The 57,671-nt window shown below is 71.3% G+C and carries 46 protein-coding genes and 1 pseudogene (2 of these 47 only partly in view); 20 read left to right on the top strand and 27 right to left on the bottom strand.

The features are described 5' to 3' along the window. Positions 1–780, top strand: the 3' portion of a protein-coding gene (locus QT196_RS31100) for an ABC transporter permease (RefSeq protein WP_168482005.1). It extends 129 nt beyond the left edge of the window; the window shows 780 of its 909 coding nt (coding positions 130–909); its start codon lies beyond the left edge, outside the window; the stop codon is at positions 778–780. Between the two features lie 2 nt (positions 781–782). Continuing rightward, positions 783–1,553 (top strand): sirohydrochlorin chelatase, encoded by a 771-nt coding sequence (locus QT196_RS31095; RefSeq protein WP_168482003.1) that lies wholly within the window; start codon positions 783–785, stop codon positions 1,551–1,553. Positions 1,554–1,575: 22 nt separating this feature from the next. Here QT196_RS31095 and QT196_RS31090 read toward each other — a convergent pair whose 3' ends face one another. After that, entirely contained in the window at positions 1,576–3,237 is a 1,662-nt protein-coding gene (locus tag QT196_RS31090; RefSeq protein WP_168482001.1) for a glycoside hydrolase family 13 protein, read from the bottom strand. 123 nt (positions 3,238–3,360) lie between these two features. After that, positions 3,361–3,639 (bottom strand): hypothetical protein, encoded by a 279-nt coding sequence (locus QT196_RS31085; protein WP_290356121.1) that lies wholly within the window; start codon positions 3,637–3,639, stop codon positions 3,361–3,363. On the opposite strand from QT196_RS31085, the gene QT196_RS31080 reads away from it, so the two are divergent. The 3 genes from QT196_RS31080 (at position 3,638) to QT196_RS31070 (ending at position 6,587) form a co-directional block, all read left to right on the top strand. Continuing rightward, positions 3,638–4,237: a substrate-binding domain-containing protein gene (locus QT196_RS31080; protein ID WP_290356120.1), complete on the top strand. Its 600-nt coding sequence runs from the start codon at positions 3,638–3,640 to the stop codon at positions 4,235–4,237. The two genes, QT196_RS31085 and QT196_RS31080, sit on opposite strands and share 2 nt — an antisense overlap. Before the next feature lie 106 nt (positions 4,238–4,343). Next, positions 4,344–5,591, top strand: a complete 1,248-nt coding sequence (locus QT196_RS31075; protein ID WP_266731792.1) for a DegT/DnrJ/EryC1/StrS family aminotransferase — start codon at positions 4,344–4,346, stop codon at positions 5,589–5,591. A 159-nt stretch (positions 5,592–5,750) separates the two neighbouring features. Further along, entirely contained in the window at positions 5,751–6,587 is an 837-nt protein-coding gene (locus QT196_RS31070) for an alpha/beta fold hydrolase (RefSeq protein ID WP_290356119.1), read from the top strand. A gap of 53 nt (positions 6,588–6,640) precedes the next feature. Here QT196_RS31070 and QT196_RS31065 read toward each other — a convergent pair whose 3' ends face one another. Further along, on the bottom strand, positions 6,641–7,513 hold the full coding sequence (locus tag QT196_RS31065; RefSeq protein ID WP_290356118.1) for a dienelactone hydrolase family protein: 873 nt from the start codon (positions 7,511–7,513) through the stop codon (positions 6,641–6,643). 339 nt (positions 7,514–7,852) lie between these two features. Here QT196_RS31065 and QT196_RS31060 point away from each other — a divergent pair, with 339 nt between their 5' ends. From QT196_RS31060 to QT196_RS31040, 5 genes are all read left to right on the top strand, one after another. Further along, entirely contained in the window at positions 7,853–9,079 is a 1,227-nt protein-coding gene (locus QT196_RS31060; protein ID WP_168481989.1) for a cytochrome P450, read from the top strand. A 97-nt stretch (positions 9,080–9,176) separates the two neighbouring features. After that, positions 9,177–9,923: a MerR family transcriptional regulator gene (locus QT196_RS31055; RefSeq protein WP_168481987.1), complete on the top strand. Its 747-nt coding sequence runs from the start codon at positions 9,177–9,179 to the stop codon at positions 9,921–9,923. Positions 9,924–10,159: 236 nt separating this feature from the next. After that, entirely contained in the window at positions 10,160–11,653 is a 1,494-nt protein-coding gene (locus QT196_RS31050) for a zinc ribbon domain-containing protein (RefSeq protein WP_248001382.1), read from the top strand. Between the two features lie 27 nt (positions 11,654–11,680). Next, on the top strand, positions 11,681–12,052 hold the full coding sequence (locus QT196_RS31045) for a hypothetical protein (protein ID WP_168481985.1): 372 nt from the start codon (positions 11,681–11,683) through the stop codon (positions 12,050–12,052). A gap of 57 nt (positions 12,053–12,109) precedes the next feature. Further along, positions 12,110–12,811, top strand: coding sequence for a zinc ribbon domain-containing protein (locus tag QT196_RS31040; RefSeq protein WP_266731781.1), 702 nt, complete (start codon positions 12,110–12,112; stop codon positions 12,809–12,811). 121 nt (positions 12,812–12,932) lie between these two features. Here QT196_RS31040 and QT196_RS31035 read toward each other — a convergent pair whose 3' ends face one another. Further along, positions 12,933–13,733, bottom strand: coding sequence for an inositol monophosphatase family protein (locus QT196_RS31035; protein ID WP_168481980.1), 801 nt, complete (start codon positions 13,731–13,733; stop codon positions 12,933–12,935). 50 nt (positions 13,734–13,783) lie between these two features. Beyond that, entirely contained in the window at positions 13,784–14,092 is a 309-nt protein-coding gene (locus QT196_RS31030) for a hypothetical protein (RefSeq protein WP_266733052.1), read from the bottom strand. A 317-nt stretch (positions 14,093–14,409) separates the two neighbouring features. Between QT196_RS31030 and dnaE the strand changes: the two genes are divergently transcribed. From dnaE to QT196_RS31015, 3 genes are all read left to right on the top strand, one after another. Beyond that, positions 14,410–18,006, top strand: a complete 3,597-nt coding sequence (gene dnaE, locus QT196_RS31025; protein WP_290356117.1) for a DNA polymerase III subunit alpha — start codon at positions 14,410–14,412, stop codon at positions 18,004–18,006. 70 nt (positions 18,007–18,076) lie between these two features. After that, complete coding sequence (locus QT196_RS31020) at positions 18,077–18,580, top strand: hypothetical protein (protein ID WP_248001381.1); 504 nt, start codon at positions 18,077–18,079, stop codon at positions 18,578–18,580. A 50-nt stretch (positions 18,581–18,630) separates the two neighbouring features. Continuing rightward, entirely contained in the window at positions 18,631–19,065 is a 435-nt protein-coding gene (locus QT196_RS31015; RefSeq protein WP_290356116.1) for a DUF6196 family protein, read from the top strand. Between the two features lie 79 nt (positions 19,066–19,144). Here QT196_RS31015 and QT196_RS31010 read toward each other — a convergent pair whose 3' ends face one another. The 4 genes and pseudogenes from QT196_RS31010 to QT196_RS30995 form a co-directional block, all read right to left on the bottom strand. Further along, positions 19,145–21,766 carry an ABC transporter permease gene (locus tag QT196_RS31010; RefSeq protein WP_290356115.1) on the bottom strand — a complete coding sequence of 874 codons (2,622 nt, stop codon included), beginning with the start codon at positions 21,764–21,766 and terminating at the stop codon, positions 19,145–19,147. Between the two features lie 66 nt (positions 21,767–21,832). Beyond that, positions 21,833–22,612: pseudogene (locus QT196_RS31005) on the bottom strand (ABC transporter ATP-binding protein). A gap of 216 nt (positions 22,613–22,828) precedes the next feature. After that, positions 22,829–23,515, bottom strand: coding sequence for a response regulator transcription factor (locus QT196_RS31000; protein WP_266731774.1), 687 nt, complete (start codon positions 23,513–23,515; stop codon positions 22,829–22,831). Next, positions 23,508–24,251 (bottom strand): hypothetical protein, encoded by a 744-nt coding sequence (locus tag QT196_RS30995; RefSeq protein ID WP_266731772.1) that lies wholly within the window; start codon positions 24,249–24,251, stop codon positions 23,508–23,510. Before QT196_RS30995 ends, QT196_RS31000 begins: the two co-directional genes overlap by 8 nt. 234 nt (positions 24,252–24,485) lie before the next feature. Here QT196_RS30995 and QT196_RS30990 point away from each other — a divergent pair, with 234 nt between their 5' ends. Then, a complete protein-coding gene (locus tag QT196_RS30990) occupies positions 24,486–26,984 on the top strand; it encodes a SpoIIE family protein phosphatase (RefSeq protein WP_248001380.1) in 2,499 nt (832 codons plus the stop codon). A gap of 9 nt (positions 26,985–26,993) precedes the next feature. Here the strand turns inward: QT196_RS30990 and QT196_RS30985 are convergent, their stop codons facing one another. Next, entirely contained in the window at positions 26,994–27,896 is a 903-nt protein-coding gene (locus tag QT196_RS30985; protein ID WP_266731768.1) for a serine hydrolase, read from the bottom strand. Next, a complete protein-coding gene (locus tag QT196_RS30980; protein WP_290356114.1) occupies positions 27,893–28,831 on the bottom strand; it encodes a LysR family transcriptional regulator in 939 nt (312 codons plus the stop codon). Before QT196_RS30980 ends, QT196_RS30985 begins: the two co-directional genes overlap by 4 nt. Before the next feature lie 165 nt (positions 28,832–28,996). On the opposite strand from QT196_RS30980, the gene bla reads away from it, so the two are divergent. Beyond that, positions 28,997–29,914, top strand: a complete 918-nt coding sequence (bla, locus tag QT196_RS30975; protein ID WP_290356113.1) for a class A beta-lactamase — start codon at positions 28,997–28,999, stop codon at positions 29,912–29,914. Between the two features lie 206 nt (positions 29,915–30,120). Here the strand turns inward: bla and QT196_RS30970 are convergent, their stop codons facing one another. Continuing rightward, complete coding sequence (locus QT196_RS30970; protein WP_168481964.1) at positions 30,121–30,714, bottom strand: DinB family protein; 594 nt, start codon at positions 30,712–30,714, stop codon at positions 30,121–30,123. Between the two features lie 94 nt (positions 30,715–30,808). Further along, on the bottom strand, positions 30,809–31,774 hold the full coding sequence (locus QT196_RS30965; RefSeq protein WP_356948488.1) for a trypsin-like serine protease: 966 nt from the start codon (positions 31,772–31,774) through the stop codon (positions 30,809–30,811). 310 nt (positions 31,775–32,084) lie between these two features. Between QT196_RS30965 and QT196_RS30960 the strand changes: the two genes are divergently transcribed. Beyond that, complete coding sequence (locus QT196_RS30960) at positions 32,085–32,672, top strand: GNAT family N-acetyltransferase (protein WP_168484091.1); 588 nt, start codon at positions 32,085–32,087, stop codon at positions 32,670–32,672. Here the strand turns inward: QT196_RS30960 and QT196_RS30955 are convergent. The 8 genes from QT196_RS30955 to QT196_RS30920 all read right to left on the bottom strand — a co-directional run bounded on the left by QT196_RS30955 (position 32,648) and on the right by QT196_RS30920 (position 42,003). Next, the gene (locus QT196_RS30955; RefSeq protein WP_266731763.1) at positions 32,648–32,950 is read right to left on the bottom strand and encodes a hypothetical protein; all 303 of its coding nucleotides are present in this window, start codon (positions 32,948–32,950) and stop codon (positions 32,648–32,650) included. The genes QT196_RS30960 and QT196_RS30955 overlap by 25 nt on opposite strands. A gap of 156 nt (positions 32,951–33,106) precedes the next feature. After that, entirely contained in the window at positions 33,107–34,201 is a 1,095-nt protein-coding gene (locus tag QT196_RS30950; protein ID WP_168481963.1) for a glycosyltransferase, read from the bottom strand. A 382-nt stretch (positions 34,202–34,583) separates the two neighbouring features. Then, positions 34,584–36,200, bottom strand: coding sequence for an MFS transporter (locus QT196_RS30945; RefSeq protein WP_290356112.1), 1,617 nt, complete (start codon positions 36,198–36,200; stop codon positions 34,584–34,586). Next, positions 36,197–36,784, bottom strand: coding sequence for a TetR/AcrR family transcriptional regulator (locus QT196_RS30940; RefSeq protein WP_266731757.1), 588 nt, complete (start codon positions 36,782–36,784; stop codon positions 36,197–36,199). The genes QT196_RS30945 and QT196_RS30940 overlap by 4 nt, the downstream gene beginning before the upstream one ends. A gap of 300 nt (positions 36,785–37,084) precedes the next feature. Continuing rightward, complete coding sequence (locus QT196_RS30935) at positions 37,085–38,290, bottom strand: S8 family peptidase (RefSeq protein WP_168481956.1); 1,206 nt, start codon at positions 38,288–38,290, stop codon at positions 37,085–37,087. 520 nt (positions 38,291–38,810) lie between these two features. Further along, positions 38,811–40,130: a sugar ABC transporter substrate-binding protein gene (locus QT196_RS30930; protein ID WP_290356111.1), complete on the bottom strand. Its 1,320-nt coding sequence runs from the start codon at positions 40,128–40,130 to the stop codon at positions 38,811–38,813. Then, a complete protein-coding gene (locus tag QT196_RS30925; protein WP_290356753.1) occupies positions 40,130–40,900 on the bottom strand; it encodes a carbohydrate ABC transporter permease in 771 nt (256 codons plus the stop codon). The genes QT196_RS30930 and QT196_RS30925 overlap by 1 nt, the downstream gene beginning before the upstream one ends. A 155-nt stretch (positions 40,901–41,055) precedes the next feature. After that, entirely contained in the window at positions 41,056–42,003 is a 948-nt protein-coding gene (locus tag QT196_RS30920) for a sugar ABC transporter permease (RefSeq protein ID WP_168481953.1), read from the bottom strand. Positions 42,004–42,251: 248 nt separating this feature from the next. Between QT196_RS30920 and QT196_RS30915 the strand changes: the two genes are divergently transcribed. Further along, positions 42,252–43,142, top strand: a complete 891-nt coding sequence (locus QT196_RS30915; protein ID WP_290356110.1) for an aminoglycoside phosphotransferase family protein — start codon at positions 42,252–42,254, stop codon at positions 43,140–43,142. 51 nt (positions 43,143–43,193) lie between these two features. Here QT196_RS30915 and QT196_RS30910 read toward each other — a convergent pair whose 3' ends face one another. Then, positions 43,194–43,913, bottom strand: coding sequence for an exonuclease domain-containing protein (locus QT196_RS30910; protein ID WP_168481947.1), 720 nt, complete (start codon positions 43,911–43,913; stop codon positions 43,194–43,196). 404 nt (positions 43,914–44,317) lie between these two features. Here QT196_RS30910 and QT196_RS30905 point away from each other — a divergent pair, with 404 nt between their 5' ends. Next, positions 44,318–45,121 (top strand): SDR family NAD(P)-dependent oxidoreductase, encoded by an 804-nt coding sequence (locus tag QT196_RS30905; RefSeq protein ID WP_168481944.1) that lies wholly within the window; start codon positions 44,318–44,320, stop codon positions 45,119–45,121. Positions 45,122–45,242: 121 nt separating this feature from the next. Here QT196_RS30905 and QT196_RS30900 read toward each other — a convergent pair whose 3' ends face one another. From QT196_RS30900 to QT196_RS30885, 4 genes are all read right to left on the bottom strand, one after another. Beyond that, positions 45,243–48,560 carry a BTAD domain-containing putative transcriptional regulator gene (locus QT196_RS30900; RefSeq protein WP_290356109.1) on the bottom strand — a complete coding sequence of 1,106 codons (3,318 nt, stop codon included), beginning with the start codon at positions 48,558–48,560 and terminating at the stop codon, positions 45,243–45,245. Positions 48,561–48,658: 98 nt separating this feature from the next. Then, positions 48,659–49,909, bottom strand: coding sequence for an SAV2148 family HEPN domain-containing protein (locus QT196_RS30895; protein ID WP_063770835.1), 1,251 nt, complete (start codon positions 49,907–49,909; stop codon positions 48,659–48,661). Positions 49,910–50,009: 100 nt separating this feature from the next. After that, positions 50,010–51,269, bottom strand: a complete 1,260-nt coding sequence (locus QT196_RS30890; RefSeq protein WP_290356751.1) for a copper amine oxidase — start codon at positions 51,267–51,269, stop codon at positions 50,010–50,012. Between the two features lie 108 nt (positions 51,270–51,377). Further along, positions 51,378–52,184: a Tat pathway signal sequence domain protein gene (locus QT196_RS30885; RefSeq protein WP_168481937.1), complete on the bottom strand. Its 807-nt coding sequence runs from the start codon at positions 52,182–52,184 to the stop codon at positions 51,378–51,380. A gap of 255 nt (positions 52,185–52,439) precedes the next feature. Between QT196_RS30885 and glgX the strand changes: the two genes are divergently transcribed. Further along, positions 52,440–54,647: a glycogen debranching protein GlgX gene (gene glgX, locus QT196_RS30880; protein ID WP_290356108.1), complete on the top strand. Its 2,208-nt coding sequence runs from the start codon at positions 52,440–52,442 to the stop codon at positions 54,645–54,647. Here glgX and QT196_RS30875 read toward each other — a convergent pair. Beyond that, positions 54,607–55,377, bottom strand: a complete 771-nt coding sequence (locus tag QT196_RS30875) for a hypothetical protein (RefSeq protein WP_290356107.1) — start codon at positions 55,375–55,377, stop codon at positions 54,607–54,609. The genes glgX and QT196_RS30875 overlap by 41 nt on opposite strands. Before the next feature lie 151 nt (positions 55,378–55,528). On the opposite strand from QT196_RS30875, the gene treY reads away from it, so the two are divergent. Continuing rightward, positions 55,529–57,671: the 5' portion of a malto-oligosyltrehalose synthase gene (gene treY, locus QT196_RS30870; RefSeq protein ID WP_266731740.1), read on the top strand. It continues 317 nt past the right edge of the window; 2,143 of the gene's 2,460 nt are visible here — the first part of the coding sequence; its start codon is at positions 55,529–55,531; its stop codon lies off the right edge, out of view.

Raw genomic sequence — 57,671 nt, 5'->3', positions numbered from 1 at the left:
ACCGCCGCCTCGAAGGCGTTCCCCCCGCTGGTCGCCATCGCGATCGTGCTCGCCCTGTGGCAGCTCGCGTACCACTTCGCGCTCAAGCCGCACTACCTGCTGCCGAGCCCCGTCGAGGTCGGCCGCTCGCTCCAGCAGAAGTGGCTGGAGGGCACGCTGCTGAGCTTCGTGTGGACCAGCGTCTCCCGCGGCGCCCTCGGCTTTCTGGCCTCCGTGGTCCTCGGCACGGCGCTCGGGCTGATCGTCGCCCAGGTCAAGGCCGTCCGGGCCGCGATCGGGCCGATCCTGAGCGGGCTCCAGTCGCTGCCCTCGGTCGCCTGGGTCCCGGCCGCGATCATCTGGTTCGGGCTGAGCGACGCCACGATCTACACGGTGGTGCTGCTCGGCGCGGTCCCGTCCATCGCCAACGGGCTGGTGGCGGGCGTCGACCAGATCTCCCCGCTCTACCTGCGGGCGGGCCGCACCATCGGCGCCACCGGCCTCGCCGGGGTCCGGCATGTGCTGCTGCCGGCCGCGCTGCCCGGCTACATCGCCGGGCTCAAGCAGGGCTGGGCGTTCTCCTGGCGTTCCCTGATGGCCGCCGAGCTGATCGTGAACGCGCCCGATCTGGGCACCGGTCTGGGCCAGCTGCTGGAGCAGGGCCGGGAGCTCCAGGACATGTCCTGGGTGCTGTCCGCGATCCTGCTCATCCTCATCGTCGGTATCGGCATCGAGCTGCTGATCTTCGCCCCCGTCGAACGCCGGGTGCTGCGCAGCCGCGGCCTCCTGGTGAAGAGCTGACCATGGATACCCGCCCCACTCTCCTCGTCATCGCCCACGGCAGCCGCGACCCGCGGCACGCGGCGACCGTCTCCGCGCTCTGTGCGCGGGTCCGGGCGCTGCGGCCGGGGCTGCGCGTCGAGGTCGGCTATCTCGACTTCAACGCCCCCCGGGTGCCAAGGGTGCTGGAGCGCCTGTCGGCCGAGGGGGTCAGGGACGTGGTGGCGCTGCCGCTCCTGCTGACCCGGGCCTTTCACGCCAAGTCCGATATCCCGGCGGTACTGCGGGAGGCGGCCGTGCGGCTGCCGCTGCTGACCATCCGTCAGGCCGAGGTACTGGGCCCGTCGTCCCTGCTGACCGCCGCGCTGGAGCGCCGGCTGGCGGAGGCCGGGCTGCGGCCCGGTGACCGCCGCTCGACCGGGGTCGTGCTGGCCTCGGCGGGCTCTTCCGACCCGGAGGCGGGCGCAGTGCTCGCTGAAATCGCGCGGGAGTGGTGGCACACCGCTGGCTGGTGTGCCGTGCGACCTGCGTTCGCCTCCGCATCTCTGCCCCGCACCGCGGACGCCGTGCGGGCGCTGCGGGCCGAGGGTGTCCGGCGGGTGGCCGTGGCGCCGTACGTCATCGCGCCCGGATTCCTCCCGGACCGGATCGCGGCCGGTGCCCGCGAGGCCCGCGCCGATCTCCTCGCCCCCGTCCTCGGCCCGGCGCCCGAACTGGCCCGGCTGCTGGTGCGGCGCTACGACGGCGCGGTCCTGGCGCACGCCCGCGGGGACCTGACGGCGCTGAGCGCCTGACAGGCCCCCGGGGCGCGGCGGTTCAGCGTGTGGTGCGCAGCCAGACCGTGGTCCACGGCGGCAGCCGGTCACCGGTGACCGGCGCGGAACTCAGCAGCAGCTCACCGGCCGGCAGCGGCCGGGGCTCGTCCGACAGGTTGGCCACACACTCCCAGCCGCCCGAGCGGCGGAAGTGCAGGGTGCCCGGGTCCGTCGTCCCGTCGGCCCATTCCAGCGCCTCGTCGCCCACCAGCCGGCGGCGGGTGGCCAGCGCCGTGCGGTAGAGCTCCAGGGGTGCGGACGCCACCCCGTCCTGTGCCTCGACGGACAGCGCGCCCCAGCCCTGGGGCTGCGGCAGCCAGGAGCCGCCGCTGCCGAATCCGTACGAGCTGCCCTCGCGCCGCCACGGCAGCGGCACCCGGCAGCCGTCCCGCCCCTTCAGCGCACCGCCGCTCCGGGTCCACACCGGGTCCTGGAGGCTGTCGCGGGAGAGCTCGGCGACTTCGGGCAGGCCCAGTTCCTCGCCCTGGTAGACGTACGCCGAGCCGGGCAGTGCCAGCATCAGCAGGGTCGCGGCCAGCGCCCGGCGCAGGCCGAACTCCCGGTCCAGGACGGGCTCCTGGCCGTCGGAGAGCAGCCAGGCCTCCTCGTCGCGGTCGTCCGGGAGGCCGTAGCGGGAGGCGTGCCGGATCACATCGTGGTTGGAGAGCACCCAGGTCGCGGTGGCCCCGGCCGCCCGCGCGTCGGCGAGCGCGGTGTCGATGGAGGCGCGCAGCTCCGGCGCGTCCAGCGAGGCACGGAGGAAGTCGAAGTTGAAGGCCTGGCCGAGCTCCTGCGGGGTGGCGTAGGCGGTGCGGCGGGAGTTGCGCACCCAGGCCTCGGCGACGGCGATCCGGGGCGGGTCGTACTCGTTGAAGACCTTGCGCCAGTCCCGGAAGATGTCGTGCACCTCGTCCCGGTCCCAGAAGGGGTGGCTGCCATCCTCGGGCAGATCCTCCGGCCGGTAGTCGCCGATCGTGCCGATGTCGCGGAGCGGCGCGGCCAGATCCTTCGCCAGGCCGTGGGCCACATCGACCCGGAAGCCGTCGACCCCGCGGTCGGACCAGAAGCGCAGGGTCTGCCGGAAGTCCGCGCGGACCTCGGGGTTGTCCCAGTTGAAGTCGGGCTGCTCGGGGGCGAAGAGGTGCAGGTACCACCAGCCGTCCGGCAGCCGGGTCCAGGCGGGGCCGCCGAAGCAGGAGATCCAGTCGGTGGGCGGCAGTTCACCGTGCCCGCCCTTGCCCTCGCGGAAGACATAGCGCTCGCGCGCGGCGGATCCGGGCTCGGCGCGCAGCGCCTCCTGGAACCACCGGTGCTGGTGGGAGGAGTGGTTGGGCACGATGTCCACCATCACCTTGAGGCCCAGGCGGTGTGCCTCGGCCACCATGGCGTCGAAGTCGTCGAGGGTGCCCAGCCGCGGGTCGACATCGCGGTAGTCGGCGACGTCATAGCCGCCGTCGGCCAGCTCCGAGGGGTAGAAGGGGCTCAGCCAGACGGCGTCCACGCCCAGGCCGGCGAGGTGGGCCAGCCGGGAGGTGATGCCGGGGAGGTCACCGATGCCGTCGCCGTCGGAGTCGGCGAAGCTGCGCGGGTACACCTGGTAGACGACGGCCTGCCGCCACCAGTCGGTGGTGTCGCGGGCGGAGTCGAGGTGCTGAGAGGTCACGTGGAGGCCTTTCCGGGCGGTAGCGGACGCATGGGGGCACCTCCCAGCGGTAGCTGGGGGAGCGTACGGCGCTGCGCGGCGCCGGGTCGGGTGCGGCGGGGGCGGCCCGCGCGGGGGCCGGGGTCATCCCTTCACCGCCCCTGAGGTCATGCCCGAGACGATCGAGCGGCGGAAGATCATGACCAGGACGCCGATCGGGACGGTGGCCGCCACGGCCCCCGCGAACAGCGTCCCGTAGGGGACCGTGTACTGGCTGGTGAACAGGGCGATGCCGACCGGAACGGTGCGGTGGCCGTCCTCGCTGTTGAAGGTCAGCGCCAGCAGGAACTCCGCCCAGGTCGCGGTGAAGGTGAAGATGCCCGCGGTGAACAGCCCCGGCCCCCGCCTGGACGGCCTGGGCATGCCGCTCGTCTTCGTCAGCCAGCACGCCGAGGGGCGCCCCAGTGTCTATGTGGACGATGCGGACGCCGCACTGCGCGGCACCCGCCATCTGATCAACCTCGGGCACCGCCGGATCGCCTTCCTCCAGACGTCCGACGAGACCGGCTTCGCCTGGAGCAGCAAGAACCGGCTCGCCGGGCATCTGCGGGCCCTCGCCGACGCGGGCCTGGAGCGGGACGACGCGCTCATCATGAGCGTGCCGGGCTGGAAGGGCAGCGGGATGGGCGCGGCGGTGGGGCGGCTGCTGAGCCTCCAGGACCCGCCGACCGCGCTGTTCGCCGAGACCGACGATTTCGCGTTCCGGCTGCTGGCGGCGCTGCGGGAGGCCAACGTCCCGGTCCCCGGGCGGGTTTCGGTCATGGGGTTCGACGACCATGTCATGGCCGGGGTCCTGGGCCTGACGACGCTGGCCCAGCCCGCCGCCGAGATCGGGCGCACCGCCGTTCATCTGGCCCGGTCGGTGATCGAGGACGCCGACGGCGCGCACCGGCGTCATATCGTGCTGCCCACCGAACTCGTCCCGCGCGGCAGCACGGCGCCGCCGCCCACGGGAAGCTGACCTAACTGACCTTGCTGACCGCCGCTGACTCTTCACCGGCGTCCGCCCCTCGACTGTCATAGGACTGCACCTCTTCGGTGCACCACAGACCATCCGGGGGGAACCGATGCTGGACAAGAGTTACCTCGTGCCCTGGGGGAAGCGGGGCAGCCTGTCGACCGACACCGAGGCCGCCGCACTGGCCGAGCTGGTCCACGAGAGCACACCGTTACCGGCCGATGTCCGGCGTGAACGGTTCGAGCGCTCCTTCGCCGCCTCGGTCGGCAGCCGGCACACGATCTCGGTGAACAGCGGTGCGGTCGCCCTCCAGATGGCGATCCGGATGCTCGATCTGGCCCCCGGCGACGAGGTCATCGCCACCCCGCAGACCCACCGCGCCACCCTCCAGCCACTGCTCGACTATGACGTACGGGTCCGGTTCTGCGATATCGACCCCACCACCCTCAACCTCGACCCGGCCGCGCTGGAGGCGCTGATCACCCCGCGCACCCGAGCCCTGCTGCTCGTGCACTACGGCGGCTGCCCCGCCGAGATGGACACCGTCATGGCCCTGGCCCGGCGGCACGGCTTCCTGGTGCTGGAGGACTGTGTGCACGCGCTGGGCGCCCGCTACCGCGGCCGGAGCCCCGGATCCCTGGCGGACCTCGCCACCTTCAGCCTCCGGAACGCCAAGTCCGGCACCGCGCTGGGCGAGGGCGGTCTGATCACCTGCGACCGGGACGACTGGGCGGAGCGGCTGCACCGGCTGCGCGCCCCCGACAGGGACGCCCGGACCGCGCACCTTCAGCCGGAGCCGGCCGGGCTGCCGGGGACCTCGTACGCCCTGCCCCTCCAGCGCGGCTGCGTACGGCGGCCCGGCAGTGACGCGACGATGCCGGAAGGGGTCGCGGCCCTCGGACAGGCCCAGCTCGCGGGGGTCGAGACCGCCGTGGCACGGCGGCGCGCGCTCGCCGGGCGACTGGACGAGGTGCTCGCCCGCTACCCGTTCCTCACCCCGCAGTCGGCGCCCGCGCACAGCGTCCACGCCTACCACCTCTACACCTGCCTCGCCGACCACCAGGAGCTGCGCGACCGGCTCGTCCTGGCCCTGGACCGCAGGGGCGTGGAGATCCAGCTGCGTTACTTCCCGCAGCATCTGCTGCCGCAGTGGCGCCACCGCGGACATCTGCGCGGCGAGTGCCCGGTCGCCGAACGCAGCTGGTTCGAGCAGCATCTCAATCTGCCCTGCCACCCGATGCTGACGCCCCATCAGCAGGACTACCTCATCGAGGCGTTCGACGGCGCGTTGGCGGAACTGAACGGCGGGGCGCCGGCCCCGGCCGGGGTGCCCGCGACGGCCTGCGGGCCCCGGTAGCGAGGGCGGGCCCGACCCGCCGGAATGCGCGAGACCGCCGCCCCTGGTGCGGGACGGCGGCCGGAGTCAGGCCGTAGGCTCTCCGGCGCCGGGCAGCCGCGCTGACCGTCGACCGCCGGCGTGGGCATCGCCGACGACGTCGCCCACCCGAGGAACGGCATGACCGACGACACTCAGCAACTGCACGCCTCGACCCGCGCCCAGGACGGCACCGTGCTGGCCTCTCAACGGCACGGCTCCGGACGCCCGTTGGTACTCCTCGCGGGCCAGGCCAACAATCACCACTGGTGGGACGGTGTGCGCGAGGACTTCCACCCCACCCACAGCACGGTCACCATGGACTACCGCGGCACCGGCGCCAGCGGAAAACCCGAAGGGCCTTACTCCACCCGGCTGTTCGCCGACGACCTGATCGCGGTCCTGGACGACCTGGGTGTCGAGCGGGCAGATGTCTACGGGACCTCCATGGGCGGCCGCGTCGCCCAGTGGATCGCCGCCCGCCACCCGGACCGGGTCCGCCGCCTCGTCCTCGGCTGCACCTCACCCGGCGGCCCCCAGGCGCAGGAGCGCGACACCGCGGTACGGCGCGCCCTGGCCCAGGCCGATCCGGCGGCGTCGCGGCAGGCCCTCCTCGACCTGATGCACTCCCCCGCCTGGCTGGCCGACCACCCCGGCCCGTACACCACACTCGGCGACCCCGAGATGCCCCCGCACTCCCGCCGGGGACACCTGGTCGCCAGCAACGAACACGACGCCTGGGACGCCCTCCCCCGCATCACGGCCCCCACCCTGGTGCTGCACGGCGATCAGGACCGACTCACGCCCGCGGCCAATGCCCCGCTGCTCGCCGCCCGTATCCCCGGGGCCCGGATGCACCTCTTCACCGGCGCCCGCCATGCCTACTTCCAGGAGTGCCGCGCCCAGGCCGGCCATCTGGTGGCGGCCTTCCTCGCCGACCCGCAGAGCCTTCCGCTCCCGGAGGCCGGAACCGGCTGAGGCCCGGTGCGTGCGGGTCCCATGACCCCGTGACACCGGGCCGCCGGGACCGCTCAGAGCTCGCCCTCCGCCTCAACGGCCGGCGTTTCCACGGCCGGGCCCTGCCGCTGCCCCAGCAACCGCGTACGGAAGAGGTCGAGCACCTCGTCCAGCGCCGCGCGGGTCGGCTGGCCGGGCTCGTCGATGAGGTGCTCGGTCAGTACGGAGTGCGGCGCCGTCAGGGCGCGGGGGTTCGCGGCGGCGTCGTCCAGTTCGACGGCGGTGAACGCCTCGCCGAGTTCGCGGCGCAGAAAGTCGAACCGGTCCCCCGGCACCAGCCGGTCCCCGCGGAACCGGAGCCCGACGACCCGCAGGCCCTCGCGCTCACAGCGCCCCCGGACGGTCGCGAGGTCCTCGGCGGAGGTATCGATGCCACCGGCCCGGCTCTTGGTGAGGGCCAGCGGCAGCGACGGCTGGGACAGGACCGGGGCGAGAAGGCGCTCGTCGGCGGCCATGGCGAGCGCGAAGCCACCGGTGAGACACATACCGACGGCTCCGACGCCGGGGCCGCCGCACCGCTCGTGCTCCTGCGCGGCCAGGGCCCGCAGCCAGGTCACCACGCGGGACGATTTCCCGGTGGCCAGCACGGTGAACTCCCGGCTGACGCACACCTTCCCTATGGACGAGGCCATATAGAGTCCGGCCTTCAGCCGGCCGATGTGGGCGGGATCGGCATCGCGGCCGGGTCTCCCGAAGAGCACCGGGAGCACGGCGGTACAGCCGAGTGCGGCCACGCGTTCCGCGAACTCCAGCACCTTGGGCGTGATTCCCGGTATCTCCGCCAGCACGATCACGGCAGGGCCCGTACCGCGCCGCAGAATCCGGTGCGTGGTGCCGTGATGGGTGAAGGTGCCGCGCTCGAAACCGGTCAGGTCATGATCTGCCATGGATACCACCGCTTCGGTCAGTCGCTGCTCGGAGGCTGTTCGGTGCCGCTCCCCGGCCGGGGCACCTCGCCCATGCCCGGCGCCGCACCAGCGCGAGACTACCCGCGCACGCCGTGCGTAGCGCCCCCATCGGTGCGGCGCCTGCGACCAACTGCCCTACGGGCGCGGCGAAGTGATCGCCGGCATCCAGCAGCACGGCCGACGGGCTCTTCCCTCAGCACGGGACACGACGCAAACCGGGGCCGCTGCAACAGAAGGGTTGACCTTGACCGTGCGTCAGGGTTGGAGCCTTGGCCGCATGACGACGTGGCCACAACGGCCGCCGCGAAAGGACATCCGATGAGTGAAACGGCTGCCATCCCGCACGGCCTCCCCATGGAGCGCGATGCGGGCCCCTTCGACCCGCCCCGCCAGATCACCCGGCTGCGCGAGGCCCGCCCGGTCAGTCCCCTGGTCTTCCCCGACGGTCATGAGGGCTGGCTCGTCACCGGCTACGAAGCGGTCCGCCAGCTCCTGGCCGACACCCGGTTCAGTTCCCGCCAGGACCTCGGCATCGTCCATGTGCCGTACGAGACCCCGGGCATGCCCGCCGCCACCGAGCCGTCCCCGCAGGTGCCGGGCCTGTTCGTCGCCATGGACCCGCCGGACCACACCCGGCTGCGGCGCAAGCTGACCGGCGCCTTCACCGTCAGACGCATGAAACAGCTCGAAGAGCACATCGTCGAGATCGCCGAGCGGCAACTGGACGAGATGGCGCGCCTGGTCCCGCCGGTCGACCTGGTCAAGGAGTTCGCGCTGCCGGTGCCCTCGCTGGTCATCTGCGAACTGCTCGGTGTCCCTTACGAGGACCGGGAGAACTTCCAGGTCAACTCCGCCAAGTTCCTGGTCAAGGAACAGCCGCTGGAGGAGAAGATGGCCGCGTACGGCGCGATGACCACGTACCTCGCCGAACTGGTCATGCGCAAACGGGCCGAACCCGGCGAGGACATCCTGTCCGACCTGGCCCGCCATGACGACCTCACCATCGAGGAACTGACCGGCATCGCCTTCCTGCTGCTGCTCGCGGGCCACGAGACCACCGCCAACATGCTGGCCCTGGGCACCTTCGCGCTCCTGGAGCACCCCGAGCAGCTGGCCGCACTCCGCGCCGCCCCGGATCTGCTCCCCGACGCCGTCGAGGAACTCATGCGCTACCTGTCCGTCGTCGATATCTTCTACCGCTACGCCACGGAAGACATCGAACTCGGCGGAGAAACCATCGGCAAGGGCTCGACCGTCGTCGTCTCGCTGCTGGCCGCCAACCACGACCCCCGGCGCTTCGACCACCCCGACACCCTGGACATCCGCCGCAAGGCCCGCGGCCACCTGTCCTTCGGCCACGGCATCCACCAGTGCCTGGGCCAGCAACTGGCCCGCATCGAGATGCGCGCCGGTTTCGACGGACTGCTGCGCCGCTTCCCGACCCTCCAGCTCGCCATCCCCGCCGACGAGGTGAAACTCAGGACCGACATGAACATCTACGGCGTCCACGAACTGCCGGTCACCTGGACGGAATCGGCCCGCTAGAGGCATCGGCCGAGTGCGTCACACAGGTGGGGACCGCCTTGCGGGACCAGGTCTTAGACTCGGCCCGGCCAGGATCCCCGAAGACCGGAGGTGAACGATGCTCACGATCGGCCAGCTCGCGGCGACGGCCGGCGTGACCGTGCGCGCCGTTCGCCACTACCACCACGTCGGCCTGCTGCCGGAGCCCGAACGCGACCGCTCCGGCTACCGCCGCTACAGCGCACAAGCGGCGGTGGATCTCATCCGGATCAGGACACTCGCCGAAGCCGGGGTGCCACTGGCCCGTATCGACGCGCTGCTGCATGCACGGCCGGCCGAGTTCGCCGCGGCCGTCGACGACATCGACGCGGAATTGCAGCGCAAGATCGACCAACTCACCGAGCACCGCCGCCGGATCACCGCATTGGCCGGCGGCGAAGAGCTCGTCCTGCCTGCCGGGGTGGTCGCCAACCTGAACCGGATGCGCGGTCTCGGGGTCAGCGAACGGACGGTACGGCTCGAACGGGACGTGTGGATCCTGATGCAGGCACTGGACCCGGAGTCCATGCCGCAGGCGATAAAGGACAAGGCCGCCAGCTTCGACGACCCCGAGACAACGCGGCTGTATCTCGCCTGCGATCAGTCAATCGACTGGGATCCGCACGATCCCCGCGTGGACCAGCTCATCGATGAGCTGGACAACTGGGAGATCGACCACGCGCGGGACAGCAGCGAGCAAGGGAACACCGCGCTGGCTTTCTCCCGGGTCATCGAGGCATCACCGGCGTGGCAACGGATCCTCGGTGTGCTCTCCCAGCGCGCCAAGCAGCGCCGAACCACCGGACAGGTCGGGGCCGAACCCTAGGGGACCGGCCCGACTCCCCCCTCCGTTCCGGATCTGTAACGGTCCAGCCTCAAAGAGTGACTCTGACAATTTCTCAGAATCCTCTTGTGGTGCACTTGTTGGACGTGAGCCGGGCTCATGTGTGGGGGGAAGCAATGACGCATACGACGACATGCCCCGGGTGTGGCCGGGGCACCGCTCCGGGGGCCGCGTTCTGCAGCACATGCGGTGCGGCCCTGGAGGCCGGCGCGACGACCGTGACGCTGCCGCAGCAGTCTGACGGTGCTCCACCGCCTGCCGCGACGACGGTGCCGCTCGCGGAGCGGCCGGCCGACCGCCGCGCCACCGTGCCGCGCTGGGGCAGCGGCCGGGACCTGACCAGATACCTGTGCGCGGCCGCTTACCTGGACCGCGCCTACGCCGGATCGCTCATCAAACAGGTCGCCGCCGAACCCCATCTCGGGGTGGCGGCGGCCCCGGCCTGCGATGTCCCCGTGGTGCTGCGGCACGCCTATCTGGCCAACGCACGCCGCCACAGCCGGGATCTGGTGCTCGCCGTGCTGTTCGTGCTGGCCTTCGTCTTCACGTTCGTGGTCGGTGACGGCAGGATCACCCTGCTGGCGCTCTTCCTGTCCTGGGTGACGGTGTTCTCCTTCGAGCTGTCCACGAAGTACGGGCGCCATCTCCAGAGCCTGCGCCCGGACCGTTTCGACCCGGCGGCCGCGCCGCCGCCGCTCAACAACGACATCTCGACGCGCCTGCGCCAGATCGGCGATTACGCCGACGGGAACGTCACCACGTACAGCGGCTATTCACCGTTCATCGGCTACGGGACCGAACTCGATTCCTGGTCCCTGACCTTCGACGTCACCACCTCCAGCCGGCCGGAAGGCGAACCGGAGGAATTCGATGTGACGGAGCTCTACGCCCATATCGCCGAACGGGTCGGCACACTGGCGCTGCCCTGTCTGGAGATCGAGGAGCGGCTCTTCACCGACGGCTCGACCCTCCTGGGCGACACCCGCTTTCTGCCGGATCCCCTCGGCCGGCCCGTGTCCCGGATTCCGTTCGCCCAGATGGACACGCTGAAGCGGACACCCGAGGAAGGTGCCCGCCCGTATCTGGCCGTGCACTCCACCGGCTGGGGCGGCGAGTTGGTCACCTCGCTCTTTCTGCGCTTTGTGCGGTCGGACTCCAATCTCTTCGTGGAAGCCGTCCCGACGGTGCTGTTCCCGCTGCTGGACCGCTACCGGATCATCGACACCCTGATGCCCCGGCCGGCCGTGGGCGAACTCGCCAAACTGATCTCGGAGACGGCGGTCAGCACCTTCTTCATTCTGCTGGCCTCCCCCGTGCGCGCGATCGCGGGATTCGCCCCGGACTCCGGGATCTCCCGGCGGCGGCGCCGTCAGCACAAGCTGATCACCAGGCTGCGCCACTTCGACTACGGGGCGCGGCAGAGCGTCCGCCGGGAAGCCGCGGCCAAACACCACCAGCGGCATTTCCAGAAGGCCGACAGCGGAATGGTCCTGAAGACGGTGGAAAAGCGGGTCCTGGACGCACTCGTCGAATTCGCCGAAGCGCGCGGTATCGACGCGGGTGAGCTGATCCAGCGTCAGCAGACCATCATCAACAACGGAATCATCGCGTCCCACGGTTCGCGGGTGGATTCCAGCGCGGTCGCCTCCGGCGACCGGTCCCGGACCGCGATGAACATCATCCACAAGATCCCGCTGCTCAAGCTGGACTGAAAAGCCAAGCAGAAGTGAGGAATACACATGCGCAGGAACGACGGGATCATCGCCACCGGCGGCTCGAATGTCGTCGGCAGCGCCGTGGCCAGCGGCAAGAATGCCAAGGCGGAGGTCCGGGACAGCGGGCTGACCCAGTACGGCGACGGGGCGCAGCCGCAGCCCCAGGACCTCGACACGCTACTCACCCGGCTGATCGACGAGCTCGGCCGGTCCGAGCACCCGGAACGGGACGACCTGATCGAGGCCGCCGAGGATGCCCGCGAGGAGGCCACTTCGGAGGCACCGCGCAAGGGCAAGCTGAAGGTCTTCGCCAGGGCGCTCGTGGGCGCCGTGCCGGGTTTCACCGCCCTGGTCACTCTGGCGGTGGCGATCGAAGAGGCGATCCACGGGCTGTAGCCGGTCCGACGCGAAGGCCGGGCACGGGAACACCAGGGACAACGGGGGGAGATGACCATGCCGTCCTGCACGCACTGCGGCGCGCTCCATGAGGATGCCGCCGCGACGTTCTGTCCGAGCTGCGGTACGCCACGTGAGTCCGGGGCGCCCGCCGGCACTCGTCAGCCCGTCGGGGACACCGGGCACGGCTACGTCCGGGTGGGGCCCACCATCCTCCCGCAGTGGCTGCTGTGGGTGGTGGCGGCCCTGATCGTGGCGGGCGGCGCGACCGCCATCGTGCTCTCCTCGTCCGACGGCTCCTCGGACGAGGAAACGGTCGGCGCCCTCTCCTCGGCCAGCCCCACCCCGGACCCGGCCATCGGCTCCCCGCCCCCGACCGACCTCTACTCCACGCCGCCCACCTACACCGAGACCCTGCCGCCGACCGACTACCCCTCCCCCACCCCGTCGGACCTCTCACCGTCCCCCGACAACGCGAGCGCGGTCGTGGAGGAGTACTACCGGGACATCAACGCCGGCGACTTCTCCGCGGCCTGGGACCTCGGCGGCAAGAACATCGGGGGCTCCTCGTACTCGGAGTGGAAGTCGGGCTTCGGCACCACGTCGAGCATCGAACTCAGCGCGGTGAACGACGGCAGCTCCGGCCAGGTCAGCGCCGTCCTCCGCGCAACCCAGACCGACGGCTCGGTACGCGTCTTCCAAGGCACCTACACGGTGTCCGACGGCGCGATCGTCAGCGCCGACATCTCCCAGCGGTGACCACCCCCGGCCCGCTCCTTCCCGGCCTCCGCATGAACGGAGAGCCGGGGAAGGGGCGGGCCGGAGCAGGCCCCCCAGTCCCAGCCCGACCCGGCCCGGCGAAGCCCATGCGGTCACCGCGCTAGCTTCGGCTGTGCATGATCGACATCAGTAGCCCGTGGGTCTCGTCGTCAGCGGCGACGACAAGCCCGCGGCCCGTCTCGCCGATCGGGGCACCGTCGATCCCGGTGACCACGCAGCCGGCAGCCCGGCACACAGCGATACCGGCCGCGAAATGCACGCTCGTGGAGAGGTCGCTGCCATCGGTGACATACGCGGCGCGTTTGCCTGCGGCGACCCAGGCGAGCGCCAGCGTCGTGGAGACGACGCGCGGCCGGAAGCGTGCGACGAACTCAGGGTGGGCCAGCAGATCCACGGCCCGGAATCCGGGCGCACTCGGGAACGGAGGATCCAGGTTGACGTCCACCAACCGTGTGGCGGGCGTGGGCGTCAGCAGCGCGTCGTCGACCCCGTCATGCCGCACCCGGGCGGTCTCCCCGTCGGTGAAGAAAACCTCGCCGCTGAACGGATCGGCCACCGCCGCCGCCCCGTCGCGCAGCGCCACGTTGACGGCCACCAGCATGGTGCCGACGGCATAGTTCAGCGTGCCGCACAGCGGGTCCACCAACCACTGGCGCACAGCGTCGGCGGCGCCCCGCCGCCCCCCTTCCTCGCCGAGCACCGCGTCATGGGGCCGTGCGGCACGGATGACGCCGAGGATCGTCCTCTCGGCCTCCACATCGGCAGCAGTGGCAAAGTCCCCGGCACCCTTGTCGATACGGTTGAGCTGCCGGCCGTACATGGTGCGGACCACGTCCGCGCCGGCCCGCGCCCCGGCTATCGCGACTTCAGCATCGCCGGAGCTCTCGTATGCATTGCTCATGCCGCGCAGACTATCGAGGCGATGGCTACCGCCCCGGCGAACCTTCCCGGTCAGAGCACTGGCCGGGCCCGCCCAACTCGCCCCTGGGTGTTGCTCCGCTCCGGTGACCGTTTGAGGGTGCAGTTGAACACGAGGGCGCGCAGGTCGTCGTAGCGGGCGGGCGGTGTATCGGTGCGAGGCGACTGGGCGGTCACGGAGCGCTCCCGGGGTCCTGCCACCATGCCGGTCACGGCGGCGCAGCGCTGCCCATCGTGCTGCTCCCGCACCCGCTCCCGCCGCAGCGGCACGACCCGCCAACGACGACCACCCTGACAGCGGAACCGGCGACGGGTCGGCCGAGTCAGGGTGGGGCTGGCCACCCTACGGATACAACCATTCGTTGTTGGTGGCGCCGAAATGGTTGTTTGATTCCTTTGTGCACCCCCGCTTTCATGTCTGGGGTCAACGTGTGGTTGCACAAAGCCTTCATCGACCCAGCGGCCGGGAGGTCGCGCGTCGCCGCTGTGAGCCGAGCAACTGCCGCTCGTAGCGGCGTTCGGGTGGTCGCTTCGGCGCGTCCGCACCGCGACGGCTGTCCGCCCCGCCGCCGAGCCGGTGGTTCGGCCACGGAACGTGTCCACCCCCGCGTTCCGGGCCGGTCGGGGCTTCCCCTGTGCCCCTGGAGGTGACCCCGCTCATGCCGGATTCCTTCGTCCATCTGCACAACCACACCGAGTACTCGACGCTGGACGGCGCGCAGAAGCTGACGCCGATGTTCCATGAGGTGGCCCGCCAGGGGATGCCGGCGATCGCCATGAGCGATCACGGCAACATGTTCGGCGCCTACGAGTTCGCACAGGTCGCGAAGGGCTTCGAGGGCATCAAACCGGTCATCGGCATCGAGGCGTACGTGGCGCCGTCCTCGCGTTTCGTCCGGAAGCAGGAGTTCTGGGGGCCGGGAGGCCGCCGCGCCATGAGCGAGGACGGCGAGGGCTCGAAAGATGTTTCCGGCGGTGGCCGGTTCACTCACATGACCATGTGGGCGCGGAACGTTCAGGGGCTGCGGAATCTGTTCTGGCTCAGCACGCAGGCCAGTTATGAGGGTCAGTTTCCCGCCGGCAAGCCGCGGATGGACCGGGAATTGATCGCCGAGAGGCCGGACGGCGTCATCGCCACCACCGGCTGTCCGTCGGGGGAGATCCAGACCCGGCTGCGGCTGCGTCAGTACGACGAGGCCCGCGCGGCCGCGGGCGCCTATCAGGACATCTTCGGGAAGGAGAACTACTTCCTGGAGCTGATGGACCACGGCCTGGACATCGAGCGCGACGTCCGCCAGGGGCTGCTGCGTCTGGCCAAGGATCTCGATATCCCGCTCCTGGCCACCAACGACGCGCACTACGTCACCGAGGACCAGGCCGACTCCCACGACAGTCTGCTGTGCATCGGCGTGGGCAAGAACAAGGACGCCCCGAACCGCTTCCGCTTCAACGGGTCCGGCTACTACCTGAAGACCGCCGCGGAAATGCGTGGCCTGTTCTCGGAGCTTCCGGCAGCCTGTGACAACACTCTGCTGGTCGCCGAGCGCGTCGAGTCCTACGACGAGGTCTTCGACTACGTCGACGAGATGCCGCAGTTCCCGGACGTGCCCGAGGCGGAGACCCAGGAATCGTGGCTGCGCAAGGAGGTTCTCAAGGGCCTGGCCATGCGCTACGGCGACCCGGTCCCGCCGCACATTCTGGAGCGCTTCGAGACCGAGATGTCGGTCATCGGCCCCATGGGCTTCAGCTCCTACTTCCTCGTCGTGGCGGATATCTGCCGCCACGCCCGGGAGAACAGGATCCCGCTCGGTCCCGGACGGGGCTCGGCGACCGGATCGATCGTCGCCTACGCCACCCGCATCACCGAGCTGTGCCCCTTGGAACACGGTCTGCTCTTCGAGCGGTTCCTGAATCCCGAGCGCATCAACCCACCGGATGTGGACCTCGACTTCGACGACCGTCAGCGGGACCGGATGGTCCGCTATGTCACCGAGAAGTACGGCGAGAAATACACCGCGATGGTGAACACCTTCGGCAAGATCAAGGCCAAGAACGCCATCAAGGACTCCTCGCGCATTCTCGGCTATCCGTTCTCGCACGGGGAACGCATCACCAAGGCGCTCCCGCCGGACCAGAACGGCAAGTCCGCTCCCCTTGCCGTCATCTTCGACGCCTCCCACCAACGGTATGGGGAGGCAGCGGAGATCCGGCAGATGTACGAGAGCGAACCGGATGTGCGGCGCGTCATCGACACCGCCCGCGGGGTCGAGGGCCTCACCCGCGGCACCGGTGTGCACGCCGCCGCGGTGATCCTCTCCAAGACGACTCTCACGGACCGCATTCCGCTGCATATGCGCGCCTCGGACGGCGTGAAGATCACCGGTTTCGACTATCCGTCCTGCGAGGCCATGGGCCTGATCAAGATGGACTTCCTCGGGCTGCGGAACCTCGGCGTCATCGACCAGGCCATCGAGAACATCCGGGAGAACCGCGGCATCAGCCTGACCACCGTGGACCCCCTGGACGAGGACTCCTCCGCCACCGTCATCCCGCTGGACGACGCCACGACCTACCGGCTGCTGGCCGAGGGCAACACCTTCGGCGTCTTCCAGCTCGACGGCGGCGGTATGCGCGTACTGCTGAAGCAGATGGAACCCACCCGGTTCGAGGACATCGCCGCGGTCAACGCCCTTTACCGGCCCGGCCCGATGGCGGCCAACGCCCACACCAATTACGCCCACCGCAAGACCGGCCGCCAGGACATCACCCCCATCCACCCCGAGCTGAAGGACGCACTGGAGCCCATCCTCGGCAACACCTTCCATCTGCTCGTCTACCAGGAGCAGATCATGGCCATCGCCCGGGAGCTGGCCGGCTACACCCTCGGCGGGGCCGACCTGCTGCGCCGTGCGATGGGCAAGAAGAAGCCCGAGGTGCTGGCCGCGGAGTGGGACAGGTTCCATGCCGGTATGCGGGACAACGGCTACAGCGAGGAAGCCGTCAAGGCCCTGTGGGATGTCATGCTCCCCTTCTCCGGCTACGCGTTCAACAAGTCCCACACCGCCGGTTACGGCCTCGTCTCCTATTGGACCGCCTACCTCAAGGCCAACTACCCGGCCGAGTACATGGCGGCCCTGCTCACCTCCGTCGGCGACGACAAGGACAAGGCCGCCGTCTATCTCGCCGACGCGCGCAAGAACGGCGTACGGGTCCTCCAGCCCGACGCGAACGAATCCGTCGCCGAATTCACCGCCGTCGGCGACGATGTGCGCTTCGGGCTGCGGTCGGTGCGCAATGTCGGCGACCACGTCATCGACGCGATCGTAGAAGCCCGCCGGGTTCAGGGGAAGTTCACCTCCTTCGCCGACTTCCTCGACAAAGCCGACCTGCCCGCACTGAACAAGAGAGCCGTGGAATCCCTGATCAAGGCCGGCACCTTCGACTCCCTGAAACACACCCGCAAAGGCCTCACCGCCATCCATGAGGAAGCCATCGATGCCATCACCCCGGTGAAGAAGGCAGCAAGCTTCGGACAGGAGGACCTCTTCGCCGATCTGGCCGCGGAAAGCGGCAGCGAACCCGCCTTCGGACTCGATTTCGCCCTCGACGACACGGAATGGCCCCGTCGGCAACTCCTGGCCACCGAACGCGAAATGCTCGGCCTCTATGTCTCCGCGCATCCGCTGGACGGTGCCGAGCATGTGCTCGCCGGCGCACGCGACTGCTCCATCGCCGAACTGCTCGCCTCCGGCCGCAGCACCGGAGACGTGCAGCTCTCCGGCCTGATCACCGGCATCCAGCGCAAGATGACCAAACAGGGCAACGCCTGGGCCCTCGTCACCCTCGCCGACCGCGACGCCGCCATGGAGGTCCTGTTCTTCCCCGCCGCCTACCAACTCGTCCAGCACGCACTGGCCGAGGACAACGTCATCTCCGTCAGAGGCAAAATCGAGGACCGGGACGGAACAGTGAACCTCTTCGGCAGAGAACTCGCCGTCCTCGACATCTCCTCCGCCGAGCACGGCAGGAAGACCCCCGTACGGCTCGCGCTCCCCGCGCACCGCATCACCGAACAGTCCGTCAAAGAACTCCGGCGCATCCTCACGGACCACCCGGGCGACAGCCCCGTACACCTCAGCGTCCGTGGCGCACGCAAGACCACGGTCTACGCCCTCCAAGCCACGGTGGACCCCACGACCATCGCCTCCGATGTCAAAGGCACCTTCGGAGCCGATGCCTGGGAATCCCCATGGTGAGGGCAAGGCGCCTGCTTACCGAGGCGCCGGCCCCAGTGGGGCGTTACCCCGGCCCCGGCGGGCAGGGATCATGGCTGTCATCGATATCGACTACTGCATGGGGGTACAGGAAGACGTGTCCGTCCAAGGGCAGCCAGTGATCTGTTCGCCTTCGTGTCTTTCCCGGGCGCAGCGGGCCGTTGCCGCTGCGCTCCGGCATTACACGGACGCGCCGTTGGCCAAGCCGTATTACGTGCGGGGGTGTATTCCGGACCAGGAGGAGGCCGCGGTGATTGTCGCGCTGTGGACCGGCCCTGCCGCGCGGGAAAAGCAGAACCTCTTCCTCCTCGTCCGTCTTGTGGCTGGTGGCCTGCCCGTGTCGGCGGCGGGGGTCACCACGGGGATGATGCGGCTGGGGCGGGGAACGCACATCTTCGGCTCCGCCGGTCGCCGCGTTGACGGCAAGCCTGTGGTCAACGGCAGCAAGCTGGTCGAGGGGCGGCCCGCGCCGTGCCTTTGCGGGGGTGCCGGTGAGCCGGAGGGGCCGCGGGGCTTCTACTTCGAACGGCCGGGGCAACTGAGGCAGTATCACTGAGCAGTTCGGTTGGGAGGGTGCGTGCGAATGGTGGAGAGGAAACCTCGCTGATGGTCAGTGTGAGTATGGAGAGTGCGGAACAGACAGACCAGCGGCTACGCCGTGAGATCGCTCAGGCCGACCTCGTCGTGCACGACGGTGTCTGGTGTTTTGAAGAGTCTCCGGCCGACCGGCCGCCGGCGCTCACCGCCGAGACGCTGGCAGTCGTTCGGGACCGGGAGAGCTGGAGCCGCCTGGTCCCGCTCACCCAGGAGGGCGACGACGTCGAACGCTTCGGCATCTTCTCCTTCCACTTCGACGACCATGTGGACAACAGCGGTTTCGTCGGCTGGCTGGCCACCCACCTCAAGGTGGAGCTGGGGACCGGCGTATTTGTTGTCTGTGGCAGCAACCGCGCCCGCGGCGGCATCTATGACTACTGGGGCTGTCCCATCGACTTGCTGGATCAGGCCATCGCGGTCGTCAGAACGCTACGAGACAGCTGATCCGCATGCAGGCGGCGATCCCTCCGCAGTCGCGTGATCTTCGCCCGTACGGCCGATACGGCACCCGCCGGTTCCTGGTTCAGCGCGGCTGGATCGCGCGCAGCATGTTCAGGCCGGCGGCGCGGCGGGCCGGCCAGATGGCGGCGAGGACGCCGATGGCCAGGGCCAGGGCGAGGAAGAGTGCCAGCCTTCCCCAGGGGAGGACCATTTCGTACTCCTGCATGGAGGTGGTGGTGAGGCCGCCTCCGGCCCAGGCCAGGAAGGTGCCGGTGGCGATGCCGAGTACGGCTCCGAACAGCGAGATCACCACCGACTCCAGACGGACCATCCGCTTGACGCCGGAGCGGTCGAGGCCGATGGCGCGCAGCATCCCGAGCTCGCGGGTGCGCTCGAAGACCGACATGGCCAGGGTGTTGACGACGCCGAGCACCGCGATGACGACGGCCATGCCGAGGAGGCCGTACAGCATGTTGAGGACCGTGGTGACGGGGGCGTTGTTCTCCTGGATGAGCTGTTCCTGGCTGCGGACTTTCAGCAGGGGGTTGTCGCCGAGTGCGGCGCGGATCTTCCGTTCCAGGCCGGCGGCCTTGCCGGGGTCGGCCTTGACCAGCACGTTTTCCAGCTCGTGGGAGTCCGCGTACGGGAGGACGTCGGCCAGGGTGCCCAGTGCGTCGTCGGCGGCGCGGGTCTTGGCGTAGACGGCGACGACGGCCAGCGTCTTCCGCTGCGGCTTGCCGGTCGCCGCGCCGTTGCCCAGCTCGGCGTCGAGGGTGTCGCCGACGGCGAGGCCGGTCCGCCGGGCGAAGGAGTCCGAGACCGCGATCTTTCCGCTGCCGAGGTCGCGCAGCGAACCGGCCCGGACGTCGAGCCGCGCGGCCTTGCCGAACGCCGTCGGGTCGGTGCCGGTCAGCACGGCGTACTTGCCCTGGGTGTCGAGCCCGGCGGAGGTGACGGGGGCGGCCGCGGCGACTCCGGGGATCCGGGCGATCTTGGCGGCGGTGTCCTTGTCGAGGCCGCGTGCGGTGCTGTTGGTGACCTTGTAGTCGGCGGTCAGGCCCTCGGTGGCCTCCTCGGCCATGGCGCGCTGGGCGGAGTGGCCGCCGACGGTCAGTCCGGTGATCAGGGCGAGCCCGATCATCAGGGCCGAGGCGGTGGCGGCCGTACGGCGCGGGTTGCGCAGCGCGTTCTCCTTGGCGAGCTTGCCGCTGACGCCGCAGAGGCGGGTGGTGACCTTGCCGGCCAGGGTGATCAGCGGCCGGGAGAGCAGCGGGGCCAGCACGATCACACCGCCGAGGGTGAGGGCGGAGCCGAGCATCGCGCACATCAGGTTCGACTCCTTGCTCGTCCTGAGCGTGGAGACGTACAGCATCACCAGCACCCCGGCCCCGGTGAGCAGGACGCCGAGAACATTGCGGACCCTCAGGGCGCGGGCGGGCGGCACCTGGTCGACGCTGTTGAGCGCCGTCACCGGGGCGATCTTCGCGGCCTTGCGGGACGGCAGCCAGGCGGCCAGCACGGTGACGACGACGCCGACCGCGAGGGAGGCCAGTGGGGCCGCGGGCGTGATGACCAGCGGTCCGTCGGGCAGTCCAGCTCCCGTGGTGTTGAGCAGCGGGCGCAGGGCGGTGGCGATACCGAGGCCGAGCGCGAATCCGGCGGCGGAGGCGACCAGGCCGAGGAGCGCGGCCTCGATGAGGACGGCGCGTACGACCTGGCGGCGCGAGGCGCCCACGGCCCGCATCAGCGCGATATCGCGGCTGCGCTGGGCGATGAGCATGGTGAAGGTGTTGGCGATGAGGAACGCGCCCACGAACAGCGCGATACCGGCGAAGACCAGCAGCGTCTTGGTGAGGGACTGGGTGTTCCGGGCGATCTGGGCGGACTGTTCGACGGCCAGATCGGCGCCGCTGAGGGCCTGGACGCCCGTCGCGGGGAGCAGCGCCCGTACCTGTTCGGTCAGCGCGCGCTCGTCCGTACCGTTCCGGGCCGCGACCGCCAGCTCGTCGAACGCGCCGGGTTGGAGGAACAGTTGCTGGGCGGTCCGGGTGTCGAAGAGGGTGAGGGTGCCGCCGGCGGTGATCCGCGGATCGTCGGCGGAGACGACGCCGACCAGCTTCTTCGTCAGGACGGGCCCGTCGAGGGCGAGGCGGATGGTGTCACCGAGGCGGTAGCCGGCCTTGGCGGCGGTCCTGGCATCGAGGGCCAGCTCGTCCGCGGCGGCGGGGCCGCGGCCCGCCTTCAGCGGAAAGCGGCTGTCCTTGCCGTCCTTGCCCGGTACGTAGTTGGTGGCGAGGTGCTGCCGGTCGCTGTCGGCGCTGACCGGGCGGCCGTCCTTGCCGGCCACGGTGGCCTCGCCGTGGACGGTGGGGCGTACCGAGGCGACGCCGGGCAGTTGGCCGATCTTCCGGGCCAGTGCGGTGCCGAGGGCGGTGGTCCGCCGGGGGTCCCCGTTGCCCGCCGCCGTGTCGGGGGCAGGGGCTTCGTCGCCGGCCGTCTCGGGGGCGGTGCCGGCCGCCGCCGTCCGTACGGAGACGGCCACGCCCCGGAGGCTTTCGGCGGAGGCGCTGCGGTAGGCGTTGGCGACGGTGTCGCCGAAGACGAGGGTGCCGGAGACGAACGCGACACCGAGGAGAACGGCGAGCGCGGTCATGAGCAAACGGGCTTTGTGCGCAAGGACGTTGCGCAGGGCGGTACGCAGCATGGTCGATCCAGTCCCGGAGAGGTGCGAGGGGGCGGCGGCGGAATACGGGGCGGAGTGGCGGCCGCGTCAGGTCTTGCGTCCCTCGGCGTCGAAGTGCCGCATCCGGTCGAGGACGGCCTCCGGGGTGGGGGCGGGCAGATCGTCGGTGAGCCGCCCGTCGGCGAGGAAGACCACCCGGTCCGCGTAGGAGGCGGCCACCGGGTCATGCGTGACCATCACGACCGTCTGTCCCAGCTCGCGTACCGACTCCCGCAGGAAGTCCAGGAGTTCGGCGCCGGACCGGGAGTCGAGGTTGCCGGTCGGCTCGTCCGCGAAGATGATCTCGGGTCAGCCGGCCAGCGCGCGGGCCACGGCGACGCGTTGCTGCTGGCCGCCGGAGAGCTGCGAGGGGCGGTGCCGCAGCCGCCCGGTCAGGCCGAGGGTCCCCACGATCAGCTCCAGCCACTCCTGGTCGGTCCTGCGGCCGGCGATATCCATCGGCAGCGTGATGTTCTCCAGGGCGTTCAGCGTGGGCAGCAGGTTGAACGACTGGAAGACGAAGCCGACCTTCTCCCGGCGGAGCCTGGTGAGCTGACGGTCGCCCAGGCGGGACAGTTCGGTGTCGGCGATCCGGGCCGAGCCCCCGGAGAAGGAGTCGAGCCCGGCCATGCAGTGCATCAGCGTGGACTTGCCCGAGCCGGACGGTCCCATGATCGCGGTGAACCGGCCGCGCCCGAACTCCACGGAGACCGAGTCGAGGGCCACGACGCGGGTCTCGCCCGCGCCGTAGACCTTGGTCAGCTCTGTCGCGCGGGCGGCGGCGCCGGACGCCCGAAGGCCGGTGGTCGGGGGTGCGGACTGTGCCATGGGGACTCCTGGAAGGGGTGCGGGACTCCCGACCATCGTGGCCGCGGCACACCCCCCGATCCGTCGCCCTCAGGTCGGGAATACGCCGCCTGTCCAAGGGCGGAGAGACGGCGGCTCCCTCGCCCGCACGGACCACAGCCCCTCTCCCCTGAGGGAGAGCCGGAGGGGCCCAGGAGCGAGAGCCGTACGCGACAGCCGGACGGCCCGGACCGCACCTCAGCCCATGAGTCCGGCCTGGTGCGCCAGCAGCGCCGCCTGCACCCGGCTGCCGCACCCCGTCTTCCCCAGGATCGAGCCGACGTGGGTCTTGACCGTCCCCACCCCGATGCCGAGCCGGGTGCCGATCTCCAGGTTCGACAGCCCCTCGCCCAGCATCACCAGCACCTCCCGCTCCCGGTCCGTCAGCCCCACCACCCGGCGGTCCGGGACGCGGGGCGCGCCGCCGCTGAGCATCCGCCGGACGACGGTCCCGGTGACACCGGGCGAGAGCACGGCGTCCCCCGCGGCCGCCGCCCGTACCGCGCGGATCAGTTCCTGCGGCCCCTCGTCCTTGAGCAGGAAGCCGGTGGCGCCCGCCCCCAGGGCCCGCAGGACGTTCTCCTCGTCGCCGAAGGTGGTGAGCATGACGACCTGCGGCGCGGGGTCCAGGGCGGCCAGCGGTTCGACGGCGGCGAGCCCGTCGAGTACGGGCATGCGGACGTCGAGGAGCACCACGTCGGGCCGGGCCTCGGCGGCGAGCCGGACGGCCTCGGCGCCGTTGGGCGCCTCCCCCACCACCTCGATGCCCTCGGCGTGCCGGAGGATCAGCCGGACGCCGTGCCGGACCATCTCCTCGTCGTCGGCGAGCAGCACCCGGATCGCGGAACCCGGCCCGGGGACCGCGGAGTTGGCGTGGTCAGTCATGGGTCGTGCTCCCACTGTGAGGTTCGGTCACCATCGGAACGGTGAAGCGGTCGATCGCGATCAGGGTGTCGGACCGGAAGCAGTAGCGGACGATCGGCAGCCGGCCGCCCTCGGGGCGCTCGCTCGCGTACGGATACAGGCACTCGGTGGCGGCGGGCGGCCGTGGCGGTTCATGCCCCGCGGCGGCCGCACGCTCCCGCAGCGCCCGCAGCAAGCGGCCCTGCTGCCCGGCGGCGGTACCCACCAGCCCCGGCACCACGACCGTGGTGACGGCGAGCACCGCCCCCAGCGCCAGGCCGAACAGGCTGCTGCCGACCCCCAGCGCGGGCGCGCACACCGCGCCGGTCAGCATCGTCAGAGCGGCCGCCCCGAGCAGCACCCCGACCCGCTGCCGGGACGTCCTCAGCTGCCGGGTCGCGGTGTAGGCGGCCACCGCGGTCAGCAGCGCCACCGAGGGCACCGCCCCCATCAGCGCCGCCAGCCCGACCACACAGGCCGCCGGAAAGCGGCGCCGCATCAGCACCAGCACGATGCCGAGAACCGCCAGGCCCGCCGCCTCGCCCACCAGCCTGGCCTCGACCGCCGACACCGCCTCGTGGGCGAGCAGCACCAGCGCCGCGGCCGTGACCGCCTCGACCGCCGCCCGCCATACCACCCACCGCCCCTGCTCCCCCGGCCCCGCGAAGAGGCTTCGGGAGACGGGGGGCTCGGTCGCGGGCGGCGCGCTGGAGGACATGACGACGATTATCGAGGGCTCTGCACGGGGCTTCGCTGCTTCTTGAGGGTGAGCCGCCTCTGCCCAAAGACAGAGGCCATGGGGCCGCTGCCCGAAGACGGAGGCCCGGGAAGGCGGCCACGGGCGCGGACCGGAGGGCGTCCCGGCGCGGCGGGCGGGTGCAGGCTGTGACCCGTACCTCTCGCTGGGTTGCCGCTCTGGGCCGCCGGGCCGACACTCGCGCACACTGGAGGTATGCGCGGGATGACCGTCGGCGAGACGGCGGAGCGCGCGGATCTGCTCGCCGCGGCCGCCGTCGAAGCCGTCGAAGGAACCGGCGCGTACGCGGGCAGCGTCTTTCTCCGCTCCCGCGACCGCCGGTCGATCGTGCTCGCCGCGGCGTACGGGGTGCCGCCCTCCCTGCTGGGTGGCTGGCGCCTCATCCCGGTGAGCAGCCCCATCCCGCTCGCCACGGCGTACCGCTCCGGGCGCACCGTCCACCTGGCCAACGCCGAGGAGACCATGCGCCGCTATCCGCAGCTCGCGGTGGCGCTGCCGTACGCCTTCGGCTCCTGCTCCGTACCGGTGGGCGCGGGCGGGGAGACCTTCGGCGCGCTGGCGGTCGTCTGGGCGGCGTCACCCGGCAGCGAAGGGCTGTCCCGGGCCCAGCGCCGCCACGTACGGACCGTCGCCGCCCGGCTCGGGAGCGCGCTGGCCGCCCTCCGCGCCCGTACCGGCGATCCGGTGGAATGCGCCCCCGAGACGGTGCCCATCGAGATCCCGGCACCCTCCGCCACGGCCGTACGGGTCGGCCTGTTCGGCTGGGACCTCGGCTCCGGCACCTTCCGCGGCGACGACGAGCTCTGCGCGATCTTCGGTCTCGACCCCCGTGCCCTCGACGGTCAGGCCACCTCGCTGGCCGCCTGTCTGCACCCCGGTGATCTCGCCGCCTTCCTGTCCGCCGCCCGGGAGGCGGCCGCCAGGGGCCACCGGATCACCGCGCGGCGTCTGCGCGTACGGGAGCGCGGGGGCGGCGGCGAGGGCTACCGCACGGTCGAGCTGTGGGCCCGCGTCCTGGAGTCCGGCGACGTGCCGGCCCGCCGCCAGCTGGTGGGCGCGGTCGTCGACAGCCGGGCCGGCAGCGCGGCCGTCGCCGCGGTGGAACGGCTGCGGGACGGACTGTTCTCCCTCGCCCCCGACGGGCGGGTCACCTACGCCAACCACGCCGCCCTGCGGCAGCTGGACGTGTCCGGCGACGAGCTGCTGGGGCAGGTTCTGTGGGACGCGTTGCCCTGGCTGTCCGATCCCGACGTCGAGTCCCGGCACCGGTCCGCGATGATCTCGCAGGCGCCGGCCTCCTTCCTCGCCTGCCAGGCGCCCGACCGCTGGCTCGCCTTCTCCCTCCATCCGGAAGCGGACGGCGTGACCGGCCGGGTGGTACCCCTCGGCCATCCCCCCTCGACGTCGACACCACCCGCCTCCGCGGCCGAACCGGCCACCGCCGCCACCCCGACGCGGCTGGGAGTCATGCACCACGTCCTCCAGCTCGGCAGCGCGCTCACCGAGGCGGTCACCACCCGCCAGGTCTGCGAAGTCGTCTCCGACCAGCTCCTCCCCGCCTTCGGAGGCCAGCAGCTGGCCATCTATGTGGTCCGCAACGGAACGATGCACCGCCTCTTCCACACCGGGCGCCACGAAGACTTCCTCGACGGGCTGGAAGGCGCACCGCTGCACGCCCGGCTGCCCGGTACGGAGGCCCTGACCGCCGGCGCTCCGCTCTTCATCGAATCGCGGCAGGACCTCACCCGGAACTACCCGGGCGCCCCCACCGGCGAGGTGAACTCCTGGGCGTATCTGCCGCTGATCGCCTCCAGCCACCCGGTCGGCACCTGCGTCCTCGGCTTCGACAACAACCACCGGTTCGCCGAGAAGGACCGCGGCGTGCTCACCGCCCTCGCCGGGCTGATCGCCCAGGCCCTGGAACGCGCGAAGCTCTACGACTCGGAGTTCGCCATCGCCCGCGGCCTCCAGCAGGCGCTGCTGCCGCACCAGCTGCCCGTGATCCCCGGCATCCGCACCGTCGCGCGCTATCTGCCCGGCACCAGCGGGATGGACATCGGCGGCGACTGGTACGACGTCATCCCCACCGGTAAGGGGGTCGCGCTGATCATCGGCGACGTACAGGGGCACAGCATCGCCGCCGCGGCCACCATGGCCCAACTCCGCAGCGCGGTAAGGGCGTTCACGGCCGTGAGCCATACCCCTGGCGAGGTGATGGCGGGCGTCAACCGCACCCTTGTCGACCTCGACCCCGGGCTGCTGGCCAGCTGTTGCTACCTCCAGGTGGCCGCCGACACCCACCATGCCCACGCCGTCACCGCCGGCCACCCCCCGCCGCTGCTCCGCCGCCCCGACGGGACGACCGAGGTCCTCGACCTCGACATCGGCCCGCTCCTCGGGGTGGAGCGCACCAGCGCCTACCCCACCACCCCGGTCGACCTGCCGCCGGGATCCGTCCTCGCCCTCTACACGGACGGCCTGGTCGAGGAGCCCGGGGCCGATATCGACGTAGGGATCGACCGCCTCCGCTCCTCCCTGGCGCACGCCCGCGCGGACTCCCTGGACGAACTCGCCGACCGGCTGCTGCACAACGCCCGGCGCTCCTCGTACCGGGCCGACGACATCGCCCTGCTGCTCACCGAGTACGGTCCCGGGGCGCCGCACCGGGACGACACCCCGGGGGACGGCCCCTAGGGGCGCGTCCTACAGCTGCCGGAGGTGATCGCGGAGGGTGCGGGCGACATGCGCCATGACGGCATCGGCATCGGGTTGGGTGCCGGCCGGGACGAGCGACTCGGTGAGGACGGCGACGGCGAAGGTCTGGCCGTCGGAGTGCTCGACGACACCGACCTCGTGGCGGAGGTTGAGCAGGGTGCCCGTCTTGGAGGACCAGTTGGAGGCGTCCGAGCTGAAGTCCGGGGCGATGCGCTGCCGCAGCAGATTGTCCGCCATGAGGCCGCGGACGCGCCCGGCCACCTCCGGGGGGATCGCCGACGGTGTCCACAGCGCCTGGAGAAGTTCGACGTACGAGCGCGCGCTGCCGGAGTTCGCACGGGTCACATCGAGCTGCGGCACCCGGTGGCCGCGGCCGCTGGTACCGGCCTCGATGGCCAGCGCGTAGGCGAGATGCGCCTCCGCGGCATCGAAGCGTTCCACGGGAGTCTCGCTCAGCTCCCGCGTGGTGTGCCGGACGGAAATCCCCTGAAGCCCGAACTCCCGTATCATCAGGGCGACTTGAGCAGGCGGAGTGAGGGCGAACAACGCGTCCGCGGCCGTCCCGTCGCTCACACAGGTGCTGAGGTAGAGCAGGTCATCGATCGCGATCCGGACCGGATGACGGAAGCGGCTCAGCCCGGTCGGACCAGGGGTGGTGATCCGCCCGGGTTCCACCGTGAGCATCGTCGATCCGTCGAGCTCGCCCCGCCGGATACGTTCCAGTGTCGCCAGCGCCAGCGGGATCTTCACCAGGGAGGCGGCGGGCAGCTGGGTGTCGGGCTCGATGCCCAGCTCCTGTCCCGTATGCAGGTCCCGGACGAGAAAGCAGCCGTGCAGGCCGCCGTCCCGCAGCCGCTGACGCATCTCGCGCAGCAGTGCCTCGGTGCTCATGTCACCACCGCGCCCGGCGTCTCCACGCCCTTGCCGGCGCCCTCATTGGCGCCCTCGTTGACGCCCTCGTTGACGCCGAGACAGCGGGCGATGTCGTCGCCCAGACGCGCACGGATATGGTCCGGGTGGCCGGCCACGGCGGTCGCCAGGGCAAACCCCCGGGTGAGCGCGATCTCGCCGAGGGGACGCCAGTGCAGGGCGAGTTCCCGGGCCTGTGCGGGCGAGCAGAGCAGCACATCGCGTGAGCACAGCACCTCCGCAGCGGCGGTCGTGTGGTCCGCCGCGACGACGAGCTGGGCGGGCCGCAGCCCGACGGCGTCGCGCAGCCGCGTCAACGGGTCACGGATATGCGGCACATCGTCCTCCGGCTGGATCCAGATACGGCGGGGCGCACCGACCCCGGCGCGCCCCATGCGCAGCGTCTCGGCATAGAGGCGCTTCCCGCCCGGATCCTGCGCGCCGGCGAGCCCGAGCGGCACCGACCAGGTCGCCTCGTCCCGCGGGACGGCGAGCAGGGCGGCACGCACCTGCTGGGAGTGCAGCAGCTCGGCCCGCTCCGCCGGTGCCGCGGCGCGGAGATCGAGGGTGACGCCGTGCCCTCGTGCGTCGGCGATGAGGCGGGCGAGACCGGCGGTGGAGCAGATGTCGGGCACCGCGAGCCGCCACGGTTTGAGCTTGGCGGTCTCCGCCTCGTGTTGCAGCACATCGGCGGCGAGCACCAGCTGTCGGGCGGCCGGGAGCATGTCCCGGCCGAAGGGCGTGAGCACCGCCCGCCGCGCCGTTCGCTCGAAAAGCCGCTCACCGAAGCGTTCCTCAAGGGCGGCGACACGACGGCTGGCCACCGACTGCGACATCCGCGCGGCGGCCGCTCCGACGGTGAAACTGCCGCGCTCGCTCACGCTGACAAACGCACGACACGCTCCCACCAGATCCACGACGCCACCCTATGCGATTTCGGCATGGAAACCCCCATGAGCGCATTGGACTGCATAGATGCCGGAAGGCCAGGCTGATCACGGCAACCGAGGCCCGGGAACAGGGCCGCCACCCACCCACTCCCCCGTACGCCGCGCGCGCCCGGGACTCCCAAAGGATCAGACATGCCCCACACCCGAGCCCGGCGCCTGGTCATCGGCGCGCTCGCCGCCCTCACCCTCGTCCCGCTCACCGCCTGCGGCGCCCCGGCCGCCTCCTCCCCCACCACGAAGGCGGCACACACGGACGCGGCGCCGAAGTCATCCGCCCAGGCATTCAAGGACCTTGAGCGAAAATTCGACGCCCGGCTCGGCGTCTACGCGATCAACACCGGCACGGGCCGCGAAGTCTCCTACCACCAGGACGAACGCTTCGCCCACGCCTCCACCTTCAAGGCCCTGGCCGCCGGCGCCGTACTGCAGAAGTACTCACTGCCCGGCATGGACAAGGTGATCACCTACTCCCGCGACGACCTGGTCTCCAACTCCCCCGTCTCCGAGAAGCACGTCGACACCGGGATGACCCTGCGCGCCCTGTGTGACGCCGCCGTCCGCTACAGCGACAACACCGCCGCCAACCTGCTGTTCGACTCGATCGGCGGCCCCAAGGGCCTCGACTCCGTACTGGAGAAGCTGGGTGACCACACCACCCGGATGGTCCGCCACGAGCCGGAACTGAACGACTGGTCCCCGAACGACACCCGCGACACGACCACCCCCCGGGCCTTCGCCAAGGACCTGCGCTCCTTCGTCCTCGGGGACACCCTGCCCCGTCGCGAACGCGCACAGCTCGCCAAATGGCTCCAGACCAACACCACCGGAGCCAAGCTCATCAAGGCCGGCATGCCCAAAAACTGGCTCGTCGGCGACAAGACCGGCGCCGGCAGCACCTACGGCACCCGCAACGACATCGCCGTCGTCTGGCCACCCCACGCCGCCCCCATCGTCGTAGCGATCCTGTCGAACCGCCCCCAGAAGGACGCGAAGTATGACGACGCGTTGGTCGCGGAGGCGGCTTCTGTGGTGGCGGAGAGGGTGTCGTAGGGACGGGCACCGTCGGGGGCGACGAGGGGAGCGGGGGGCCCGCCGAGAGCGGCTGGCTGCGCGCTTCCACTGGCCGCTTCGACTGGCCGCTGGCGCTGGCCGCTTCCGCTAGCCGCTGGCGCTGGCTGCGTCGGCGGATGGCCGGCCGCCGTGACGGGGTGCGGCCGGCCGTTCCGAGCGATCCGGCACCGTCTCAGCGCCTGAAGTTACGCCTCCCGGTTCGCTTCCTGAGCTGCCCGCTCCAGCCGACTGCGATAGCCCTCCCACCAGGCCGAGTCGCTTGACGCCATGCTGTCGTTGCCCTCATTCATCCCCACGGCGCCATCCATGAGTTCCCGGAGGATGTCGGCATGGCCGGCGTGCCGGTGAGTATCGGCAATCACCCGCACCACGGCATGATGCAACGTCACCTCGTCCTTGCCGCTGGGCCACCACGGCACCGTGCCGATCGTGTCCAGCGCCAGCGCCTCGATCGTCGCGTCCGCGTGCGCCCACGCCCGGCGGTAGAGCTCGACGATGTACTCGCGTGACTCGTCGGCGGTGACCCACATATCAGCGTTGGTCTCGGCAGCGTCTTCGAGCCAGGGCAGCGGCTCACCGGACGGCCGTCCGAAGGTGTCACCGAGGTACCCCAGCTCCACACTGGCCACGTGTTTCACCATCCCCAGGAGATTGGTGCCGGTCGGCGTCAGGGGACGGCGAATGTCGTACTCCGAGAGCCCGTCGAGCTTCCACAGCAGGGCATCGCGCGCGGACTGAAGGTAGAAGCGAAGGTCAGCCTTGGGGCCTGATGGGGTCATGGGACCAGTCTGCCGCCCGCGCGATCCCTATCCCCCTCTCGTGGCGGAATCAGTTCGCCTGACGCGACCGACGAACTACCCGCACCAGCCGGCATCAGCCACGCTCCGCCCGCCCGTAGACCTGCTTCGCGACGTCCCCGAGCACCGGACCGAACATGTGCGTGCCGCCCGTCATTCCATCGCCATGGCTGTTGACGGAGACCAGCACGCCCTGGCCGGTCGCGGCGTCGAAGTCGGTCAGCCAGGGGCCACCGCTGGAGCCGCCACCCATGTCGCACGGGACGGACTGCTCGTCGCTGGGTGCCCGCACGGCCGTACCGGTGCAGTGCAGCAACTCCTCGCCACGCTGCGGGCGGGTGGCGGGGTATCCGAAGGCCACGGTCCGCCCGCCGACCCGGTGATGGAAGTCCACGGTCTGCCCGCCCACCACGTCGGTGAGCCGGCGCCCCTTGGCGTGGGGATCCACGGCCAGCGCCGCCACGTCGTTGACGGCATCCTCCGACCAGGTGCGCGGAGTCATGGCGGCGCGCACCGGGAAGGCGCCGTACGGCTGTGCACCCTTGTGGTAGCCGGGGACAAAAACCAGGTCGATGTAGGTGTTGACGGGTGAGGCGGGGCGACGCACGCAGTGTCCGGCAGTCATCACCACGGAGCGGTTGCCACTCCGGACGGCGGTGGCCGTGCACCAGCTGTCATCGCCGTCGGCATTGACGAAGAAGAGCCGCCCAACGGTCTTCATGGTGGCGCCCCGCCAGGGCCGGGACTTCGGACCGGTCGGCCCGAGATCCACGGACTTCCCCACGGCTTTGATACGCGCCGGCGTCCAGTAGGCGAGAGCCTCCCGGCGCTCGCCGGCGGTGTACTTGACGGTGGACACCGTGTCGACCGGCGCCTTGGACGCGGCCGACGCGGGCATCGGCCCGACGGCCGCCAGCAACGTGCCCGCGACGACAGCCACAGCAGCCCGGTGACGACGGCGGGACGCGAAGGCTAAGGCAGCGGATGGGGCGGACGAAGCGGGTATCGCGGAGGTGGCCGGGGTGGTGGGGGCGACGGACATGCGGGCTCCTGAAGGGCAGTGATCTGTGGTGGACACTGGACACCGTCGGTTTCACAGGACATGACGGACTTTCACCACGACGGGTTTCACCGAAGACGTGCCGGATGTCCGCCGATGGCCGGCGCCCTGCCCCGCTTCGGGCCACTCCGACCGACCGTCACGCCCGGGGGATCTCCGCGCTGATCTGTGGCGCCAGGCATGACCGTCGGCGCGTAGTGGTACGCGAACGGGCAAGTTATTGAGAATCGAGACGGTTTCGCGGCCTTTCGTGTGGGGTTGGCTGGGCCTGGCCCGTAATCATGGGCAAGTGATGAGTCCGATACCGCCGGTGGTTGCTCCCGGCCAGATGAGTCAGTGCGAGCAGCCGGTCTTCCGACTGGCTGGAGGCATGCAGCTGCGGCCGTGGGAGATGAGTGATGCCAGCGCATTGGTGCGCTCATGCCTTGACCCGGATATCCAGCACTGGAACCGCCCGGACCAGTTGACGGTCGAAAGCGCCCGCAAAAAAATCGCCCGGTGGCGCAGCCGCTGGCAGAGCGAACATGCGGCGATCTGGGCCATTGCCCCTGACGGCGGGGAAGCCATTGGGCTGATCGGCCTTGCCGACCTGGACCTATCCGGCGGGCAGGGTGAGTTTCTGTACTGGCTGCTGCCGGCCGGCAGAGGCGGCGGCGTCATGGTTTCCGCGACGATCCAGGTGAGCCGTTGGGCTCTGGACGACCTCGGCCTCCATCGCCTGCGGATCACTCATTCCGTCGAGAACACGGCGTCCTGCCGCATCGCGACCAAGGCGGGGTTCTCGTTGGAGGGAACGATGCGCCAGGCGCTGCTTCATGCCGACGGATGGCATGACGAACATCTTCATGCCCGGGTTCAGGGTGATACCTGGCCGTCTTGATGCAGCGGTTTGACGCTTGACGCGGCACCGCCCGTCAGCTCGGTGAGAAGGATGAAGGCAGTCGTGGATCCGAGCTCCCTGGACGTCGGGCCTGCAGGGGTCGGGATGTCGGCGAGTCTCTGGGCCAGGGCGGTGACAGCGTCGCGGTCGCCTTCGAGTGCTTCGCGTTCGTCGTCGGTGAGGTCGACCTGTTCGAGCATCCTGTTGATGCCGTCCTTGACCGCGAGGAGCTGCCCCTTGGCCGACTCTTTGGGGATGCGCCCCCTTCGCTGTCGCATCGATGCCACACGACGGCCGGCGGGCCCTCCCCTCCCGCGCCACCGCCGCCCAGCCTTCCTGCCCGCCTGCCGAGTGCGTCCTCTTGGGCCCGTGAGACAGACGTTCAGGATGCCGCTCCCATGACGAGGGAAACGGCATCCCGGCCATAGCTCAGCTCACCCCACTCCCGCCGCAGCCGACGACCGCATCGGTCGGTGGTCGGCCCGCCCCTTCTCGTAGACCGTCAGCCCCCGGGCCAGATGAAGCGGTACCAAGAGCAACTCCACGATGAGGGCCTTCCAGGCGTAGACGAGATTGACCGCCTTGGTCGCGTAGACGCAGGGGATGTTCAACAGCACCCCTGTCAGTGGGAGTTTGCGGCGGAGGGCGGCGTAGATGAGCGGTGGTGTCGTCAGCAGGAGTTCGGCGCCGGCCCACCAGAGGAAGGCGAGTGCGGGTGGCTGGTCTGTGGTCGCGGTGATGACGAACGGAGTCGCCCACCACAGGGGTGCGGTGAGGATCTCCAGGAGAGCGAGCAGGACCCAGACTGCCAGCAAGGGTTTGTGCAGGATCAGCCGCCCGAGATGGAGCCGGACGTTCTGACAGAAGCCGGCCATCCAGCGCCAGACCTGTTTGCGGAGGTAGGTGAGGTCTTCCGGGTCGGCGGCCAGGGCGACGGCGTCGGCGACGTAGACCGCGCGTCTGCCCGCGATCTGCTGGGACCACGTGTAATCCATGTCCTCGACGATGGTTCGTTCCGGAAAGCCGCCGAAGGCCATCAGGTCGTCGCGCCGGAAGACGGAGCAGCACCCCGAGCAGACCATGGGGCTGTTGGCGCGGGCCTGGATGGGGCGGTGCCAATGGAAGCCGAAGAGATATTCGGTGGAGCGCCCGCGTTCCCAGAGTGTGCGGGTGTGGCGGGTGCGGACCGTGCCCGCGGCGATCGAGACGCCAGGGTCGTCGAAGACGGGCAGGACGGTCTCGATGTAGTCCGGCGCGAGGACGGTGTCTGCGTCCACGGCCAGTACGAGGTCGGTGTCGCATTGCGGCAGGGCGTAGTTCTGCGCCTTGGCCTTGCTACCGAGATTCCGTGGCGGCCTCAACACGGTCACTCCATGTGAGGCCGCCACCTCGCCCGTGCGGTCCGTGGATGCGTCGTCCACTACCAAGACGCGGTCAGGCGGGACGGTTTGAGATGCGAGGGACTCCAGCGTGGCCGGCAGTCCCTCCTCCTCGTTGTGAGCGGGCACGATGACGGTGATGGTGTGCAAGTCGATCTCCCCCTGTCTTGCGGATCGCGCCAACTACGACGGTGAGCAGTCCGATCACGCCGTAGACGATGGTGCTGATGCCGATGAACGGCAGTCCTCCGTGCATGTCACCGACGGTAGGGGAGGTTGCGGCTGACGTGGTTCCGGAGGAAGCCTCCTGTGGATAACTCGCCCAACGGGCCGGGACAGATGCTGAGTTGAGGCGCATCCAGCACCAGGGCGGAGCGTCGGTGCGCAACGGAGCTGGCCGGGGGGAGGTGACACGCCTTGGCCGAGGTCCGGCGCCGCTCGGACCCAGGGGCCGACTGCCTGCGCCGGACTCATACGTCGCGCAGCGGAGGCGGGCGTGCGGCCTCGAGGAATAGGAGGTGGTCCCGAGGAGTCAGCCGTCGGATGCTGTGGCAGTCACTTCGGACTCGTCGCGATCGCTTCCGCCCATCGCCGACCGCTGCCGGGAATCGCCGTTGGTCGTGGTGCTGCGCGGGAGTTTGGCCGCGGCCAGGGCGCCGGTTGCGGCGATGGCCGTCAGGGTCAGGAGGGTGGGGCCCATTGCGGAGAGGAAGGCTTCGGCGGTCCAGTGGGGTGCGCCGGGTGAGTAGGCGCCTGTGGTGGTGGGGGTCGTGAGGGTCACCAGCATGGTGGCGGTGGCGACGCCCAGTGTCGGGCCGATGTTCATCGCGGTTTGTTGGAGGCCGCCTGCCACTCCGGCGTGGGCCGTGGGCACATGGCGCACGATGACGGCCGTCGCCGTGACCATTACCGTGCCGAAGCCGGCGCCCAGTAGGAGGAAGCCCGCGCCGATGGCCGGTGCCGTGGAGGTCCGGTCGAGTTGGGACAGCGCGAGGATGCCGAGGGTGAGGAGAACCATCGCCGTCACGGTCGTCCGGCGGGGGCCGTACCGGCGCTGTAGTACGGCCGAGGCCGGGGCGCTCAGCACCATGAGCACTGCCAGGGGCAGCACGCGCAGACCGCTCTCCAGCGGGTCCAGCGCAAGGACGTCCTGAAGGAAGTAGGTGCTGACGAACAGCGTGCCGAACAGGGCCGCTGACGCGGAGAGGAGGACGGCAAGGGCCGAGGCAATGGTGGTCGAACCGGCCACGGAGAGGGGGATCAGCGGGCTCGCGGTGCGGCGCTCGTGCCGGATGAAGGCACCGCAGGCGAACGCGGCCACGGCCCCGCCCAGTGCGGTGACCACCGTCCAACCGGATTCCGGAAGGGCGACGAGGGTGTGCACGAGACTCACCAGCGCCAGTGCGAGGAGGCAGGCGCCCGGCAGGTCGAGGCCACCTGCGGCACGAGCGCCACCAGCGGTGGTGGTTTCAGCGGCAGTGGTACCGGCGCCGCCGGCGGATGCCTCCCCGGGCGCGAAGGAGGAGGCGGAGTCAGAGACAGGGACGGAGGAGGCGGAGGGAGGGGCGGGGGCGGGGGCGGGGACAAGGGCAGACCCCCGGACAACCAACGCCAACCCGCCGATCAAGCCCGCCGGCACCACATTGAGGAAGAAGACCGCCTGCCATCCCCAGTGCGCGACGAGTGCGCCGCCGAGAACCGGTCCGGCGGCGGCTGCCAGCCCGATGGCGCTGGTGCGCAGGGCGAGGGGCATGCCGAGTTGGTCGGGGGGATAGGTGGCGCGGAGCATGCCCAGGGTGGCGGGTTGCAGGAGGGCGCCGAAGATGCCCTGGGCCACGCGTAGTCCGATCACCCAGCCGACGCCGGGGGCCAAACCGATTGCCGCCGAGGTGGCGCCGAAGCCCAGGATCCCGAGGGCGAAGAGCTGTTGGTGGCCGTAGCGGTCGCCGAGTCGGCCGGCGAAGACCAGCAGGCTCGCCACGGCGATGAGATAGCCGGTGCTGGTCCACTGGACCTGCCCGAACGAGGCGTGCAGATCCCGTTGGAGGGCGGGCTGCGCCACGGTCAGTACGGTGCCGTCCAGGGCGACGATCACGGCCCCGGTGACACTGCCGGTGAGGACGAGGCGTTGCAGGCGTCGGGTGGTCATCGGCCGGCCGGCCCGAGGTGCGCGTCCAGGGCGGCCCGGAGCAGCGGCTCGACATCGTCGGCCCCCGTGGCGAGTTGCAGGCTTCCCCACCTCCAGAGTTGGGCGATGCCGTGCAGATTGCTCCACAAGGCGCCCGCGACGACCGGTGGCGGCAGATCGGACTGCGGCTGTGCCCGGGAGACGAGGTCGACGAGTGTCTGGAAGAGCGGCAGGCTGGTTTCCCGGAGGCCGAGATGGTCGCTCTCCAGCAGGTCATGACGGAACATCAGCTCGAACATGCCGCGGTGGGTCAGCGCGAAGTCGAGGTAGCCACGCCCCAGGGCCATGAGCTGGGCGCGGGGGTCCGTCCGGTGGTCGTCGATGTGCGTCGCGACCTGGTCGGCCAGATCGGCGAAGCCCTGGCGGGCGATGGCGGACAGCAGGGACAGATGGGTAGGGAAGTGGCGCCGCGGGGCCCCGTGGGAGACCCCGGCCCGGCGGGCGATCTCCCGCAACGACAGTGCCTGCACGCCCTCTTCGGCCAGCAGGTCGATGCCGGTCTGCACCAAACGGGCACGCAGACCCGCCGCGTCTTGATCACTCATAGACACTGTCTACCGCATGACAGTAGACAGTGTCTATGCGGCAGCTTAGGCAGTGCCTACGCGGGGTATCGCTCCAGCGGTCGAGGACGGGCGTTGAAGCCGTCCCGGCGTTGTCACGGGGCAGGGGGCCGTCCCGGCGTCGTCACGGGGGAACACTGGGACCGTCCAGGCGCAAGTCGCGGAGCGCACAACGACGCCGACCACCGCACCCCACAGCCACGACCGCACAACGACCCCGGCCGCCGCGCCCCGTGGGGGCGAGCGCGGCGGCCGGCGTGTGGAGCTGAGGGAGTCAGGTGGTTACTTGACGACCTTCAGCAGCTTGTTGGGCGTGCCCTCGCTCGGGTTCGTGATCTTGTCGGGCGTGGCGCCGTCGGTCAGGGCCTTCTCCACGTCGGCCGGCTTGGCGTCCTTGTGACCGGCCAGGTAGACCGCGGCGGCACCGACGACATGCGGGGTCGCCATGGACGTACCGGAGATCGTCTTGGTGGCGTCGTCGCCGGTGTTCCAGTCCGAGGTGATGTCGGAGCCGGGGGCGTAAAGGTCGACCACCTTGCCGAAGTTGGAGAAGTCGGACTGCTCGTCGTCCTTGGTGCTGGAGGCCACGGTGATGGCTTCCTTCACCCGCGACGGGGAGCCCTGGCCCGCGTCGGAGGACTCGTTGCCCGCCGCGACGGCGAAGGTGACACCGGCGTCGATGGCCTTCTTCACGGCCGCGTCGAGCGCCTCGTCCACGCCGCCGCCGAGCGACATGTTGGCGACCGAGGGGCCCTTGTGGTTCTTGGTGACCCAGTCGATGCCCGCGACGACCTGCTCGGTGGTGCCGGAGCCCTCACCGTCCAGGACCTTGACGCCGACGATCTTGGCCTTCTTGGCGACGCCGTGCTCGGTACCGCCGATGGTGCCCGCGACGTGCGTGCCGTGGCCGTTGTCGTCCTCGGCCTTGTCGCTGCCGTCGATGGCGTTGAAGCCGTACGACGCCCGGCCGCCGAAGTCCTTGTGCTTGATGTGGACACCGGTGTCGATGACGTAGGCGGTGACGCCCTCACCCGCGCTGTCGGGGTAGTTGAACTTCTTGTCGCCCTTGGTGTCCGCCTGGTCGATGCGGTCCAGGCCCCACGACGGCGGGTTGGCCTGGGCGCCGTCGATGTGGAACTTCTTGTTCTGGACGACCTTGTCGACGGCCGGGTCGGCGGCGAGCTGCTTGGCCTCTTCGGTGCTCAGACCGGTCGCCGAGAAGCCGTCGATGGCGGAGGAGTAGTTCCGCTTGACCTCGCCGCCGTACTTGTCGGCCAGGTCGCCGCTCTCCGCGGTACGGATGCCCTTCTTCATCATGACGATGTAGCTGCCATTCACGGCGCCCTTGGCCTCGGCTCCGTAGATCTTGCCTTCGGCGGCCGGGGACGCGCCCGCGGTGACCGCGGTGACGGCGGCGATACCAGTGGCGGCAACAGCGGCGGATATCGCCGTGACAAGCCGCTTCTTGCTGGAACGCTTGTGAGCCATTGCGAGGATTCTCCTCGTTCGTGGTGTGGGGGGAAAGCGTTGCGCAATAGCCCGAACAGACCGGAAGATCTGCGTCGGACTGGCTCGAAACCCTGTCTGATTGATGAGTTCAATTCAAGGCCAGCCGGGTCGTGTGAGATAAGCAACAAGGGCACTGAAATGGGAAATGTTTCAGAAGTGGTCAAAGTGGCCCAGGAGTTGAACCGGAGGGACTCAACTCCGTTTACGTTCACGCAATGGAGGGTGACGGGGCGGTGAACGGTGCGGCCGGGGCGGTGGGCGATACCGGTGACACACGCTCCGGTGGGCGCGAGATGTTTGTCACCCAATACGGAGTGGAGCAGGGGCAGTTGGGACGGACCGGTAGCTCCGACAATCCGCCGACGGCGGACTCTGGACCGTGCGCCCATAGGGGACTCAGGACCGCACGCCGATAAACGCCCCGCGCACACTTCGGCACCCTTCGGCACCAAAAGGACTTCGCGCGCACTTCAGCGCCGATGGGGTCTACAGGCGCGCTTCAGCGCTGATAGCGGGCCAGCACCAGATTGCCGTCCTCGACGAGCCGCTTCCGCAGGGTGTCGAGGCCGATGGCGCCGCTGTAGTACTCCTGGAGGCCCGGGGTGGCGATCTTGTCCTTCCATTCCGGATATCCACGGACGGACTGGGCCGGGGCGGAACGCAGCGAGTCCGCCAGTGCGGTGCCGGTCGCCCAGTCGTATCTGGCGACCCGTAGGGCCGGGTCCTTCAGGGCCTCCTGACCCGTCGGCAGCAGCCAGTCGCCCAGGGCGAGCCGGACCATGTTCGGCGGGCTGAGGAAGAAGTCGATGAAGGCCATCGCCTCCTCCTTGTACGGGCAGTCCTCGGCGATCGACAGGGTCTGCGGGCTCACGCCCTGATCCAGGGCGGTGCCCTTGGGGGCGGGCAGCACCGTCCAGTCGAAGCCCTTGGGTGCCTGCTGGGCGATCTGCTGACGGTAGGAGAAGCCGAGCGGCACCATCGCGTAACGCCCGGCGAAGAAGCCGGGGAGGGTGTCGGAGCCGCCCATGCCCAGCGTCGTACGGGAGGCGCTGCGGTCGGCATTGACCTGGTCGTGGATGGTGCGCGGCACCCTCTGGTCGGCGGCGTCGAAGCGCACCGCCACCTTGCCGTCACTGCGGCGGTGGAAGATCTGGCCGCCCGTGGACAGGGCGAGGTTGAGGGTGGCGGAGACGGGTTCCTTCAGTGGCCAGGCGATGCCGTAGGTGGTGCCGCGGGTCAGGCGTTGAGCCGCCTCCTCGAACTCAGGCCAGGTCCAGGGGTGTTCGGGGGTGGGGATGCGGACGCCGGAGCGGTGCAGCTTGGCACGGTTGGCGATCAGCACGCGCGGTTCCTGGAGGAACGGGACGCCGTGGATGCGGCCGTTGAAGGTGCCGGTGTCCCAGCTCCGCTGCGGGATGTCGCGTTTGAGGCGCGGCGAGATGAGGGCGGTCAGGTCGGCGAGGTCGCCGCCGTAGGCGAAGTCCGCGAGGTCGTCGGAGGCGTCGTGGATGATGTCCGGGGCCTCGCCGCCCTCGAAGGAGGTCAGCAGCTGGTCGTGGACGGTGGGCCAGGCGCCCTGGACGTACTGCACCCGGATGCCGGGGTGTTGCCGGTTCCATGCGGCGACCAGCTGTTTGTTGGCCTTGAGTGAGTCCTGCTGCCAGGCCAGCGACTGGAAACGCAGGGTGATCCGGCCACCGGCCGACCGGCGGCGACCGTCGGAGCAGCCCGGCAGCAGGGCCGCGGCCGGGAGTGCGGCGGCCGCGGCGAGCAGGCCCCGCCGGGTGACACGGCAGCCGGGCGCGGGGTCGTGACGCATCAGCTCTTCACCGCCCCGGCGAGCATCCCGCCGGTGATCCGCCGCTGGATGACGGCGAAGAGCAGCAGGCTCGGGAGCGTGGCGAGGAGCGCGGCGGCGGCGAGCGGGCCGAGGTCGGCGACGCCCTCGGCCCCGAGGAAGTGGGTCAGCACGACCGGCAGCGTCTGTTTCTCCGGGGACTTGAGCAGGACCAGGGCGAAGAAGAACTCGTTCCAGGCGGTGATGAAGGCGAACAGCGCGGTGGCGACGATGCCGGGCGCGAGCAGCGGAGCGGTGACCGAGACGAGCGTACGGAGCCGGCCGGCGCCGTCCATCGCCGCCGCCTCCTCCAACTCCCGTGGTAAGGCCCGGACATAGCCGGTCAGCATCCAGAGGGCGAACGGCAGTGACCACACCACATAGACCGTGATCAAACCGATCCGGGAGTCCACCAGATGGAGCCCCTTCAGGATCAGGAACAGCGGGATGATCACCAGCACCAGCGGGAAGGCCTGGCTGATCACGACCCAGCCGGTGGCCGCCCGTGAGAGGCGGTTGCGGACCCGGGCCAGGGCATACGCCATCGGGGTCGCCAGCAGGATGGCCAGCAGCGCGGAGACCGCCGCGGCCAGCAGGCTGTTGCCCGCGGCCGCCGCCAGCGGCTGCTGTGCGAAGGCATGCCGGAAGTTGTCCAGGGTCGGCGCCTCGGGGATCCAGGTGGGGTGCAGGCTGGCCAGTTCCCGCGGTGGCTTGAAGGCGGTGGAGAGCAGCCAGAGGAACGGGAAGGCCAGGAAGGCGAGATAGCCGAGGAGGGCGGCGTACTGGCCGGTGCGGGTGGCGGTGCGGCGGGGAGCGAGGTGGGTGCCCTTACGTCGTGGGGTGCGGACGTTTGTAGCGCCGGGCGGGACGCTTCTGGGGCGGCTGCCGTCGGCCCGTTCGGTGGCGTTCACCGGTCGTCGTCCCCCTTCAACCGGCCGACCAGATAGAGGGCCAGCAGGACCGAGATCACCGCGACCATCGCCAGGCCCATCGTGGCGGCGTAGCCGAACTGCCCGTAGCGGAAGGCCTCTTCATAGGCGAACAGCATCGGCAGTCGGGTCCGGCCGCCGGGGCCGCCGTCGGTCAGGACGAAGACCAGGGCGAAGGAATTGAAATTCCAGATGAAGTTGAGCGCGGTGACGGCGAGAGCGATGGGCCGGAGGGCGGGCCAGGTGACGGTGCGGAAGCGGCGCCAGGCGCCCGCGCCGTCCATGGACGCCGCCTCGTGCAGTTCACGGGGGACGTTCTGGAGACCGGCCAGCAGCGTGACGGTGGTCTGTGGCATTCCGGCCCAGACGCCGACGACGATGACCGCGGGCAGCGCGGTGGCCAGCCCGCTCAGCCAGTCCCGGCCGTCGCCGGCTCCGGACAGGCCCAGGCCCAGGCCGCGCAGGGTCTCGTTCAGGATGCCGGCGTCGGGGTGGTAGACCAGCCGCCACATGATGCCGACGACGACCTCGGGCATCGCCCACGGGATGATCGCGAGCGCCCGGGCCAGCCAGCGCAGCCGCAGATCGAGATGGAGCAGCAGGGCCAGGCCGAGGGCGAGAAGGAACTGCGGGACGGTGACGCCGAAGGCCCATAACAGGCCGATCCGGAACGAGTCCCAGAACAGCGAGTCCTGGAACAGATCGGAGAAGTTCAGCAGCCCCACGAAGCGGGTGGCCTGGGTCCGGCCCGACTGGGCGTCGGTGAACGCCAGCCCGATGCCGTACAGCAGCGGCCCCACGCTCAGCACCAGGATCGGGAGCAGCGCGGGCAGCACGAGGAACCAGGCACCCAGGTCGCGCCGGGGCCGGGTGGCGCGGTCCGCGGCCGGTGCGGTGGGCCGCCGGGGTGCGGTCGCCAGGGTCATGGGAGCGGCTCCGCGCGACGCGGTCCGGACGGTCTGGTGCCGTATGCCCCCGCCGTTGGCACTGCTGCCATCGCTCCCCCTCTTCCCCGTCGGCCGTTCCCGGCCGCCGTCATCGTCGTGACGGCCGGCACCCCCGTCAAGGTCCCCGGCCGATTCCGGCGCGGAACCCCCGCGCCGGATGCCTTCCGGCCGGGGCCGCGGGTCCTACCTGCGACACTGGTCGCGTCCATGCACCAGGAGGCATCCCGATGACCGAACCGAGCCCCGCCGCCTTCACGGAGGCGCGCGCCCGGGACGTGCTGGCCGCGGCCGGGCACCCCGAGGCGGCCGCCGACGCCGCGCTGCTCTCGCTCGGCGAGAACGCCGTCTTCGCCCTCGGCGACCACGGCCCGGTCGTACGGGTGGGCCGCAGCACCGAACTCCTGGAGCGCGCCGAGCGGGAGCTGGGCGTGGCGCAGTGGCTGGCCGCCGAGGGCGTGCCGGCCGTACGGGCCGCGGAGCCCGTGGCGACGCTGGCGGACGGACATCCCGTGACCTACTGGCAGCGGCTGCCGGAGGCCGTCCGCCCGGCCGGTCCGGACGATCTCGCCGCGCTGCTGAAGCTGGTGCACGCGCTGCCGGAGCCACCGTTCGCGCTCCCCCGGCGCGAACTGCTCGGCGGTGTCGAGCGCTGGCTGCGGCTGGCCGGCGACGCCGTATCGGCCTCGGACGCGGAGTATCTGCGCGGGCGGCGGGACGCCTTCGCGGCCGCCGCCACGGCCCTGGAACCGCATCTGCCCCGCGGCCCCATCCACGGCGACGCGCTGGCCCGCAACATTCATGTCGGGCCCGGCGGCCCCGTGCTGGTCGACCTGGAAACCTTCTCCTCCGATCTGCGGGAACACGATCTGGTCGTGATGGCGCTCAGCCGGGACCGCTACGGCCTGACCGCCGACGCCTACGACACCTTTGTGTCCGTCTACGGCTGGGATGTCCGGGACTGGGAGGGCTGCGCCGTGCTGCGCGGGTCGCGGGAGACGGCGAGCTGCGCCTGGGTGTCCCAGCACGCGCCCGGAAACCCCGCGGCACACAAGGAGTTCCGGCGCCGGATCGCCTCATTGCGCGACAAGGACGCGACGGTGCGGTGGTATCCCTTCTGAGCGGGGCGGGCTGACGGGCCCGGCCCGGCGGCCCGCGCGGGCCGCACTCGCTCAGGCGCCGGCCTGGTACGGGATCAGCGGCCAGGCCGGCTCGACTATCGCCCGGGGGTCACCGGAGCGCCGCAAATACGCCTGGAACGAGGCGGCTTGTTCGGCGGCCGCCTGCTCCTGGAGGGTGTGCAGCGCACGGGGCGACGGGAGGGCGACGGCCGGGTACTTCTCCCCGATGCGCCGGGCGACGCCGGCCGCGGCCGCCGCGTCGGCGCCCGCCTCGTGTGCGCCGTCGAGCCGGACGCCGTAATGACCGCAGAGTGCCTGAAGGGCACGCTTCCCCTTGCGGTAGCGGTCCACATGCTTGTCCAGCACGAGGGGGTCGATGACCGGTGCGGGCGCGTGCCCCAGGCGTTCGGTCAGGGTCCGCAGGCCGTGGCGGCGGCACTCGCGGTCCAGCAGCGAGAGGTCGTAGCGCGCATTCATCACCACCAGCGGGATCTCCGCGCGCAGGGCATCGGCCAGCGCCTCGGTGATCTCCTCTATCGCGGTCGCCGGCGCACGCCCGTGCTCTTGGACGTATGCGGTGGAAATGCCGTGAATGGCCGCTGCCTCATCGGGAATCGGCACACCCGGATCGACCAGCCAGGTCAGCTTGGCGGCCGGCCGGCCGTCGCCCTCCAGCCGGAGCAGGGCCGCGGTGACGATGCGGTCCTGCTCGACGTCGGTGCCCGTGGTCTCCAGATCGAAGCTGACCAGCAGCCCCTGATGCCAACTCATGCCGAAACCTCACTTCGCCCGGCCTCGCACTCGCGCGGCGCGCACCCCTCCATGACGAACCCCCGGCCCTCGGCCGGGGGAATCCCCCTGCTGCACCCGCTCACGCGGCCTCCTTCGGTGGTACTTCCCCCGTTGCTCGCCCACTCTCGCACGCACCACTGACAATCGGCCGACGGCCTGTCGCGGCAGGAGCCCCACCCGTCCCCCGCACCCCTAGGGCGTGTCCGCAAAGTCCCGTCGTTCGCCCGGAGGGCGGGGCTCGCGGCGTCTGGTGCGTGCGCTCGCAAGGCGGAGGGTCGTCCTCGTAGTGGGCCTACGTGGACGATCCCGACAACACAGCGAGCGTGCGTGCCAGACGCCGCGAGCCAGGCGGGACTTTGCGGACACGCCCTAGGCTGACCGCCATGGACCTACGGCTGGCAGGACACGCGGCGCTGGTGACGGGCAGCAGTGCGGGGATCGGTGCCACGATCGCCGAGACGCTGGCGGACGAGGGGTGTGACGTCCTCGTCCACGGGCGGAACGCGGGGGCCGCGGCGGCCGTCGCCGAGCAGGTCGCGGCCCGTGGCGTGCGGGCCGAAGTGGTGCTCGGCGATCTGACGGAACCGGGCATCGCCGAGCAGGTCGCCCTCACCGCACGGGACTTCGGTGCCCATATCCTCGTCAACAACGCCGGTCCGTTCGCCGAGCACGACTGGGAGAGCTCCCGGCCGTCCGACTGGCGGGCCGCCTTCGAGGGGAATGTGCTGCCGACGGTGCGGGTCAGCCAGACGCTGCTGCCGTCGCTGCGCGCCCACGGCTGGGGCCGGGTGATCACCATCGGCAGCCGGGCGGTACGGACACCACTGCCCCACATGGTGACGTACTCCGCCGCCAAGGCCGCCGTGGTGAACATGACCACCAGCCTGGCCCGGCACCTCGCCGGGACCGGGGTCACCGCGAACTGTGTGAGCCCGGGGGTGATCGTCACCCCCTCCATGTACCGGATGTTCGAGGAGCGGTCTGCCGAGGACGACGGCAGCCGGGGTGAAGGGGAGGGCGGACCGGACGAGGCGGAGCTCGTCGCGGAGTATGCGCCGAATCCGAGCGGACGGCTGGGGCGCCCGTCGGACATCGCGGCCGCGGTCGCCTACCTGGCGAGCCCGCTCGCGGACTATGTCAACGGGATCGAGCTGCGGGTCGACGGGGGGATCACGGGGACGCCGTAGTTCTCACCTGGCCGCCCATCTTCCCCACCCGGCGGCCGGTCTTCTCACCTGGCCGCCCCTACCCCGCTTTCCTCCTACCCCTCCCCTTTCTCCCATTCCTCCGAATTGCCCCCTACTCCCCCTACTCCCCGTTCCCCTCCCCCGCGTCTCCCGTCGCCTCCTTCACCAGCACCTCCGGTGTCACGCCCGCGCCGCTCGCGTACGCCGCCTCGAACGCCGCGGCGCCCAGGCTCCGGCGTGCCGTGGCCGTGCTCCGTGCCACATCACCGCGCTCCGCGGCGGGCTGGGGCGCCCCCGCGGCAGTGCGGGCCGCGGCCGCGCACCCCAACAGCCGGGCCACGACGGCGCACCGCCCAGTTAGGGCCGCCACCCCGGCCAGCCCTTCCAGGGCCAGCGCGACGGCGCGCTGGTCAGCCGTGGCGTGGGCCGACGCGAAGCCGTCCAGATGGTGGCGGCGGGCGGTCTCCGCGTCGCCCCGCAGTTCGGCGAGGAAGCCCAGCTCGCCCAGGACGAACGCGGTACCGGGGTCGCCGTCGCGGCCGAGGCACCACTTCAGCCAGGGCAGCAGATGCGCCTCGGCGTCGTCGAGGCGGCCCTCCCGTCGGGCGCCGAGGGCGAGTCCGCATTCGGCGAACATCTCGCCCCGCAGATGGGACTGTTCCGCGGCCAGCCGCCTGCCCCGCTCGTGGAAGCCGTGCGCGGCCGGAAGGTCGCCCGTCAGCAGCGCGATCCGGCCCAGTCCGGAGAGCTTGTACGAGGCCTGGATCCAGAGGCCGAGCTCCTCGGCGATCCGCAGCCCGTCCTGATGGAGCCGGGCCGCGCGCGCGTAGTCACCGGTGATCTCCGCGAGGGCGGCGAGCACATCGGCGGCCTGCAACTGGCCCCAGCGGTCGCCCAGTTCGCGGAAGAGCGCGGCGCTCTCCTCGGCGTCGCGGAGCCGGGACCGGAGGTCCCCGCCGCCGGCCCCCTGGGCGCGGCTGCACAGCGCCGCGGCGATGCCCCAGCGGTCGCCCAGGGCCCGGAAGGCGGCCAGCGAGTGCGCCACCCGCTCCCCGGCCGCCGCCGGGTCGCCCAGACCGATCTGGGCGAACCCCAGGAACCATTGGGCCCAGGCCCGGCCGGCCGGGTCGTCATGGGTCCCGTACTGCCGGAGCACCGCGGTGGCCTGCTCCACGGGGTCGACGTCATCGCCCGCCAGCGAGGCCATCCCGACCTGCCAGACGGCGGCCCGCAGCCGGCGCCCCTCGGCGGCCGGGTCCCCGGCGTCCCGCGCCGTCTCCGGGCGTGCCCCGTACGCGGCGAGGGCCGCGGTGAGCGAGCGGCCCGCCTCCGCGAGCCGGCCGCGCAGAAACCAGTACCAGGCCAGCGCGTTGACCAGGCGCAGCGCGCGGTCCGCGGCGCCGTCCCGGACCGAGCCGTCCAGGGCGTCCCGCAGGTTCGCCGTCTCCTGGTCGAGCCGCTCCAGCCAGGCGCGCTGGTCCGGCCCGTAGAGCAACGGGGCGGCGTACTCGGCCAGTTCGGTGTAGTGGCGGTGATGGTTGCGGCGTACGGCGGTCAGTTCGCCGGCCTCGCGGAGGCGTTCGAGGCAGTAGGCGGCGACCGTCTCCAGGAGCCGGTAGCGGGGCCCGTACGGCGTGCGGGCCACCGCCACCAGGGAGCGGTCCACGAGACGGGACAGCAGATCCAGCACCTCGTCCCGGTACACGCCGTCGCCCGCGCAGACCGTTTCGGCGGCCTCCAGGGTGCAGCCGTCGGCGTGGACGGCGAGCCGGCGCAGCACGGCGCGTTCGGCGGCGGGCAGCAGCTCCCAGCTCCAGTCGATCATGGCGCGCAGGGTCTGCTGGCGGGGCGGGACCCCGCGCCGGCCGGACGCCAGCAGCCGGAACCGGTCGTCCAGCCGGGCGCTCAGCTCCCGTACGCCCAGCGCCCGTACCCGGGTGGCGGCCAGCTCCAGGGCGAGCGGGATGCCGTCCAGGCGGCGGCAGATCTCCACCACGGCGGCGGTGTCGTCGGCGTCGAGGGCGAAGCCGGGGTCGGCGGCGCTCGCGCGGGCCGTGAACAGCTCGATGGCGCCGTCGGGTTCCAGCGGCGGTACGGGCCACAGCGTCTCGCCCGTCAGGCCCAGCGAGTCCTGGCTGGTCACCAGGACGCGGAGGTCCGGGGCGGCGGCGAGGAGTGCGGCGGTGACCTCCGCGGCCGCCTCGACGAGGTGCTCACAGTTGTCCAGGACGAGCAGTAGGCGCTTGCCGCGTACCGCGCCGACGAGGCGCTCGGCCACCGGTCCGGTCGAGGAGCCCTCCCGGATGCCCAGTACGGACAGCACGGCCTCGGCCACGTCGGCTGCGGTGCGCTTGCTCCCGGTGCCCCGCGCGGGGTCGTCCGGGCGGCTCAGCGCGGCCAGTTCGACGAGCCGGACACCGTCCGGGAAGGAGTCGGCCAGCCGGGCCGCGGCCTCCAGGGCGAGGCGGGTCTTGCCCACGCCACCGGGGCCGGTGAGCGTCACCAGGCGGGTGTCCGGGAGGAGGGCCGCGATCCGGTGTACGGCGTCCTGGCGACCGAGGAGTGCGGTGAGGGGGGTGGGGAGGTTGGTGCGGGGGCGGGGGCCGGGCGGCGGGGCGGTGGTGCGGGGCGCCGTCGCCGGGTCGCCGGGGCGGGATACGCCGCCGTCGTGCCGGGTGCTTTCGCCGGGCGGCTGCCACCGCTCCTGGCGGAGGATCGCCTGGTACACCCCGGCGAGTTCGGGGCCGGGGTCCACGCCCAGCTCGTCGGCCAGCCGCGTCCGGATCTCCCCGTAGGCGGTGAGTGCCTCGCTCTGCCGGCCGGCCCGGTACAGGGCGGTCAGCTGGAGGGCGCGCAGCCGTTCGCGGAGCGGGTGCCGGGCCACCAGACCGGCCAGCTCGGCGGTCAGCGGGGCGTGCTCGCCCAGCTCCAGGCGGGCCGCGGCCCGTTCCTCCAGGGCGGTCAGCCGCTGCTCCTCCAGGCTCTCGGCCACCGGGCGCACCAGATCGCTGTCCGCGAAGCCGGCGAAGGCGGGGCCGTGCCACAACTCCAGTGCCTCGCCGAGCAGTTCGGCCCGCTCCCGGGCCGTGGCGGCGGTGTGGGCGCGGGCGGTCAGTGCCGTGAAGCAGGCGGCGTCCAGGGCGTCGGCGGCGATGTCCAGCCGGTAGCCCGGCGGGGTCGCCGTCACCAGTTTCCGGGCGCCGGGTTCCGCGGTGTCCAGGGCGCGGCGGAGCTGCGAGACCTTGCTCTGGAGGGAGGCCGTGGGATGGGCGGGCGGCCGCGGGCCCCAGAGGTGTGCGACGAGCCGGGCCGTGGAGACGGGGCGGCCGTGGTGTGCCAGCAGCGCGGCGAGCAGGGCGCGTACCTTCGTCTCCGGGACGGGGGCGGGGCGGCCGTCGGCGGACCGCACGTCCAGGGGGGCGAGTACACGGAAGTGCATTGCCCCACGGTAGTTGGGGGCCGGCCCGCAGTGCCGGGGCCCCGTAGTACGGCAGCTGCCGCCCCCGTGGGTGACGGGGGCGGCGGGCAGCGGGCGGTTCAGGAAACCGGCCGGGAATCCGCCCACATGCTCTCGAATTCCTCGCGGTAGGTCTCGAAGAGACCGTGGTCGCCGTCGCGGGTGTGCGGGGCGTCCTGGCGGACGACCTCCCGGCCGCCGCCGCGCAGGACGAGAACGGGGGATTCCATTCCGCGGCTCTTGCGCAGGTAGGGCTGGACCACGGCCACACCGTCGGGACCGTCGCCGTCGACGAGGTAGGCGGTGAAGCGCGGGGTCTCGTCGAAGACCTGGATCTCGAAGGCGCCGGGGTCGCGCAGCCGGGCCCGGACCCGCCGCATATGGAGGATGTTCATCTCGATGGAGCGGCTCATCTCGCCCTTCTTCAGGCCGATTTCGCGCTCCCGGCGGCGGACCGCGCTGCTGGCCGGGTTGAGGAAGAGCAGCCGGACACGGCAGCCGGATTCGGCGAGCCGGACCAGGCGGCGGCCGGAGTAGTTCTGGACGAGGAGGTTGAGGCCTATACCGACGGCGTCGAGGCGGCGGGCGTCGCCGAAGAGGTCCTCGGCGGGGAGCTGGCGCTGGAGCCGCACCCGGTCGGAGTGCACCCCGATGACATCGGCGTAGCGGTCGCCGACCAGGTCCTCCACCGCGTCGATGGGCAGCCGTCCGGAGATCCGGGTGCCGACGCCGGAGCCGAGTATGTCCAGGAGCCGGGCGGAGGCGCGCTCGGCCTGGGCGAGGACCGTCTCGGACAGGGCGCGGTTGCGGGAGACGATGTTGCGGGCGACTTCCAGTTCGTCGAGGGCCAGCTCGACCTCGCGGCGGTCGTCGAAGTAGGGCTCGAAGCAGGGCCAGTGCTGGACCATCAGTTCGCGGAGTTGCGGCAGGGTCAGAAAGCTGACGATGTTGTCGTCGGCGGGGTCGAGGAGGTAGCCCTTGCGGCGGCTGACCTCGCGGACCGCGACCGCGCGCTGCACCCACTCCTGACCGGCGGGGCCGGCCGCGGCGATGACCCATTCGTCGCCGTGCACCGGTTCGTAGATGGGCCGCAGGACGGCGGCGACGACGGCCCGCAGCCGTTGCTCGACGAGATTCAGCCAGATGTAGGCGCGGCCGGCCCGGCGGGCGCGGGTGCGCACCTCGCTCCAGGCGTCGGCGCCCCAGTCCAGCTCAGCGCCGATCTCCAGCGGTCGTGCCAGGGACACCGCGCCGGGCGGTGCGTCGACGGAGCCGCCTTCATGGCCCTCATGACTCTCGTCACCAGGGGGCAACTCCAGCCCGCCGCTCACCTGCCACCGCCTTCCGAACCCCCGTGCCAACGATCAAGGCAGACTACTGCGGTGCGGGAGGCGGTGCAGCAGGATGGATCGAGTCGGTTACCAACTCCCCTTATCCATAGTGCCCGTTGTGCCCGGACAGCGGGGGCGGAGTGAGCGGATTCATAGCCGTGACATCGCGCGGGACCAGCTGGAAGCCCTGCCAGTGCACGGGCATCGGCTCCTGGTCCTCATCCCTGGCGATGTGGTGGAACCCGATGTTGACCCACGCGATGGGGTGTTTCAGCGGCTGGCCGTTGACCCAGGTGTCGACGCTCTTGCCGGCCCGGGCTCCGCAGTTGGCCAGGTTGTTGCTGGCGAACTGTTCACATTTGTTGTACTCGGTGAAATAGACGTCATGTGTGGTGTAACTGCGCCCGCTGTATTTGGTGGTCGGTCCGGGGACGATCTCGTACGAGCGCGGGTGGCCGTCCTTGTTGCGGCCCGCGCCCACCACCCGCCACCAGCGCAGCGGACCGGCGTCACCGGCCAGCTCCTTGGTGACCGGCTTGCGGGTGGTGCGGATGGTGGGGGTGCGGCCGCCGGGCCGGACGGTGGTGGCGGAGTCGAACTGCTCGACCTTGTTGGCGGCGGAGCCGCCCAGGCCGAAGTTGAGCCGCCAGAAGACATTGTGGCTGTGGCTGGTGGCGTAGTCCTTGGCGCCCCTGCCGAGCGGGGCGCCCCGGCCGTCCCCGGCGTCGTAGTCGCCGGGTGAGACGGTGCCGGTGGCGCCGACCTGCACCGTCATGGCGCCGTCGCCGGAGAACCGCCATTCGCTGATGTATTCGTACCAGCCGACCTTGTTGACGGTGTAGAGCAGCAGGTCCTTGCCCTGGAGCTGGTAGATCTTGGCGCGCTCGCCGGGGTAGGGACCCATGCGGTAGGCGTGGCCGCGGGCGCGGGTGGTGGCGCACAGGCCGCTGACGTCGGGGTGCGCGGGGTCATAGGCGCCGGGGACCCGGACGGTCTTGATGGTGCCGCCGGGGCATTCGGCGGGGTCGAGCTTCTGGAGGCCCTGGGCGAAGCCCTGGCCGGTGAGGTCGTCGAATTCGTTCCGGCCGTCGTCGTAGGGGACGTGGATCTGGGCGAGCTTGGCGCTGGTGAGCACCTTGACCGGGGTGCGTTCGCCCTTGGGCTGGTAGGAGACGTCGTCCAGGACGAGCCCGGCGTTGCCCTCGTAGTGCCAGCACATGCGCCAGACGGTGCCGCCGTCCAGCGTCTGGGTGATGCGGTGGGCGGCGCCGCAGTTGGGCGTGGGCGCGGGTGCGGCGGGGGCCCCGGGGGCGGCCTGGGCGGCCGGGCCGGTCGTCAAGGCGGCCGTGGCGAGCAGCAGGGGGACGGCGGCGAGGGCCGCGGCGCGCCGGTGCGGGCGGCGGGTGGCAGGGGTGCGTCTTCCGGGCAAGGCGGGCTCCGGTGAGGTGGATGCGGTCGGTGGCGGCGGTCAGCCGAGACGGGCGACGGTGCGGGCGCTGAGGTCGATCACGAAGCGGCGGGTGTCGATCCATTGGCCGTCCTTCACCTTGGTGAAGAGGCGGATGCAGCGGTGTTCCCCGCAGTCGCCGAGGGCGCCCGGCGCGTCGCCTTCGGCGCGGCCGCGGTAGACGAAGCCGGTGACGGAGAGCGGATCGGGCCCGGTGAGGTCGTGTCCGGTGGCGTCGCGGTAGTCCTGGCGCAGCCCGGAACCCAGCGGGGCGACGATCAGCAGCCGGGCCGCCTCGACGGCCTCGGCGTGGCTGGGCGGCGGCTGGACGCCGTGCCGGGTGTCCGTCGACTCGACCTTCGAGGTCGTGAGGTTGACGGTCTTGGTGAGGTAGCTGTCGCTCTTGTAGTCGTAGTAGGAGACCAGCGCCCGGCGCGGCGGGTCGGCGAGCCCGGTCTCCGCGGGGGTGAGTTCGGCCAGGTCGGTGGTGAGGCGTTCGGGCCCGGGCCGTCCTGTGACGTCGGCGGCGGCGCCGCGCCGGGTGGGCGGCAGCGCCAGCTCCTGGGCGCGCCGGAGTTCGTCGTCGGTGAGCGGGTCCCGTCCCCGGCCGCGCTCCCCCTCCGCGGCGGCTTTCTCCACGACGCCGGGTGGCGGCGGCCCCTGGTCGTGTCCCGGGGCGGCCGCGGCGGGCCGGCTCCGGGGGTCCGTACCGCCGGTGGCGCCGGCGTCGGACGGCAAGGTGATCGCGACCATGGCGGCAGTGCCGGTCAGGGCGACGGCGGCGCCCGCGACGGCTTTGCCCAGGTGGCGGTGCATCAGATGGCGCACGGTTCCCCCCTGCTGTCACATCCTCGTGACACGCATGTCGGCTCCCCCGGTCGGTCCTCCGATAGGACGACCTGTAGGACGACCTGTAGGACGATGCGACATCGCGACCGGTTGCCACCATTCAGCGGAGATCTCGCGAAAAAGCCTTTGTGTACGAAAAGTTGCGACAGCTGAGGGAAAGGATTTCGCACCGTTCCGCGGAGGTGTGTCGTGGAGTCGCCGCAGCGCCCGAGAAGAAAGTGGAAGAGTCTACCCATGCAGGTCTGGCCGGGACAGATGTATCCGCTGGGTGCCACCTATGACGGGGCGGGCACCAACTTCGCGGTGTTCTCCGAAGCCGCGAAGCGCATCGAACTGTGTCTGCTGCACGACGACGGTTCGGAGACCGCCGTCGAGCTGCGCGAGAGCGACGCCAATGTGCGGCACGCGTATCTTCCGGGGGTGATGCCAGGGCAGCGTTACGGCTTCCGGGCACACGGTCCGTACGAGCCGGAGCGGGGGCAGCGCTGCAATTCGGCGAAGCTGCTGCTCGACCCGTACGCCCGCGCCATGAGCGGCCGGATCGACTGGAACGAGGCCGTCTACGGCTACCGCTTCGGGCGGCCCGAGGTGCGCAACGACCTGGACTCGGCGCCGCACACCATGGCGTCGGTGGTGGTCAATCCGTACTTCGACTGGGGTGACGACCGCCCGCCGCGCACCGCGTATCACGAGACGGTGCTCTACGAGGCCCATGTGAAGGGCCTGACGATGCGCCATCCGGAGCTCCCCGAGGAGCTGCGCGGCACCTATGCCGCGCTGGCGCATCCGGCGATCATCGAGCACCTCACCAAGCTCGGGGTGACCGCGCTGGAGCTGATGCCGGTGCACCAGTTCGTCCAGGATCACCGGCTGGTGGACGCGGGGCTGACGAACTACTGGGGCTACAACACCATCGGCTTCTTCGCCCCGCACAACGCCTATGCGTCCTGGGGCGACCGCGGGCAGCAGGTGCTGGAGTTCAAGACGGCGGTGCGGGCGCTGCACCAGGCCGGGATCGAGGTGATCCTCGATGTGGTCTACAACCACACCGCCGAGGGCAGCCATCTGGGCCCGACGCTGTCGTTCCGGGGGCTGGACAACGCCTCCTACTACCGGCTGTCGGACGACAAGCAGTACTACATGGACACCACGGGCACCGGGAATTCGCTGCTGATGCGCAGCCCGCATGTGCTCCAGCTGGTGATGGACTCGCTGCGCTACTGGGTGCAGGAGATGCGGGTGGACGGCTTCCGCTTCGATCTGGCGGCGACGCTGGCCCGGCAGTTCCACGAGGTGGACCGGCTGTCGTCGTTCTTCGACCTGGTCCACCAGGACCCGGTGGTCAGCCAGGTGAAGCTGATCGCCGAGCCGTGGGACGTGGGTGAGGGCGGCTACCAGGTGGGGAACTTCCCGCCGCTGTGGACCGAGTGGAACGGGAAGTACCGGGACACCGTGCGGGACCTGTGGCGGGGCGAACCGCGCACCCTGGCGGAGTTCGGGTCCCGGCTGACGGGCTCGTCGGACCTCTACCAGGAGGACGGGCGGCGGCCGCTGGCCTCGGTGAACTTCGTGACCTGCCATGACGGCTTCACGCTGCACGATCTGGTCGCGTACAACGAGAAGCACAACGAGGCCAACGGTGAGGACAACCGGGACGGGGAGCGCTTCAACCGGTCCTGGAACTGCGGTGCCGAGGGGCCGACCGACGATCCCGGGGTGCGGCGGCTGCGGGCGCGGCAGCGGCGCAACTTCCTGGCCACGCTGATGCTGTCGCAGGGCGTGCCGATGCTCAGCCACGGGGACGAGTTCGGGCGCAGCCAGGGCGGCAACAACAACGCGTACTGCCAGGACAACGAGCTGTCGTGGGTGCGCTGGCCGGAGCGGGGGCGGGGCGCGGGCGCCGGGGAGCCCGACGACGCGGACGGGCCGGACGAGGCGGACGGTCCGGACGGGCCGGACGAGGCGGCCGACGCGGACGCGGAGGAGCTGGCGCTGCTGGCGTTCGTGCGGCAGATGGTGTGGCTGCGGCGGGACCATCCGGTGTTCCGGCGCCGGCGGTTCTTCCAGGGCCACCCGGCGGAGGGCGCCCATGACGAGCTGTCCGACATCGCCTGGTTCACGGTGGGCGGCGAGGAGATGGGGCCGCGCGACTGGCAGTCGGTGCACGCCAAGGCGCTGACGGTGTTCCTCAACGGCAGCTCGATCTCCGAGCCGGGCCCCCGGGGCGAGCCGGTCACCGATGACTCGTTCCTGCTGATGTTCAACGCCCACGACCAGGAGAAGGAGTTCAGGGTTCCCGAGCACCTCGGCCGGCAGTGGCAGGTCGTGGTGGACACCGACCGGCCGCAGGCGGTGGCGGACGGCGGCGGCGCCAAGGTGAAGGCCGGCGACCGGCTGACGCTCATCGGGCGGAGCCTGCTGGTGCTCCAGCGGCCGGCCTGATCGCGGCCGGCCGGTCCGTGGCCCGGGTGGTCAGGGCCAGGCCGAGGATCAGGACGGCGGCGCCGACGGCCACCGCGAAGGCGGCGGACGGGCCGTGGGCCTCGGCGAGCCGGCCGGAGGCGGCCAGGGACAGTGCCTGGCCGCCGACCACCGCGCTGGTCAGGAAGGCCATCGATTCGGCGAGCCGGCCGGCCGGCACCAGCCGTTCGGTGAGGCCGAACAGCGTGATCAGATGCGGGGCGAAGGCTGCGCCGAGGACCACGACGGCCAGGTAGAGCGCGCCCAGGGACCGTACGAACAGCAGCGGCACGGACAGCGCGATCAGCGCCACGGCGGCCGCCCGCCAGCGCACCGGCAGCCCGATCTGCGGCACTCCGGCCCCGGCGAGCAGCGCGATCAGGGCGAGCGGCAGCGTCCCCGTCCGGGCGAGCGCGGCCAGCACCAGCGCGGTCACGGCGAGGGCGTCGAACCAGCAGGCGGCCAGCACCACCGGCCGCTGCCCGTGCCGGTCGGCGAGCCGGCCGAGCAGCGGGCCGCCCGCCGTCTGGCCCGCCGCCAGCGCACCGCCCACCAGGCCCGCGGTGGCCAGCGAACCGCTGGTCTCCGCCACCAGCAGCAGACTGCCGAACTGGCACATGGCGGTGGGGAGCCTGCCGAGGAAGGAGACGACGGGCAGCAGCGGCCCGCCCAGCGCGAGCACCCGGCGGAAAGCGGCGGCGGCAGCGGTCATCGCCCGACGCTAACCGGCGGCCCGCCGTGCGCCCCATGGACCGGACCTACGAAGGTCCCCTACCCCGGAGCCCACTCCGTCGGAGGAAACAACGACACCCATGAGGGAGGGAGATGACACAACGGGCCGCCAGCGGGGTACGGGTGTTCCCATGACGCAGCCCTCAAGTCCGTCGCCGACCGCCACCTACCGGCTGCAACTACAGCCGGACTTCCCGTTCGCCGCCGCCGAGCGGGCCGTCCCGCATCTGGCCGCGCTCGGCATCTCCCATCTGCACCTCTCTCCGGTGCTGGAGGCGGTGCCGGGCTCCCCACACGGCTACGACGTGGTCGACCACACGGCCGTACGGGCCGAGCTGGGCGGCGAGACCGGGCTGCGGGCGCTGGCGGCGACGGCCCGCGCGCACGGCCTCGGGCTGATCGTCGACCTGGTGCCGAACCATATGGCGGTGCCGGAGCCGATGTCGCTGAACGGGCCGCTGTGGCAGGTGCTGCGGGACGGCCCGGCGTCCCCGTACGCGCGCTGGTTCGACATCGACTGGGGCGCGGCGCACGGCGGACGGCTGCTGCTGCCGGTGCTCGGCGGCCGGATCGGCGAGGAGCGGCGGCACTTCCGCGTCGAGGGCGAGGTGCTGCGCTACCACGGGCATGCCTTCCCGCTGCGCCCCGGGACCGAGCAGCTGCCGCCGGACCGCCTCCTGGAGGCCCAGTGGTACCGCCTCGCCTGGTGGCGGCTGGCCCGCAGCGAGCTGAACTACCGCCGCTTCTTCACCATTTCGGAGCTCATCGGGGTGCGCGTCGAGGACCCCGAGGTGTTCGAGGCGACCCATGGCACGGTGCTGCGGCTGATGCATGAGGGCGTCATCGACGGGCTGCGCATCGACCACCCGGACGGTCTGGCGGACCCCGGCGGCTATCTGGCCCGGCTGCACGAGCGGACCGGCGGCCGCTGGACGGTGGTGGAGAAGATCCTCACCGGGGACGAGCGGCTCCCGGACAGCTGGGCCTGTGCGGGCACCACCGGCTACGACGCCCTGCGGCACATCGACGGACTGTTCGTCTGCCCCCAGGGAGCCGGACGGCTGTTCTCCCACTACCGGGACTTCGTCACCCCGCTGGCCGACGAGGGCGGCGACTGGGAGGAGACGGTGCGCCGGGCCGCGTACGAGGTCGTCACCCACGATCTGGCCACCGAGATCGAGCGGCTGGTGCGGACCGCGGCGCGGATCAGCGCCCGCGCCCCCGGGCCGGGCGACCATGCGACCTGGGCGCTGCGGCACGCCCTCCGTGAGCTGCTGGTGCGGCTGCCGGTCTACCGCCCCTATGCCGCGGATCCGGCACGGGCCGATCAGGACGCGGCCATGCTGGACGCGGCGGCGGCGCAGGCCCGTACCGCCTTCCGGGTGCCCGAGGAGGCGCGGGCGGTCGATCTGCTCCGCGATCTGGCGCTCGGCCGGCTGACCGATCACCCGGAGCACGACGGCACGGACTGCGCCGACTTCACCGCGCGGTTCGCCCAGACCGCGTCCGCACTGCACGCCAAATCCGTGGAGGACACCGCCTTCTACCGCTATCCGGTGCTGTTGTCGGCGTGCGAGGTCGGCGGCGATCCGGGGGAGCCGGCGCTCGCCCCGGAGGTGTTCCACGCGTACTGCGCCCGGCTCCAGCGGGACCGCCCGGCGTCCGGCACCGTGCTCTCCACCCACGACACCAAGCGCAGCGCCGATGTACGGGCGCGGATCGCGGTGCTGTCGGAGTGCCCGGACCGGTGGCGGGATGTGCTCGGGGCGATGGGCGACGACGCGGTGTGCGGCCGCACGGCGAGCGCGCTGGACGGGATCGGCCCGGCGGACCCGATGGTGTCGTGGCTGGCCTGGCAGACCGCGTTCGGCCTGGGTGCGGCCGGTGACGGCGCGGCGGCGGAGCGGGTGGCACCCGCCGTGCTCAAGGCCGCGCGGGAGGCCGGGCTGCGGACCTCGTGGACGGAGCGGAGTGCGGGCTACGAGGACGCCGTCGAGGAGTTCGTCCGTAACGGGCCCTGTGGTCCCACGGCCGCCCCGCTCGCCGCGCTGGACGGGGAGCTCGCCCCGTTCGTCCGCGCGAATGTGCTGGGCGCGACGCTGCTCCAGCTCACCATGCCGGGCGTCCCCGACCTCTACCAGGGCACCGAAGTCGGCTATGCCGCGCTGGTCGACCCGGACAACCGGAAGCCGGCCCGCTTCCGCCCCGAGCTGCTCACCGCACTGGACGGCGGGAGCCCGCCGGGCGATCTGTCCGGCGAGAAGCTCCGGCTGA

The organism is Streptomyces sp. P9-2B-2 (assembly GCF_030406865.1).
GTDB lineage: Bacteria > Actinomycetota > Actinomycetes > Streptomycetales > Streptomycetaceae > Streptomyces > Streptomyces platensis.
Note: the sequence above shows the minus strand (reverse complement) of the source record. Positions and strands in the feature narration are given on the sequence as shown.

Bases quoted from the DNA above. Each gene is read 5' to 3' on its own strand.
- QT196_RS31095 (WP_168482003.1), top strand. From the start codon at position 783: ATGGATACCCGCCCCACTCTCCTCGTCATCGCCCACGGCAGCCGCGAC.
- QT196_RS31080 (WP_290356120.1), top strand. From the start codon at position 3,638: ATGCCGCTCGTCTTCGTCAGCCAGCACGCCGAGGGGCGCCCCAGTGTC.
- QT196_RS31085 (WP_290356121.1), bottom strand. From the start codon at position 3,639: ATGCCCAGGCCGTCCAGGCGGGGGCCGGGGCTGTTCACCGCGGGCATC.
- QT196_RS31075 (WP_266731792.1), top strand. From the start codon at position 4,344: ATGCTGGACAAGAGTTACCTCGTGCCCTGGGGGAAGCGGGGCAGCCTG.
- QT196_RS31070 (WP_290356119.1), top strand. From the start codon at position 5,751: ATGACCGACGACACTCAGCAACTGCACGCCTCGACCCGCGCCCAGGAC.
- QT196_RS31065 (WP_290356118.1), bottom strand. From the start codon at position 7,513: ATGGCAGATCATGACCTGACCGGTTTCGAGCGCGGCACCTTCACCCAT.
- QT196_RS31060 (WP_168481989.1), top strand. From the start codon at position 7,853: ATGAGTGAAACGGCTGCCATCCCGCACGGCCTCCCCATGGAGCGCGAT.
- QT196_RS31055 (WP_168481987.1), top strand. From the start codon at position 9,177: ATGCTCACGATCGGCCAGCTCGCGGCGACGGCCGGCGTGACCGTGCGC.
- QT196_RS31045 (WP_168481985.1), top strand. From the start codon at position 11,681: ATGCGCAGGAACGACGGGATCATCGCCACCGGCGGCTCGAATGTCGTC.
- QT196_RS31040 (WP_266731781.1), top strand. From the start codon at position 12,110: ATGCCGTCCTGCACGCACTGCGGCGCGCTCCATGAGGATGCCGCCGCG.
- QT196_RS31035 (WP_168481980.1), bottom strand. From the start codon at position 13,733: ATGAGCAATGCATACGAGAGCTCCGGCGATGCTGAAGTCGCGATAGCC.
- dnaE (WP_290356117.1), top strand. From the start codon at position 14,410: ATGCCGGATTCCTTCGTCCATCTGCACAACCACACCGAGTACTCGACG.
- QT196_RS31020 (WP_248001381.1), top strand. From the start codon at position 18,077: ATGGCTGTCATCGATATCGACTACTGCATGGGGGTACAGGAAGACGTG.
- QT196_RS31015 (WP_290356116.1), top strand. From the start codon at position 18,631: ATGGTCAGTGTGAGTATGGAGAGTGCGGAACAGACAGACCAGCGGCTA.
- QT196_RS31010 (WP_290356115.1), bottom strand. From the start codon at position 21,766: ATGCTGCGTACCGCCCTGCGCAACGTCCTTGCGCACAAAGCCCGTTTG.
- QT196_RS31000 (WP_266731774.1), bottom strand. From the start codon at position 23,515: ATGACTGACCACGCCAACTCCGCGGTCCCCGGGCCGGGTTCCGCGATC.
- QT196_RS30995 (WP_266731772.1), bottom strand. From the start codon at position 24,251: ATGTCCTCCAGCGCGCCGCCCGCGACCGAGCCCCCCGTCTCCCGAAGC.
- QT196_RS30990 (WP_248001380.1), top strand. From the start codon at position 24,486: ATGCGCGGGATGACCGTCGGCGAGACGGCGGAGCGCGCGGATCTGCTC.
- QT196_RS30985 (WP_266731768.1), bottom strand. From the start codon at position 27,896: ATGAGCACCGAGGCACTGCTGCGCGAGATGCGTCAGCGGCTGCGGGAC.
- bla (WP_290356113.1), top strand. From the start codon at position 28,997: ATGCCCCACACCCGAGCCCGGCGCCTGGTCATCGGCGCGCTCGCCGCC.
- QT196_RS30970 (WP_168481964.1), bottom strand. From the start codon at position 30,714: ATGACCCCATCAGGCCCCAAGGCTGACCTTCGCTTCTACCTTCAGTCC.
- QT196_RS30965 (WP_356948488.1), bottom strand. From the start codon at position 31,774: ATGTCCGTCGCCCCCACCACCCCGGCCACCTCCGCGATACCCGCTTCG.
- QT196_RS30960 (WP_168484091.1), top strand. From the start codon at position 32,085: ATGAGTCCGATACCGCCGGTGGTTGCTCCCGGCCAGATGAGTCAGTGC.
- QT196_RS30955 (WP_266731763.1), bottom strand. From the start codon at position 32,950: ATGCGACAGCGAAGGGGGCGCATCCCCAAAGAGTCGGCCAAGGGGCAG.
- QT196_RS30945 (WP_290356112.1), bottom strand. From the start codon at position 36,200: ATGACCACCCGACGCCTGCAACGCCTCGTCCTCACCGGCAGTGTCACC.
- QT196_RS30940 (WP_266731757.1), bottom strand. From the start codon at position 36,784: ATGAGTGATCAAGACGCGGCGGGTCTGCGTGCCCGTTTGGTGCAGACC.
- QT196_RS30935 (WP_168481956.1), bottom strand. From the start codon at position 38,290: ATGGCTCACAAGCGTTCCAGCAAGAAGCGGCTTGTCACGGCGATATCC.
- QT196_RS30930 (WP_290356111.1), bottom strand. From the start codon at position 40,130: ATGCGTCACGACCCCGCGCCCGGCTGCCGTGTCACCCGGCGGGGCCTG.
- QT196_RS30920 (WP_168481953.1), bottom strand. From the start codon at position 42,003: ATGACCCTGGCGACCGCACCCCGGCGGCCCACCGCACCGGCCGCGGAC.
- QT196_RS30915 (WP_290356110.1), top strand. From the start codon at position 42,252: ATGACCGAACCGAGCCCCGCCGCCTTCACGGAGGCGCGCGCCCGGGAC.
- QT196_RS30910 (WP_168481947.1), bottom strand. From the start codon at position 43,913: ATGAGTTGGCATCAGGGGCTGCTGGTCAGCTTCGATCTGGAGACCACG.
- QT196_RS30905 (WP_168481944.1), top strand. From the start codon at position 44,318: ATGGACCTACGGCTGGCAGGACACGCGGCGCTGGTGACGGGCAGCAGT.
- QT196_RS30900 (WP_290356109.1), bottom strand. From the start codon at position 48,560: ATGCACTTCCGTGTACTCGCCCCCCTGGACGTGCGGTCCGCCGACGGC.
- glgX (WP_290356108.1), top strand. From the start codon at position 52,440: ATGCAGGTCTGGCCGGGACAGATGTATCCGCTGGGTGCCACCTATGAC.
- QT196_RS30875 (WP_290356107.1), bottom strand. From the start codon at position 55,377: ATGACCGCTGCCGCCGCCGCTTTCCGCCGGGTGCTCGCGCTGGGCGGG.